The 54836-nt window shown below is 59.6% G+C and carries 58 protein-coding genes and 1 pseudogene (2 of these 59 cut by a window edge); 35 read left to right on the forward strand and 24 right to left on the reverse strand.

Going from position 1 to position 54836, the window contains the following annotated elements; genetic code table 11:
- The 7 genes from ACR0B8_RS12170 to ACR0B8_RS12200 form a co-directional block, all read left to right on the forward strand.
- Nucleotides 1–366, forward strand: partial view of a glutamate--cysteine ligase gene (locus tag ACR0B8_RS12170; RefSeq protein ID WP_226689289.1) — the 3' portion only. Its footprint begins 1005 nt before the window's first position; 366 of the gene's 1371 nt are visible here — the last part of the coding sequence; the start codon falls outside the window, past its left edge; its stop codon occupies nucleotides 364–366.
- Nucleotides 367–448: 82 nt separating this feature from the next.
- Entirely contained in the window at nucleotides 449–1522 is a 1074-nt protein-coding gene (gene pheS, locus ACR0B8_RS12175) for a phenylalanine--tRNA ligase subunit alpha (RefSeq protein WP_170327268.1), read from the forward strand.
- Nucleotides 1522–1821, forward strand: a complete 300-nt coding sequence (locus ACR0B8_RS12180; RefSeq protein ID WP_226689290.1) for a hypothetical protein — start codon at nucleotides 1522–1524, stop codon at nucleotides 1819–1821. The genes pheS and ACR0B8_RS12180 overlap by 1 nt, the downstream gene beginning before the upstream one ends.
- Before the next feature lie 200 nt (nucleotides 1822–2021).
- Nucleotides 2022–2816 (forward strand): CE1 family esterase, encoded by a 795-nt coding sequence (locus ACR0B8_RS12185; protein WP_226689291.1) that lies wholly within the window; start codon nucleotides 2022–2024, stop codon nucleotides 2814–2816.
- 69 nt (nucleotides 2817–2885) lie between these two features.
- Entirely contained in the window at nucleotides 2886–3293 is a 408-nt protein-coding gene (locus ACR0B8_RS12190; RefSeq protein WP_170361278.1) for a cupin domain-containing protein, read from the forward strand.
- Nucleotides 3294–3381: 88 nt separating this feature from the next.
- The gene (pheT, locus tag ACR0B8_RS12195; RefSeq protein ID WP_170361280.1) at nucleotides 3382–5778 is read left to right on the forward strand and encodes a phenylalanine--tRNA ligase subunit beta; all 2397 of its coding nucleotides are present in this window, start codon (nucleotides 3382–3384) and stop codon (nucleotides 5776–5778) included.
- 161 nt (nucleotides 5779–5939) lie between these two features.
- Nucleotides 5940–6389 carry a YtoQ family protein gene (locus tag ACR0B8_RS12200; RefSeq protein WP_170361282.1) on the forward strand — a complete coding sequence of 150 codons (450 nt, stop codon included), beginning with the start codon at nucleotides 5940–5942 and terminating at the stop codon, nucleotides 6387–6389.
- A gap of 71 nt (nucleotides 6390–6460) precedes the next feature.
- Here the strand turns inward: ACR0B8_RS12200 and ACR0B8_RS12205 are convergent, their stop codons facing one another.
- Entirely contained in the window at nucleotides 6461–7159 is a 699-nt protein-coding gene (locus tag ACR0B8_RS12205) for a glutathione S-transferase family protein (RefSeq protein WP_226689292.1), read from the reverse strand.
- Between the two features lie 208 nt (nucleotides 7160–7367).
- Between ACR0B8_RS12205 and ACR0B8_RS12210 the strand changes: the two genes are divergently transcribed.
- Nucleotides 7368–8180: a mechanosensitive ion channel family protein gene (locus ACR0B8_RS12210; RefSeq protein ID WP_264187366.1), complete on the forward strand. Its 813-nt coding sequence runs from the start codon at nucleotides 7368–7370 to the stop codon at nucleotides 8178–8180.
- Nucleotides 8181–8346: 166 nt separating this feature from the next.
- Here ACR0B8_RS12210 and ald read toward each other — a convergent pair.
- Nucleotides 8347–9464: pseudogene (gene ald / locus ACR0B8_RS12215) on the reverse strand (alanine dehydrogenase).
- A 138-nt stretch (nucleotides 9465–9602) separates the two neighbouring features.
- Between ald and ACR0B8_RS12220 the strand changes: the two are divergent.
- Nucleotides 9603–10061: an Lrp/AsnC family transcriptional regulator gene (locus ACR0B8_RS12220; protein WP_170350721.1), complete on the forward strand. Its 459-nt coding sequence runs from the start codon at nucleotides 9603–9605 to the stop codon at nucleotides 10059–10061.
- Between the two features lie 3 nt (nucleotides 10062–10064).
- On the opposite strand, the gene ACR0B8_RS12225 is transcribed toward ACR0B8_RS12220, so the two are convergent.
- The gene (locus tag ACR0B8_RS12225; protein ID WP_480658620.1) at nucleotides 10065–10904 is read right to left on the reverse strand and encodes a CPBP family intramembrane glutamic endopeptidase; all 840 of its coding nucleotides are present in this window, start codon (nucleotides 10902–10904) and stop codon (nucleotides 10065–10067) included.
- Nucleotides 10905–11195: 291 nt separating this feature from the next.
- Between ACR0B8_RS12225 and ppk2 the strand changes: the two genes are divergently transcribed.
- The gene (gene ppk2, locus ACR0B8_RS12230) at nucleotides 11196–12113 is read left to right on the forward strand and encodes a polyphosphate kinase 2 (RefSeq protein ID WP_170350719.1); all 918 of its coding nucleotides are present in this window, start codon (nucleotides 11196–11198) and stop codon (nucleotides 12111–12113) included.
- 57 nt (nucleotides 12114–12170) lie between these two features.
- On the opposite strand, the gene ACR0B8_RS12235 is transcribed toward ppk2, so the two are convergent.
- From ACR0B8_RS12235 to rpsU, 3 genes are all read right to left on the reverse strand, one after another.
- The gene (locus ACR0B8_RS12235; protein WP_170361290.1) at nucleotides 12171–13361 is read right to left on the reverse strand and encodes a CAP domain-containing protein; all 1191 of its coding nucleotides are present in this window, start codon (nucleotides 13359–13361) and stop codon (nucleotides 12171–12173) included.
- Between the two features lie 203 nt (nucleotides 13362–13564).
- A complete protein-coding gene (locus ACR0B8_RS12240; protein WP_480686151.1) occupies nucleotides 13565–14707 on the reverse strand; it encodes a CAP domain-containing protein in 1143 nt (380 codons plus the stop codon).
- 296 nt (nucleotides 14708–15003) lie between these two features.
- A complete protein-coding gene (gene rpsU / locus ACR0B8_RS12245) occupies nucleotides 15004–15210 on the reverse strand; it encodes a 30S ribosomal protein S21 (protein ID WP_005614280.1) in 207 nt (68 codons plus the stop codon).
- Between the two features lie 111 nt (nucleotides 15211–15321).
- Between rpsU and ACR0B8_RS12250 the strand changes: the two genes are divergently transcribed.
- Nucleotides 15322–16014: a COQ9 family protein gene (locus ACR0B8_RS12250; RefSeq protein ID WP_170350715.1), complete on the forward strand. Its 693-nt coding sequence runs from the start codon at nucleotides 15322–15324 to the stop codon at nucleotides 16012–16014.
- Between the two features lie 55 nt (nucleotides 16015–16069).
- A complete protein-coding gene (locus ACR0B8_RS12255; protein ID WP_226689296.1) occupies nucleotides 16070–17056 on the forward strand; it encodes an NAD(P)H-quinone oxidoreductase in 987 nt (328 codons plus the stop codon).
- 31 nt (nucleotides 17057–17087) lie between these two features.
- Here the strand turns inward: ACR0B8_RS12255 and ACR0B8_RS12260 are convergent, their stop codons facing one another.
- Nucleotides 17088–17945: a DUF2189 domain-containing protein gene (locus ACR0B8_RS12260; protein ID WP_170350712.1), complete on the reverse strand. Its 858-nt coding sequence runs from the start codon at nucleotides 17943–17945 to the stop codon at nucleotides 17088–17090.
- A gap of 191 nt (nucleotides 17946–18136) precedes the next feature.
- Between ACR0B8_RS12260 and ACR0B8_RS12265 the strand changes: the two genes are divergently transcribed.
- On the forward strand, nucleotides 18137–19120 hold the full coding sequence (locus tag ACR0B8_RS12265; RefSeq protein ID WP_170361298.1) for a quinone oxidoreductase family protein: 984 nt from the start codon (nucleotides 18137–18139) through the stop codon (nucleotides 19118–19120).
- Nucleotides 19121–19226: 106 nt separating this feature from the next.
- Here ACR0B8_RS12265 and ACR0B8_RS12270 read toward each other — a convergent pair whose 3' ends face one another.
- From ACR0B8_RS12270 to ACR0B8_RS12305, 8 genes are all read right to left on the reverse strand, one after another.
- Nucleotides 19227–19700: a YHS domain-containing (seleno)protein gene (locus ACR0B8_RS12270; RefSeq protein WP_170350710.1), complete on the reverse strand. Its 474-nt coding sequence runs from the start codon at nucleotides 19698–19700 to the stop codon at nucleotides 19227–19229.
- 179 nt (nucleotides 19701–19879) lie between these two features.
- Complete coding sequence (locus ACR0B8_RS12275) at nucleotides 19880–20149, reverse strand: hypothetical protein (RefSeq protein ID WP_226689297.1); 270 nt, start codon at nucleotides 20147–20149, stop codon at nucleotides 19880–19882.
- Complete coding sequence (plsY, locus tag ACR0B8_RS12280) at nucleotides 20146–20751, reverse strand: glycerol-3-phosphate 1-O-acyltransferase PlsY (protein ID WP_226689298.1); 606 nt, start codon at nucleotides 20749–20751, stop codon at nucleotides 20146–20148. Before plsY ends, ACR0B8_RS12275 begins: the two co-directional genes overlap by 4 nt.
- Nucleotides 20751–22031: a dihydroorotase gene (gene pyrC, locus ACR0B8_RS12285; protein ID WP_226689299.1), complete on the reverse strand. Its 1281-nt coding sequence runs from the start codon at nucleotides 22029–22031 to the stop codon at nucleotides 20751–20753. The genes plsY and pyrC overlap by 1 nt, the downstream gene beginning before the upstream one ends.
- Nucleotides 22028–22414: a hypothetical protein gene (locus ACR0B8_RS12290; RefSeq protein ID WP_226689300.1), complete on the reverse strand. Its 387-nt coding sequence runs from the start codon at nucleotides 22412–22414 to the stop codon at nucleotides 22028–22030. The genes pyrC and ACR0B8_RS12290 overlap by 4 nt, the downstream gene beginning before the upstream one ends.
- The gene (locus ACR0B8_RS12295) at nucleotides 22399–22917 is read right to left on the reverse strand and encodes a hypothetical protein (protein ID WP_226689301.1); all 519 of its coding nucleotides are present in this window, start codon (nucleotides 22915–22917) and stop codon (nucleotides 22399–22401) included. The genes ACR0B8_RS12290 and ACR0B8_RS12295 overlap by 16 nt, the downstream gene beginning before the upstream one ends.
- The gene (locus ACR0B8_RS12300; RefSeq protein WP_170377822.1) at nucleotides 22914–23849 is read right to left on the reverse strand and encodes an aspartate carbamoyltransferase catalytic subunit; all 936 of its coding nucleotides are present in this window, start codon (nucleotides 23847–23849) and stop codon (nucleotides 22914–22916) included. The genes ACR0B8_RS12295 and ACR0B8_RS12300 overlap by 4 nt, the downstream gene beginning before the upstream one ends.
- Before the next feature lie 59 nt (nucleotides 23850–23908).
- Complete coding sequence (locus ACR0B8_RS12305) at nucleotides 23909–24538, reverse strand: scavenger receptor class F, member 2 (RefSeq protein WP_226689302.1); 630 nt, start codon at nucleotides 24536–24538, stop codon at nucleotides 23909–23911.
- Nucleotides 24539–24623: 85 nt separating this feature from the next.
- Here ACR0B8_RS12305 and ACR0B8_RS12310 point away from each other — a divergent pair, with 85 nt between their 5' ends.
- The 6 genes from ACR0B8_RS12310 (at nucleotide 24624) to ACR0B8_RS12335 (ending at nucleotide 32121) form a co-directional block, all read left to right on the forward strand.
- Entirely contained in the window at nucleotides 24624–25388 is a 765-nt protein-coding gene (locus ACR0B8_RS12310) for a uracil-DNA glycosylase (RefSeq protein ID WP_226689385.1), read from the forward strand.
- Entirely contained in the window at nucleotides 25388–25987 is a 600-nt protein-coding gene (locus ACR0B8_RS12315; protein ID WP_170361308.1) for a metallophosphoesterase family protein, read from the forward strand. Before ACR0B8_RS12310 ends, ACR0B8_RS12315 begins: the two co-directional genes overlap by 1 nt.
- The gene (locus ACR0B8_RS12320) at nucleotides 25984–26604 is read left to right on the forward strand and encodes a LysE family translocator (protein ID WP_170350701.1); all 621 of its coding nucleotides are present in this window, start codon (nucleotides 25984–25986) and stop codon (nucleotides 26602–26604) included. Before ACR0B8_RS12315 ends, ACR0B8_RS12320 begins: the two co-directional genes overlap by 4 nt.
- A 6-nt stretch (nucleotides 26605–26610) precedes the next feature.
- The gene (gene moaB / locus ACR0B8_RS12325) at nucleotides 26611–27153 is read left to right on the forward strand and encodes a molybdenum cofactor biosynthesis protein B (RefSeq protein WP_170350700.1); all 543 of its coding nucleotides are present in this window, start codon (nucleotides 26611–26613) and stop codon (nucleotides 27151–27153) included.
- Between the two features lie 106 nt (nucleotides 27154–27259).
- On the forward strand, nucleotides 27260–28714 hold the full coding sequence (locus tag ACR0B8_RS12330) for an efflux RND transporter periplasmic adaptor subunit (protein ID WP_226689303.1): 1455 nt from the start codon (nucleotides 27260–27262) through the stop codon (nucleotides 28712–28714).
- A 5-nt stretch (nucleotides 28715–28719) separates the two neighbouring features.
- Complete coding sequence (locus ACR0B8_RS12335) at nucleotides 28720–32121, forward strand: efflux RND transporter permease subunit (RefSeq protein ID WP_226689304.1); 3402 nt, start codon at nucleotides 28720–28722, stop codon at nucleotides 32119–32121.
- On the opposite strand, the gene ACR0B8_RS12340 is transcribed toward ACR0B8_RS12335, so the two are convergent.
- Complete coding sequence (locus ACR0B8_RS12340) at nucleotides 32091–32537, reverse strand: NUDIX hydrolase (protein WP_170361315.1); 447 nt, start codon at nucleotides 32535–32537, stop codon at nucleotides 32091–32093. The genes ACR0B8_RS12335 and ACR0B8_RS12340 overlap by 31 nt on opposite strands.
- A gap of 3 nt (nucleotides 32538–32540) precedes the next feature.
- Nucleotides 32541–33353 (reverse strand): protein-disulfide reductase DsbD domain-containing protein, encoded by an 813-nt coding sequence (locus ACR0B8_RS12345; protein WP_170361317.1) that lies wholly within the window; start codon nucleotides 33351–33353, stop codon nucleotides 32541–32543.
- Between the two features lie 146 nt (nucleotides 33354–33499).
- Between ACR0B8_RS12345 and ACR0B8_RS12350 the strand changes: the two genes are divergently transcribed.
- Nucleotides 33500–34054, forward strand: coding sequence for a YqgE/AlgH family protein (locus ACR0B8_RS12350; protein ID WP_170350691.1), 555 nt, complete (start codon nucleotides 33500–33502; stop codon nucleotides 34052–34054).
- Here the strand turns inward: ACR0B8_RS12350 and ACR0B8_RS12355 are convergent, their stop codons facing one another.
- Complete coding sequence (locus ACR0B8_RS12355; RefSeq protein WP_226689305.1) at nucleotides 34055–35005, reverse strand: L-threonylcarbamoyladenylate synthase; 951 nt, start codon at nucleotides 35003–35005, stop codon at nucleotides 34055–34057.
- Nucleotides 35006–35143: 138 nt separating this feature from the next.
- Between ACR0B8_RS12355 and ACR0B8_RS12360 the strand changes: the two genes are divergently transcribed.
- The 7 genes from ACR0B8_RS12360 to ACR0B8_RS12390 all read left to right on the forward strand — a co-directional run bounded on the left by ACR0B8_RS12360 (nucleotide 35144) and on the right by ACR0B8_RS12390 (nucleotide 41652).
- Nucleotides 35144–36847: an acyl-CoA dehydrogenase family protein gene (locus ACR0B8_RS12360; RefSeq protein ID WP_226689306.1), complete on the forward strand. Its 1704-nt coding sequence runs from the start codon at nucleotides 35144–35146 to the stop codon at nucleotides 36845–36847.
- Nucleotides 36847–37893: an MBL fold metallo-hydrolase gene (locus ACR0B8_RS12365; protein ID WP_170551684.1), complete on the forward strand. Its 1047-nt coding sequence runs from the start codon at nucleotides 36847–36849 to the stop codon at nucleotides 37891–37893. Before ACR0B8_RS12360 ends, ACR0B8_RS12365 begins: the two co-directional genes overlap by 1 nt.
- 4 nt (nucleotides 37894–37897) lie before the next feature.
- Nucleotides 37898–38350, forward strand: coding sequence for a DUF6173 family protein (locus ACR0B8_RS12370; protein ID WP_170361323.1), 453 nt, complete (start codon nucleotides 37898–37900; stop codon nucleotides 38348–38350).
- 62 nt (nucleotides 38351–38412) lie between these two features.
- Nucleotides 38413–40251 (forward strand): glycerophosphodiester phosphodiesterase, encoded by a 1839-nt coding sequence (locus ACR0B8_RS12375; protein WP_226689307.1) that lies wholly within the window; start codon nucleotides 38413–38415, stop codon nucleotides 40249–40251.
- Nucleotides 40238–40798 carry a hypothetical protein gene (locus ACR0B8_RS12380; protein ID WP_170412646.1) on the forward strand — a complete coding sequence of 187 codons (561 nt, stop codon included), beginning with the start codon at nucleotides 40238–40240 and terminating at the stop codon, nucleotides 40796–40798. The genes ACR0B8_RS12375 and ACR0B8_RS12380 overlap by 14 nt, the downstream gene beginning before the upstream one ends.
- A gap of 68 nt (nucleotides 40799–40866) precedes the next feature.
- Nucleotides 40867–41001 (forward strand): aa3-type cytochrome c oxidase subunit IV, encoded by a 135-nt coding sequence (locus ACR0B8_RS12385; RefSeq protein WP_058281864.1) that lies wholly within the window; start codon nucleotides 40867–40869, stop codon nucleotides 40999–41001.
- An 18-nt stretch (nucleotides 41002–41019) separates the two neighbouring features.
- Entirely contained in the window at nucleotides 41020–41652 is a 633-nt protein-coding gene (locus tag ACR0B8_RS12390) for a hypothetical protein (protein ID WP_170397118.1), read from the forward strand.
- Here the strand turns inward: ACR0B8_RS12390 and ACR0B8_RS12395 are convergent.
- Both ACR0B8_RS12395 and ACR0B8_RS12400 read right to left on the reverse strand, forming a co-directional pair.
- On the reverse strand, nucleotides 41641–41973 hold the full coding sequence (locus ACR0B8_RS12395; protein WP_170397120.1) for an AzlD domain-containing protein: 333 nt from the start codon (nucleotides 41971–41973) through the stop codon (nucleotides 41641–41643). The genes ACR0B8_RS12390 and ACR0B8_RS12395 overlap by 12 nt on opposite strands.
- Nucleotides 41970–42686, reverse strand: coding sequence for an AzlC family ABC transporter permease (locus ACR0B8_RS12400; protein ID WP_170361335.1), 717 nt, complete (start codon nucleotides 42684–42686; stop codon nucleotides 41970–41972). The genes ACR0B8_RS12395 and ACR0B8_RS12400 overlap by 4 nt, the downstream gene beginning before the upstream one ends.
- Nucleotides 42687–42735: 49 nt before the next feature.
- On the opposite strand from ACR0B8_RS12400, the gene ACR0B8_RS12405 reads away from it, so the two are divergent.
- From ACR0B8_RS12405 to ACR0B8_RS12420, 4 genes are all read left to right on the forward strand, one after another.
- A complete protein-coding gene (locus tag ACR0B8_RS12405) occupies nucleotides 42736–43623 on the forward strand; it encodes a formate dehydrogenase accessory sulfurtransferase FdhD (RefSeq protein ID WP_170578081.1) in 888 nt (295 codons plus the stop codon).
- 352 nt (nucleotides 43624–43975) lie between these two features.
- Entirely contained in the window at nucleotides 43976–44620 is a 645-nt protein-coding gene (gene mobA, locus ACR0B8_RS12410) for a molybdenum cofactor guanylyltransferase MobA (protein ID WP_480658631.1), read from the forward strand.
- Nucleotides 44617–45108: a molybdopterin-guanine dinucleotide biosynthesis protein B gene (gene mobB / locus ACR0B8_RS12415; protein ID WP_480658633.1), complete on the forward strand. Its 492-nt coding sequence runs from the start codon at nucleotides 44617–44619 to the stop codon at nucleotides 45106–45108. The genes mobA and mobB overlap by 4 nt, the downstream gene beginning before the upstream one ends.
- Entirely contained in the window at nucleotides 45105–47180 is a 2076-nt protein-coding gene (locus ACR0B8_RS12420; RefSeq protein ID WP_413247488.1) for a molybdenum cofactor synthesis domain-containing protein, read from the forward strand. Before mobB ends, ACR0B8_RS12420 begins: the two co-directional genes overlap by 4 nt.
- Here ACR0B8_RS12420 and ACR0B8_RS12425 read toward each other — a convergent pair.
- The 3 genes from ACR0B8_RS12425 to ACR0B8_RS12435 all read right to left on the reverse strand — a co-directional run bounded on the left by ACR0B8_RS12425 (nucleotide 47177) and on the right by ACR0B8_RS12435 (nucleotide 49276).
- On the reverse strand, nucleotides 47177–48169 hold the full coding sequence (locus tag ACR0B8_RS12425) for a hypothetical protein (RefSeq protein WP_170350677.1): 993 nt from the start codon (nucleotides 48167–48169) through the stop codon (nucleotides 47177–47179). The genes ACR0B8_RS12420 and ACR0B8_RS12425 overlap by 4 nt on opposite strands.
- A gap of 14 nt (nucleotides 48170–48183) precedes the next feature.
- The gene (gene greA / locus ACR0B8_RS12430; RefSeq protein ID WP_058282071.1) at nucleotides 48184–48654 is read right to left on the reverse strand and encodes a transcription elongation factor GreA; all 471 of its coding nucleotides are present in this window, start codon (nucleotides 48652–48654) and stop codon (nucleotides 48184–48186) included.
- A gap of 241 nt (nucleotides 48655–48895) precedes the next feature.
- The gene (locus tag ACR0B8_RS12435; protein WP_170350675.1) at nucleotides 48896–49276 is read right to left on the reverse strand and encodes a VOC family protein; all 381 of its coding nucleotides are present in this window, start codon (nucleotides 49274–49276) and stop codon (nucleotides 48896–48898) included.
- 84 nt (nucleotides 49277–49360) lie between these two features.
- On the opposite strand from ACR0B8_RS12435, the gene soxR reads away from it, so the two are divergent.
- The 4 genes from soxR to ACR0B8_RS12455 all read left to right on the forward strand — a co-directional run bounded on the left by soxR (nucleotide 49361) and on the right by ACR0B8_RS12455 (nucleotide 54217).
- Nucleotides 49361–49816, forward strand: a complete 456-nt coding sequence (gene soxR / locus ACR0B8_RS12440; RefSeq protein WP_170350673.1) for a redox-sensitive transcriptional activator SoxR — start codon at nucleotides 49361–49363, stop codon at nucleotides 49814–49816.
- Nucleotides 49817–49951: 135 nt separating this feature from the next.
- The gene (locus ACR0B8_RS12445; RefSeq protein WP_170361346.1) at nucleotides 49952–51598 is read left to right on the forward strand and encodes an electron transfer flavoprotein-ubiquinone oxidoreductase; all 1647 of its coding nucleotides are present in this window, start codon (nucleotides 49952–49954) and stop codon (nucleotides 51596–51598) included.
- A 131-nt stretch (nucleotides 51599–51729) separates the two neighbouring features.
- Nucleotides 51730–53406, forward strand: a complete 1677-nt coding sequence (locus ACR0B8_RS12450) for a tetratricopeptide repeat protein (RefSeq protein ID WP_170361618.1) — start codon at nucleotides 51730–51732, stop codon at nucleotides 53404–53406.
- Entirely contained in the window at nucleotides 53396–54217 is an 822-nt protein-coding gene (locus tag ACR0B8_RS12455; protein ID WP_170361348.1) for a 4-(cytidine 5'-diphospho)-2-C-methyl-D-erythritol kinase, read from the forward strand. Before ACR0B8_RS12450 ends, ACR0B8_RS12455 begins: the two co-directional genes overlap by 11 nt.
- Here the strand turns inward: ACR0B8_RS12455 and ACR0B8_RS12460 are convergent.
- Nucleotides 54210–54836, reverse strand: partial view of a polyprenyl synthetase family protein gene (locus ACR0B8_RS12460; RefSeq protein ID WP_170361350.1) — the 3' portion only. The gene runs 372 nt beyond the window's last position; only the last 627 of its 999 coding nucleotides appear in the window; its start codon lies off the right edge, out of view; its stop codon occupies nucleotides 54210–54212. The two genes, ACR0B8_RS12455 and ACR0B8_RS12460, sit on opposite strands and share 8 nt — an antisense overlap.

Below are 54836 nucleotides of genomic sequence, written 5' to 3' on the forward strand. Positions count from 1 at the left end.
GCGTTCTGGGTTGGCCTGACCTACGATCAGGGCGCGTTGGATGCGGCCTGGGATCTGGTCAAAAGCTGGGACGCGGAAACCCGCGAGGCATTGCGTGTCGAGGCCGCAAAGGACGGGCTGCAGGCGCAGGTGGGCAACATCAACATGCACGATCTGGCGCGCGAGGTGGTTGCGATCTCTGAGGCGGGCCTGAAATCCCGCGCCTTCCCCGGTGCAGGCGGTCTGGTCCCGGATGAGACGCATTTCCTCAACGCGCTGAAGGACAGCATCGAAACCGGCAAGGTTCCGGCGGATGAGTTGCTGGATCACTACAATGGCGATTGGAATGGCGATCTGACGCGGGTGTTCCCGGAATACAGCTATTGATCCGCGCCGTGCGGCTTGCATTCACCGGGATTGGCCGATAGCAGGTTCTGGACCAAATTCAGGGGCCAGTTCGGAAAGCGTGATGGACGATCTTAAGGCAAAATATCTGGGGCAGATCGCCGAAGCAGGCGACGAAAACGCGCTTGAGGCGATCCGCGTCGCCGCCGTGGGCAAAAAGGGCGAGGTCGCGCTGAAGATGCGCGAGCTGGGTAAAATGACGCCCGAGGAGCGGCAGGTCGCAGGCCCGGCGCTGAACGCCCTGAAGGACGAAATCAACTCGGCCCTGTCCGCCAAGAAATCCGCGCTGGCCGATGCCGCACTGGATGAGCGTCTGCGCACCGAATGGCTGGACGTCACCCTGCCGACCCGCGCGCGCCGTCAGGGCTCGATTCACCCGATCAGCCAGGCGACCGAGGAACTGACCGCGATCTTTGCCGAACTGGGCTTTTCGGTGGCCGAAGGGCCGCGGATCGAAGACGATTGGTACAACTTTGACGCCCTGAACATCCCCGGCCACCACCCCGCGCGGGCCGAGATGGACACGTTCTATATGCACCGCGCCGAGGGCGATAACCGCCCGCCGCACGTGCTGCGCACCCATACGTCTCCGGTGCAGATCCGCTCGATGGAGAAACAGGGCGCGCCGATCCGCGTGATCTGCCCGGGCGGCGTGTACCGCGCCGACTATGACCAGACCCACACGCCGATGTTCCATCAGGTCGAAGGGCTGGCCATCGACAAAGACATCTCGATGGCGAACCTGAAATGGGTTCTGGAAGAGTTCGTGAAAGCGTTCTTCGAGGTCGACGACGTCGAACTGCGCTTCCGCGCCTCGCACTTCCCGTTCACTGAACCGTCGGCCGAGGTCGATATCCGCTGTTCCTGGGATAACGGTCAGCTGAAAATCGGCGAGGGCGACGACTGGATGGAGATTCTGGGCTCGGGCATGGTCCACCCCAAGGTAATCGCCGCCGGTGGGATTGACCCCGAGGTCTATCAGGGCTTTGCCTTTGGTATCGGCATCGACCGTCTGGCGATGCTGAAATACGGTATTCCGGATTTGCGGGCCTTCTTTGACAGCGATCTGCGCTGGCTACGGCACTACGGGTTCGCAGCGCTGGATATGCCGAACCTGCATGGTGGTTTGAGCCGCTAATGTACTTGTTCGGGACATGGCTGGCTGCCTATCTCGACTGGTGCAAAGCACGGGCCTCTGAACGACCATTTTTTTGGCTGACGCTGGGGTTCGCGTTCAACTTTTTGTTTATGTGGATTGCTGGAGCCGTTCTTGGAGTGATCGGTGTTCTGCTTTGGGTGGCTGTGGCAATGGCGCTCCTGCCATTGTTCTTTTTATCAATGTTCAAGATTTACGCCGATAAGGCGCAGTCGGAAGCAGAGCGGCGCAAGCTGCGAAATGTACAGAAGCTGATTAACCGATCTGGTCGCAGTGACTAGGCTGTAACGTCAGCGGTTTCCGGAAGAATGCGCGGAGCTAAGGCCGATAGGCCGCCGCGCCATCGGTCGCTCATTGCGGCGCCACTAGTACAAGCGCAATGGACGACACTGCTCGCACGGTCTGGCGATAACGCGGCTTGTTACCTGCACCCACGGGGTTGTGACGTGACAGCGGGCGCAGGCTCGCTAGGGTTCGACGGATGATTTACCGACTGCTCTGCCTCTTCCTGCTGACCGCCACCCAAGCCGCTGCTATCGAGACCTGTCACGGCGATACCGCCTGTCAGGTCGGCGACCGTTCGTATCATGTGTTGGAGCCGGATGGGTGGGATGGCGAAACGCCTCTGCCCGTTTTGCTGCATTTCCATGGCTGGGCGCGGCAGGGGACCGTGGTGGTGAACCATGAACGCATAGCCGGGGCCACGAAGCTGCGCGGCGTGCTTCTGGTGGCGCCGAACGGATTGGGCAAAAGCTGGGATTTCTGGACCTCGGACACCGGCGACGTGCCCTTTGCCGATGGGGTGCTTGAGGACGTGGCCAAACGCTATCCCATTGACCCGGAGCGCATCTATGTCTCGGGTTATTCCTTTGGTGGTGCGATGGCGTGGCGCTATGTCTGCCAGTCGGGCAATGACACGGCGGCGCTATTAGCCGTTGCGGGCAGCATCCGCCAGACTGAGGAGTGCCCGCAGGCCCCGCGTGAGGTGCGCCATGTGCATGGCCTTAGCGATACGGTGATGGATTTCCCCTATGGCTCGGATGGCGACACCACCTATCCGGTGGCGCTGTGGCGGCAGAAATACGGCTGCCACGACGCGACCCCGCGTGGAGATTGGAGCGTGGTGCCGATCCTGACGCTCAGCCGCATGGAGTGGACCGATTGCGCGCATGGGCAGGTGGTGTTGGACACCCATCCGGGCGGGCATTTCATCCCCCATGGCTGGATCGGGCGGCAGTTGGATGAATTGTTGGGTCGCACCCCAAGCTACCCCTGAACTGTTTGACATCGCCGCATGTCCCCTTTCCAGTTAGGCAAAACGATCTGACACGGGATTCCTTGCCGCATGAAACTGCTTTTGCCCTTCGCCCTGATCCTAGCCGCCGCACCCGCCTTTGCGCGTGACATCTATCCGCCGGTTGACGTGCTGCTGCAGACCGAAACTTCGGTCATCGGCGAGGCGCTGGAATATCCCGACGGCACCCCGCAGATCACCATGGCCATCGTCACCATGCAGCCCGGTCAGAAAACCGGCCTGCACCGTCATGACGCTCCGCTGGCGGCCTATATCCTCGAAGGTGAGATCACCGTCGATTACGGCGATGCGGGCAACCGGACCTATAAGGAAGGTGATGCGCTGGTTGAGGCGTTCCGGTCGCCCCATGCCGGTGAGAATACCGGCGACGGGATCGCGCGGATTTTGGCGGTGTTTGCTGGATCGGACAGCGTTGCCAACACAGTGACCGCGGAGTAAGGGCGACGGCCTTACGCGCCCTCTTTCCCCTCTGCGCATTATCCGGTAAACGCGGTCTGACCCGAGATTTACTGGCGGAAACCGACCGATGAAATTCACTCTTTCCTGGTTGAAAGACCACCTCGACACCCACGCTTCGGTGGATGAGATTGCTGAGGCGCTGACTGATCTGGGCCTTGAGGTCGAAGAGATCGTGAACCCGGCGGACCGGCTGAAGGACTTTACCCTTGGGTATGTGAAACACGCCGAGAAACACCCCGACGCTGACAAGCTGCGCGTCTGTAAGGTGGACACCGATGAGGGTGAATTGCAGATCATCTGCGGTGCCCCCAACGCGCGTGAAGGGATCACCGTCGTGGTTTGCAAACCAGGCATGTATATCCCCGGTCTGGACCTGACCATCAACGTCGGCAAGATCCGCGGCGTCGAAAGCTTTGGCATGATGGCGTCCGAGCGTGAGCTGGAGCTGTCGGATGAGCATGACGGCATCATCGAGCTGCCTTCGGGCAAGGTCGGTGACAAATTCATCGACTGGCTGGCTGAGAATGAGCCGTCGAAGGTTGATCCGATGATCGAGATCGCGATCACCCCGAACCGCCCCGATGCGCTTGGCGTCGAAGGGATTGCCCGCGATCTGGCCGCGCGTGGCATTGGTAAGTTGAAACAGCGTGACTACACTCCGGTGCCGGGTGATTTCGAAAGCCCAATCAAGGTGACGATTGATGAGGATACGCTGGACGGCGCGCCCCATTTCACCGGACGTCTGATCAAGGGCGTTAAGAACGGACCCAGCCCGCAATGGCTGCAGGATCAGTTGAAGGCCATCGGTCTGCGTCCGATTTCGGCTTTGGTAGACATCACCAACTATATGACCTTTGATCACAATCGCCCGCTGCACGTCTTCGATGCGGACAAGGTGCATGGCAATCTGCGGGTACATCGCGCCAAGGGTGGTGAGAAGCTGGTTGCGCTGGACGAGAAAGAATACACTCTGCAGCCTGGCATGATGGTGATTTCCGACGACAAAGGCCCGGAATCCATTGCCGGTATCATGGGCGGTGAGGAAACCGGCTGTACCGAAGAAACAGTGAATGTCTTCCTGGAAAGCGCGTTCTGGGATCACGTGCAGATCGCCCTGACGGGGCGGGCTTTGAAAATCAATTCGGATGCGCGCTATCGGTTCGAACGTGGGGTAGACCCGGAATACACGCTGGAAGGTTTGGAGCAGGCAACGCAGATGATTTTGGATATCTGCGGTGGCGAAGTGTCCAAGGTCGTGGAAGCGGGCAAAGCGCCGGATCATTCGCGCGCCTTTAAACTGGATGCCGAGCGGGTTCAGTCTCTGGTCGGAATGGATATCCCCGAAAGCGAACAACGCCAAACCCTGACTCGTCTGGGTTTCCGCCTTGAGGGTGAGATGGCGCATGTTCCCAGCTGGCGCCCAGATATCATGGGTGAGGCCGATCTGGTGGAAGAGGTCGCGCGGATTGCATCCCTGACCAAGCTGCAGGGCAAACCGCTGCCGCGTATCACCGATGGCATCCCGAAACCGGTGATGACCCCGACACAACGCCGTCAATCGATGGCGCGCCGCACCTGCGCAGCGCTGGGGTACAATGAGTGTGTTTCCTACACTTTCATCGATCAGGCCTCGGCGGCCTTGTTTGGTGGCGGGGACGAAGCGACGCAGTTGGAAAACCCGATCTCGTCCGAGATGAGCCACATGCGCCCCGATCTGCTGCCCGGTCTGCTGCAGGCCGCCGCCCGCAATCAGGCGCGTGGCTACGCGGATGTGGCGTTGTTCGAGGTCGGTCCGGTGTTCCATGATGGCGAACCGGGAGATCAAAAAACGCAGATCACCGGTCTGCTGGTTGGTCGTAATGGTCCCAAGGACGTCCATGGGGCCTCGCGCCCGGTCGACGTATTCGATGCCAAAGCGGATGCCGAGGCGGTGCTGGCCGCCATTGGCGCACCCGCCAAGGTGCAGATCCTGCGTGACGGCGATGCTTGGTGGCATCCGGGGCGTCACGGCAAAATCTGTCTGGGTCCGAAAAAGGTGCTGGGCGTCTTTGGCGAGTTGCACCCTCGTGTGTTGCAAGCGCTGGATATCAAAGGCCCGGCGATGGCCTTTACGATCTGGCCGGACGAGGTGCCTCTGCCCCGTAAATCCGGAGCCACCCGTGCTGCGCTGGAACTGCGTGACCTGCAAGCGGTTGAACGCGACTTTGCCTTTGTCGTTGACGAGGGGGTCGAGGCGCTGACGCTGGTCAACGCCGCGGCCGGTGCTGACAAGGCGCTGATCGAGGATGTGCGTGTCTTTGATGAATTCATCGGAGGCAGTCTGGGCGAGGGTAAAAAATCGCTGGCCATCACCGTGCGCCTGCAACCAACCGACGCGACGCTGAAGGAAAAAGACATCGAAGCGGTGGCCGAGAAGATCATCGCCAAGGTCACCAAGGCCACAGGCGGTGTGTTGCGCGGATAGGGGCCCTGCCATAAGACTTCAAAAAAACGCGCTTCCGGGCGCGTTTTTCATTTCACCTACGGGAATTAGGGCGTGTTTGGGATAAGTGTTTCTGGTTTTTCTTGATTGGGCTTCCCGCAAATGCGCCTTAAGTAGGTTCCAAATCAATACCGGAGGTCGAAATGGGCTTGAACGTATACCTATCAGGGGAAATTCACACCGATTGGCGTGAGCAAATAATCGACGGTGCGCAGGGGTTGGACATCACATTCAACAGCCCCGTGACCGACCATGATGCCAGCGACGATTGCGGTGTGGCTATTTTGGGCGAAGAGCCGAACAAATACTGGCACGACCACAAGGGCGCGATGGTCAACGCGATCCGGACGCGCAAAGGGATCGCGGATGCAGATGTGGTGGTCGTCCGGTTTGGTGAGAAATACAAACAGTGGAACGCCGCCTTTGATGCGGGCTATGCGGCAGCGCTGGGCAAGTCGCTGATCGTGCTGCACGGCCCCGATCACCAGCACGCACTGAAAGAAGTTGATGCCGCTGCTCTGGCCGTGGCCGAACAACCATCGCAAGTGGTTGAGGTCTTGCGCTATGTGCTGACAGGCAAGTTGCCGGGCTGAATTGACCCATTGAAATTGGGCTTGCAGCATAGTGTGGCTGCAAGCCCGAACAGGCCCGAGGGGGCGGGCGGTCAGTCCCGTGGCGGTGTCACAAGACCTTTCTGAACGGCAGGGCGTTCCAGAAAGCGGTCCAGATATGCTGTTACATTGGTGTGGTCGTCCCATCCGACCAGTTCCCTGGCACCATAGAAATCCAGCCCGCGTAGCCAGGGCGCGATGGCTATGTCGGCGATCGAGTACTCTCCGACGACCCAATCCTGCCCTTCAAGCTGCTGGTTCAACACGTTCAGCAGCCGTTTGGCCTCGTTCACGTATCGCTCGCGGGGGCGGGGGTCTTCGATCTCGCTGCCAGCGAATTTGTGGAAAAAGCCAAGCTGGCCGAACATTGGACCAATGCCGCCCATCTGGAACATCAGCCATTGAGTGACCTGGTGCTTGTCTGCCTGGGTCTGACCAATAAACTTGCCCGATTTTTCTGCCAGATACAGCAGGATGGCACCGCTTTCGAACAAACCAATGGGCTGTCCGTCCGGGCCGTCCGGGTCGATGATTGCGGGGATCTTGTTGTTGGGGTTCAGCGACAAGAACTCGGGGCTTTTGACATCCGCGTCCGACAGGGTGACCTTGTGTGCCTCATATGGCAGGCCGGTTTCTTCCAGCATGATCGAGGCTTTGACCCCATTGGGCGTAGGGAAGGAATACAGCTGAATCCGGTCCGGGAACTGTGCGGGCCAGCGATTCATGATCGGGTGTGGTTTGGTGTCCAGCATTGGGGGCTCCTGAGTGGATACCCCCAGAACGTAGGGCGCGAGGGGCCATCTTGTAAGCCCCCGAAGCTGTGCGCGACCGGTCAGCGCGTGTTTGCTGGCGAACAACGGGGAAATCCGGTGGAACTAGCACCTAGACCAAAGTGTGTTTTTGCCTCAGACTTTGGCAATTCCCGCGCGAAAGCCGCGGGTTTCTTGTTGTTGAAAGGAGATGGCCGTGGATGAGGTCGTAACACAGGTGGGCGCGTTTGCGCCGCTGATCATGAACGCGGTCAAGGCGCTGATCGTTCTGATCCTTGGCTGGATCGTGGCTGGGGCCGTGGGCGGCCTGGTGCGCCGCCGGATCAACTCGACTCCGCAGATTGATCCGACGTTGGGCAACTTCTCAGCCAGCCTGGTGAAATGGGTCATCCTCGCGATGGTTCTGGTGGCCGTTCTGGGGATCTTCGGGATCGAAGCCACAAGTATCGTTGCCATTCTGGGTGCCGCGTCGCTGGCCATTGGTCTGGCGCTGCAAGGGACGCTCAGCGATCTGGCGGCCGGCGTCATGCTGGTGGTGTTCCGCCCCTACAAGCTGGGTCAATATGTGGATATTGGCGGCACGGCCGGGACAGTGAAAGACCTGAACCTGTTCACCACCGAACTGGTGACGCCGGACAATGTGCAGATCATTGTCCCCAACGGGCAATCCTGGGGGTCGATCATCACCAACTATTCGGCGCATGACACAAGGCGTGTCGATCTGGTGTTTGGTATCGACTATGGCGACAACGCGGACGAAGCGATGAAGATCATTCTGGATGTCGCCAAAGCGGACGAGCGTATTCACAGCGATCCCGAACCTTGGGTGCGTGTGACCAACCTGGGCGACAGCTCGGTTGATCTGACGGCCCGTCTGTGGTGTGCGGCGGCGGATTATTGGGACGTGAAGTTCGAAATCACCAAAGCGGTGAAAGAGGCTTTCGACGCAAAAGGCGTGTCGATCCCGTATCCGCATTCGGTAGAGATTCACAAACAGGCCTGAAGGCTCCCGCCCGTCGGTCGGGCATTGATATGCCCTCCTCCGGTTGGGCCCGGCGCCGCGCTGATCGCGCGGCGTTTTCTTTGTCGCGCAGGTCGGTGAACTTTGCGTAACAACAAAAAAAGGCGCCCTTCGGAAAAGGGCGCCTTTCGATTTCTATGTGCCAGCCTTAGGCGTTGACGATGTCGCTGGGCGATACAACGTCCAGACCCAGTGCTACACCAACGGCCTCATAGGTGAGCTGACCAGCGTGAACATTCAGACCAGCCAGCAGGTGCGGGTCGTCCTGGCAAGCCTTTTTCCAGCCTTTGTCGGCCAGCGACAGCATGAACGGCATGGTCGCGTTGCCCAACGCGATGGTCGAGGTGCGCGCAACGGCACCCGGCATGTTGGCAACGCAATAGTGCATGATGCCGTCGACTTCGTAGATCGGGTCAGCATGGGTTGTTGCTTTGGAGGTTTCAAAGCAGCCACCCTGGTCGATCGCAACGTCAACCAGAACCGCGCCGGGCTTCATGGTCGAAAGCTGTTCGCGTGTCACCAGTTTAGGAGCAGCCGCGCCGGGGATCAGAACGGCACCGATAACCATGTCGGCATCCTGGATCAGTTCGGCGGTGGCACCAGCGGTCGAGTACTGGTTCTTGAAGGTTCCGCCATACACGTCATCGAGGTAACGCAGACGCGGAAGCGAGCGGTCCAGGATGGTAACATCTGCGCCCATGCCAGCCGCAATCTTCGCGGCATGCGTACCAACAACGCCGCCACCGATCACAACGACCTTGGCCGGTCCAACGCCGGGAACGCCGCCCATCAGAACGCCACGACCGCCATTTGCCTTTTGCAGGGTCCACGAGCCAACCTGCGGCGCCAGACGACCGCAACTTCGGACATCGGGGCCAGCAGCGGCAAACCACCGCCAGGTGCGGTGACGGTTTCGTATGCAATCGCGGTGCAGCCCGATGCCAGCAGGTCGTGGGTCTGATCTGGATCGGGTGCCAGGTGCAGGTAAGTGAACAGCAACTGGCCTTCACGCAGCATCTTGCGCTCGACCGCCTGGGGTTCCTTGACCTTGACGATCATGTCGGCAGTGGCGAACACCTCTTCTGCGGTGTCCAGGATCTGGGCGCCAGCAGCGATGTAGGATTCGTTGTCAAAGCCCGAACCGATCCCGGCACCGGTTTCGATTACAACTTCGTGGCCGCGCGCGACGGCTTCTTGTGCCGCATTGGGCGTCATGCCGACGCGGAATTCCTGCGGTTTGATTTCCTTGGGGCAACCGATCTTCATTTTTCGCTCCTCCATTCATAAACTGCCTAAATAATGGGCGATCCAGAGCGCAATTTCTGTGAAACTCTGCCTGCAAAATTGCTTTTTTTCAGGAGAATCTTCGTTATATAGTCGGAAACTCGCAAAGGATTTGCGCAAATGAGCTTGGATGCGACGGATAAAAAGATTCTGGCAGCCCTTCAGCGGGATGGCCGTATGTCAAATGCGGAACTGTCCGAGCAGGTGAATCTGTCGCCTTCGGCCTGTCACCGGCGCGTTCAGCGGCTAGAGGCTGAAGGCTATATCCGCAAATACGTGGCGCTGCTGGATGCGCGCAAGATGAATGTGCCCACGACGGTGTTTGTCGAGATCACGCTGCAAGGGCAAGCCGAAGAGCTTCTGAATGCGTTCGAAAAATCCGTGGCGCGCATTCCTGATGTGCTTGAATGCCATCTCATGGCCGGTACGGCGGACTATATTTTGAAGGTTGTCGCCGAGAACACCGAGGATTTTGCCCGTATTCACCGCCAGTATTTGTCACGGCTGCCGGGGGTGGCGCAGATGCAAAGTTCCTTCGCGCTGCGCACGGTGTTTAAGACCACTGCGCTGCCGGTGTGACGTTCAGCCCGGGCCGGGATAGGTGAACAGGGCCAGGTGCAGGGCGTTAAAGCCAAAATGCATCAGAACCGGCACCCAAAGCCGCCCGGTTGCGTAATACCCCAATCCGCAGGCGGCCCCGAGGATCGAGGCGAAGACGACCAGTGCCGGGCCACCGCCCGCATGGGCCAGACCGAACAGCAGGCTGGCAGCTGCGATCCCGAGCGCCACGCCGATTTTCGACGTCAGGACCGATTGCAGATAGCCACGGAAAAAAGCCTCTTCAGTCAGGCAGGTCAGGAATAGGTTTGAAAACGCAAAAATCAGCCACCATGCGGGCAGGCCGATCTCGGGCCGCACCGCACCCAAGGAAAGACCCAACGCAAACAGGGCGGGCAGTGCCGCCAACCCGATCAACAAAGGCCCGGTTCTGACCAGCCGCGCGCCATGGATCATGCCTGGCCAAGCCAGCAGAACGGCAAACAAGACCATTGGTTTGTCCAGGTTGAGATACATAGTGAACGCAGCGCTGCCCGGGCCTGCCTGTACCTGATCCAGAACCAATAGATTGTGAAACCCGGGGATCAGATGCGCCCCCAGAGCCAGACACCACAGGATCAACACCAGATGCCCGAATACGGCGGGCACACCGGTCAGACGGCGCAACCCTAAAGCACCCAGCAAGCCCGCTGCCGTGATTGCCAAGGCCAGCGGGGTCAGCAGGCCAAGCACTGTTGCTGAACCTAGGAACACTGCCAACAGGGCCAGCCCCAGCCCTTGTCGGCCTGATACCATGCCTATTTGTGCGGCAATCAGGATGAACCAGGGCCAGATCGCAGGCAGTAGGGAAATGAAATGCGCCACATTCACCTCAGGGGGGTTGAAGGGTACTTGTGCCGACGGAATGATCCCTCTGGCAAGTAGGTTTGGGGCGGATTTATGCCAACCTGTTGGTAATGCGGCAAATCTGCCGCTTGTATCCCTGGGCGTGTAGGTTCAGATTGAGAAAAGGACCAAACCTCTTTTCGCATCGCCTTGACCTTGCTGCCATAAGCGGTTTCGCTTGAGGAAGGGCTTTATCAATTCTTCTGATGACATCAGGCGGTTACACGCGCGTTGTACGGTCCAGACCCGATAGACGATAAGGATAAGACCTTGGCTTACGAACATAACGATGCCCCAAAAGATTGGCTGGAAGCCGAGTTGGAAGACACGTTGGACGAAGATTTCGAGATCGAGTTCAGCGAACCCATGCTCTCGATGGAAGTCCGCAAGATCTATAAGGACCAGCATCCCGACATGCTGGATCGCAAGGTCTATTTCCGCAATCTGCTGCGCTTGCAGGCCGAATTGATCAAGGTTCAGGACTGGGTGCAGCATACCGGGGCCAAAGTGTGCATCCTGTTCGAAGGGCGTGACAGCGCCGGCAAGGGCGGCGTGATCAAGCGGATCACCCAGCGGCTGAACCCGCGGGTCGCCCGCGTGGTCGCCTTGCCAGCGCCCAGTCGCCGGGAGCAAAGCCAATGGTATTTCCAGCGCTATGTACCGCATCTGCCCGCGGCCGGCGAAATCGTGTTGTTCGACCGATCCTGGTACAACCGTGCTGGGGTGGAACGGGTGATGGGGTTTGCGTCCGAGGATCAGGTCGAACAGTTCTTTCAGGACGTTCCCGAATTCGAACGGATGCTGGTGCGGTCGGGGATCATTTTGCTGAAATATTGGTTCTCAATCACTGATGAAGAACAGCAGTTGCGGTTCCTCATGCGCATTCACGACCCGATGAAACAGTGGAAACTGTCGCCGATGGATCTGGAATCCCGCATCCGCTGGGAGGCCTATACCAAGGCCAAAGAAGACATGTTGTTCCGCACCAACATTCCCGAGGCGCCCTGGTATATCGTCGAAGGCAATGACAAGAAACGCGAGCGCCTGAACTGTATAGAGCATCTTCTGACCAAGATCCCCTATACGGATGTTCCGCAGGAAAAGGTCGAATTGCCAGATCGAAGATACAATCCGGAATATGAACGGCGCGTCCTGCCGGATGAGCTGCACGTTCCTAAAATTTATTGATCAATAGAAAACGCCCCCGGACTTGGGGGCGTTTTTTGGTTTAAGGTGTCGGGAATATCAGACCAAAAAATGGTCCTGCGTCAGATCCGACAATAATGTGTTTTCTAGTGTTAGGCTGTTGCCGGCGCCATCGTCGATAATCACATCGCTACCTGATTGGCGAATATGGTTGTTTTTTAAATCGTCGTAGCTTGTGATTGCAGCCGTTACTCTGAGATAAACATGGTCCTCGTCGGTAAAGTCTGTGACAATGTCGGCACCGCTGGTGAGGACAAATACGTCGGCACCTGAGCCGCCAGTCAGGTTGTCGACGTCGCGTCCCCCCCACAAGACGTCATTTCCTGCACCGCCAAAGAGGTCATCCCGGCCGCGTTCACCTCTCAGTACATCATTGCCATTGCCGGATTGCAGCCTGTCGTCTTCCGAGCCACCCAATAGCAGGTCATTTCCGTTGCCGCCATGCAGCCTGTCGTTGCCTCTGCTGCCTTGCAAAAAGTCATTTCCGTCAGCACCCCTGAGAAGGTCCGCTCCCTGACCGCCGATCAGGGTATCCCTACCTCCGTAACCGATCAGAGTGTCATTCCCCAGCCCGCCGTGAAGCAGGTCGCCGCCGTTTCCGCCACTAAGACTATCGTCACCGCCTTGCCCTTTTAGGCTGCCGGACTGGCCAGACTTAAGAGCGAAAAAGTTATCCGCATCATTTCCAACCGTACCAGCATCCACATATAGTAGTGTCGGTTCTGCTGGTGCAGGGGCGGGCGCCGGTGCCGGTGCTGGAGACGACCCGCCGGTGTCCAACTGCACCGGTGCCGAGGTCGTGGCAAAGTTCTGAGTCACGATCACGGCATCCCAACCGTTGAAATTGCCCTCTTCAATACCTATCCCGATATATTCGAAATCGGGGTTCAGTATGTTGGCCCGGTGACCGGGGCTGTTCATCAGGCTTTGGTGAAGCTGTACCACATCATCGCTGGCACCAATGGGCCCGCGTTCGGATTGCCAGGCGATGTTTTCACCCGATCTCCAGCTGCCGGTGAAATCGAAACCGGCATCTCTCATCCGCTGGGTTGCACTCGAGCCGCCCCGACCGGTGTGGCTGAAGATATCTGTCTGCAGCATCCATTCGCTGTGATCTTCGGCCGAGTCGTTCAGCTGAAGCTCAAGCTTGAGGGGTTGCAGCCCCCGACTTGTGCGTTCGTCATTGATCAATGCAAGCATCTGCCGTTCTAGATTGCTGGCCGTTGACATGATTCTGCCTCCAATTGAATTGAGTTATTTTGGCGAGACATTAATGGCGAGAATTTGACGGGATACAGACACAATCTGGACACCCCGACCCGTTCGGCGATTTGCCACCGCCTGATTCGCGTTGTTTGTGCGAAAAACTGCGCAAGTGCGCTGTGAAAGCGGTGTGAGGCACCGTTTCAGTGCCTCACACGCTGCATCGGACCTTAGACAAAGTCCATCATGCATCCGCTGTCGGCCGGTATCAGGATAAAGAAGTCATCCGGTGCGTCCGCCTCCATGACCGGGGCATCGTCATTCGCCGCCGGAGTGTCGTCGCACATATCCAGGGTCAGCATGAAATCGTCCTCGGTGGTGTCCGCATCGGTCACCATCGGGTCGTCATTCATTTTGAAATCGTCGACCAGTGCCAATAAGTCGTTCACAAAATCCTCGATTGCCGCCAGGAATTCTTCCACGTCGAAGCAAACGCCTGCAGTCGTATCGGTGACATCCGGTTCAGGTGTTTCCGGGTCTTCGGTCTCGGTGACGTCAGTGTCCGGTGTTTCTTCGCCCGGTTCGTCGGTCTCGGTGACATCGGTGTCAGGCGTTTCCTCAACCGGGTCGTCGGTCTCGGTGACATCGGTGTCAGGCGTTTCTTCGACTGGGTCGTCGGTCTCGGTGACATCGGTGTCAGGCGTTTCTTCGACTGGGTCGTCGGTCTCGGTGACGTCGGTGTCTGGTGTTTCTTCGACTGGGTCGTCGGTCTCGGTGACATCGGTGTCCGGTGTTTCCTCGCTCGGGTCTTCGGTTTCGGTGACGTCGGTGTCAGGCGTTTCTTCGACCGGGTCTTCGGTGACAGGGTCGTCCGGCATTGCCACGTCGTCCGTGGGCGGCGTTGGTGCCGCACCGTTGTCCAGCACCACTGCAGCGTCGGTAGTGGCAAAGTTCTGGGTCACCATGACGGCATCCCACCCATTGTAGTCGCCTTCTTCAATCCCAATTCCGATAAATTCGTAGTCAGGGTTCAGGATGTTGGCGCGGTGGCCAGGGCTGTTCATCAGGCTCTGGTGCAGTTGCTCGACATCGTCGCTGATGCCTGCGGCACCACGTTCCGATTGCCAGGCGATGTTTTCACCTGACCGCCAGCTGCCGGTAAAGTCGAACCCGGCATCTTCCATGCGCTCGGTCGCGCTAGAACCGCCCGAACCGGTGTGGCTGAATATATCGGCGTTCAGCATCCAGGTGCTGTGATCTTCGGCTGATGCGTTCAGGCGGGTTTCCAGTTGCAGCGGGGATAGCCCGCGGGATGTGCGCTCATCATTGATTAACGCCAGCATTTCTTGCTCGAATGTACTTGCAGTCGACATGGTAGCCTCCGTTTTGAATGGTCGTCTGAGTAGACGAGGCCAGTTACAGGGGGCGTCGAACGGACGGACAGAGCGGTTTAGATTTCAGGCGAATTTCAGCAGGGGCGTGCTACCGATACGGGATTCGCTGCGCTGCAAAATGCCGGGCAAAATGTTGCTTGGCCCGATTTAGCAGCTTGTCGCCTAAGGCAGAGGCGGACTCGGCGAAATGCAACCGGTGATAGAAACGACAAACCCCCGGGCGATGCCTCGGGGGTCGTCAAATAGTGTCATCCAAAGCTGGACGAGCGAGGTGCTTAGAGCAAACCTTCGCGCTGTGCTTTCTTACGTGCCAGTTTACGGGCACGACGGATCGCTTCAGCCTTCTCGCGCGCTTTTTTCTCGGACGGTTTCTCGAAATGTTGCTTCAGCTTCATTTCACGGAACACGCCTTCGCGCTGCAGCTTTTTCTTCAGGGCACGAAGCGCCTGATCGACATTGTTGTCGCGAACACTAACCTGCATGTGGTTGTCACCACCTTTCTAGATAGAGTTGCAAGGAAATTGCAGGAGTTGGCCGTATAGCAAAGCCGGTCTATCTTGTCTAGTACTGGCCCCGAGAACCGGAGACCCGCCATGACCGTTACCTATGAAGATGCAAAACAACAGCTTTTGGACGCGATGCTGACCCACGTGCCCTTTGACGGTTGGTCTGAAACTAGCTTTCGTGCCGCGATCATTGATTGCGATCTGGATGACGGTTTGGCGCGCGCAATCTGCCCCCGAGGCGCGGTTGATCTAGCGCTGGCTTTTCATGCGCGCGGGGATGCGGTCATGGTAGAGCGTCTGAAATCCACCGACCTGAGCGAGCTGAAATTCCGCGAGCGTGTGGCCGCTGCCGTTCGGTTCCGGCTTGAGGCTGTGCCTGACAAGGAATTGGTGCGCCGGGGCATGACGCTGTTTTCGCTGCCGACCCATGCGGCGGATGGGGCCAAGGCGCTGTGGCAGACCTGCGATCTGATCTGGGATACGCTGGGCGATACCTCGGACGACGTGAACTGGTACACTAAGCGCGCGACCTTGTCTGGGGTCTATTCCTCGACCCTGTTGTTCTGGTTGGGGGATGATTCGCCGGACCACCAGAAAACGTGGGAGTTTCTGGACCGTCGCATCGACAATGTCATGCAATTCGAAAAGCTCAAGGCGCAGGTGAATGGCAATCCGCTGTTCAAACCGTTTCTGGCGGTGCCGAATTGGTTTGCCAGCCAGGTGAAACCGCCCGTGAAAATGCGGGTCGACCTGCCCGGGATGCTGAATCCGCGCAAGTAAGCATCTGGGCCTTCTAGAAATTGCCTGCTAGGCATTGGGCAAAGGAGATTTGCCCATGACCCAGACAATGCGCGCCGTTGAGATCACCAAACCCGGCGGACCGGAGGTTTTGCAACTGACCGACCGTCCCGTACCGGAACCCCAAGCCGGTCAGGTGATTCTCAAAGTGGCATATGCCGGGGTAAACCGCCCGGACGCGTTGCAGCGCGCTGGGGCTTATGATCCCCCGCCGGGTGCCAGCGATTTGCCAGGCCTGGAGGCGTCGGGCGAGGTCGTGGCGATCGGTGCGGGTGTTGATGGCCTGTCGGTTGGTGACAAGGTCTGTGCGTTGTTGCCCGGCGGTGGCTATGCCGAATATGTCGCCACGCCCGCTGCACATTGCCTACCGGTTCCCACAGGTATGGAAATGAAAGAGGCCGCCTGCCTGCCCGAGACCTTCTTTACCGTCTGGTCCAACGTCTTCATGCGCGGTGGGTTGAAAGCGGGTGAGCGTTTTCTGGTCCATGGCGGGTCCAGCGGTATTGGCACGACGGCCATCCAACTGGCCAATGCGTTTGGCGCACGGGTCTTTGCAACCGCCGGGTCGGCCGATAAATGCCAGGCTTGCGTCAAACTGGGGGCCGAAAAGGCGATCAATTACCGCGATGAGGACTTCGTGGGTGTCCTGCGCGCCGAAGGTGGGGCGAACCTGATCCTCGACATGGTTGGGGGCGATTATATCCCGCGCAACGTCAAGACACTGGCTGAAGACGGGCGCCTGGTGCAGATCGCCTTTTTGCAGGGCCCGAAGGTCGAACTGAACTTTGCCCTGATGATGGTCAAACGGTTGACCCTGACCGGCAGCACCTTGCGACCACAAAGTGACCTGGCCAAGGCAAAGATTGCGCAGGATCTGCGCGAGGCGGTCTGGCCATTGCTGGACGCCGGAAGGGTGGCGCCCGTGATGGACAGCGAGTTCGCGCTGGCCGATGCCGCCGCTGCACATGCGCGTATGGAAAGTTCAAATCACATCGGCAAGATCGTTTTGAACGTCGCCGGATAAGCTGACCAGCGCGCGGTTTAGGCCGCGCGCTTTAGGCGACGGCCCGGCGGTACAGGTGCCATGTGGCGTGGCCCAGCACGGGCATCACCACAATCAACCCCAGCAGCATCGGGATTGCGCCAATCACCAGCAAGGCGGCGACAATGAAGCCCCATGTCAGGATCACTCCGGGGTTTTGCCGCAGCACCCGGACCGAGGTCACAACCGCAACTGGTAGACCCACTTTGCGGTCCAGCAATAACGGAAAGCTGACCACGCTGATGGCTAGTGCGACCAGAGCAAACAGGAATCCTACCGCGTTGCCAAAGATGATCATTGTCCAGCCCGCACCGGTGGTGAACACCTGCGTGACAAAGGCGCCTAAGGATGTGGGCAGATCAGGGCCCAGCGTGTGGACATAGATGCTCTGCGCTACCATCAGCCAGACAAGCAACAGCATGACCAGATAGAAACCCAACATCAAAATGGCACCGAAAGATGGCGATCGGAACACGCCGAACGCATCCAGCCAATGCACTTCTCCCCCTTGTTCGCGTTTGCGGCTGATCTCGTACAGACCCACTGCGGCTATTGGGCCGATCAGAGCAAACCCCATGATCAGCGGCGCCAGCAGCGGCACCATGTTGCGGTTCAGCCCGAACCCGAACATCAACAATCCTGCGATCGGGTAGATCAGCACGATGAATATGGCATCTGCTCTGGTTTCCAGAAAGTCATTGTACCCTGCCTGTAGACAAGCCCGCAGGTCTTGCATCGTTAAATTTTGCACCACCGGCAGATGCCGCGTATCCGCGCTGCCGATATGGTTGACGCTTTCAGCTATGTGATCACCGGTCGCACCGATATTCTGAGCGGCCCAGCTAATCGGATTTCCAATCGTTTTAGCCATTGATATCCCCTCCCTTTGCGTATCGCGCAGCAGGGTGGATCCGGCATCGATTGCCTGAGGCCGGACCAGCCGGCAACGCCCAGATAGCAGTATAGCACATTTTTTCACGTTACGGTTGCGTGACGCGGAATTGTGCCGATTGCCCTGATTTTCAGGCGTGTTAGCTTGGTCGCAGGCAACAGGAGGTCAGCATGCAGCAAACGGCAAGAACCGTCGTCATTCACGAACACGGCGGCCCCGAAGTTCTGAGGATCGAAGACCGCCCCGTCGGGGACCCGGGCCCCGGCGAGGTGCGTATCCGCCATCATGCCTGCGGATTGAATTTTATCGACATCTACCAGCGGATCGGACTGTATCCGATGGACCTGCCGCACGCCTTGGGTATGGAGGCCGCAGGCGTGATCGAAGCCGTAGGCGAAGGTGTGACCCATCTTGAGCCTGGCCAACGTGCAGCTTATGCGGCGGCACCGGCAGGCGCCTATTCCGAAGCCCGGGTGATGCCCGCAGCGCAGGTTTGTCCACTACCTGACGGGATTCCGTATGATGCGGCGGCGGCGATGATGCTAAAGGGATTGACGGTCGAATACTTGTTTCACCGAACGACGCCGTTGAAACGTGGCGATTCTGTTTTGTTTCACGCGGCCGCTGGTGGGGTAGGGCTGATCGCATGCCAATGGGCCAAATCCGAGGGGATTACTCTGATCGGAACCGCCGGGACCGACGAAAAATGCAGCCTTGCCCAATTCAACGGCGCTGCGCACTGTATCAATTATCGCACCGAAAACTTTGTCGAGCGCGTAGCCGAAATCACCGGCGGCAAGGGAGTGGATGTGGTGATGGATTCCATCGGGGCGGATACGTTCACCGGATCGCTGGACTGTCTCAAGCCGTTGGGGATGATGATTTCCTTCGGTAATGCGTCAGGGTCTGTGCCGCTGATAGATATTGGGATGCTGGCGAAGAAGGGCTCGCTCAAGATCACCCGCCCGACTTTGTTTACCCATATTGCCGATCACGCGGTCTGTCAGGCGATGGCCCGACGTCTGTTCGGCAAGGTTGAGGGCGGTGAGGTCAAGATCCATATCGACCAGCGCTTTCCGTTGGCTCAGGTGGACGATGCGCATCGTGCGCTTGAGGCACGACAGACCACCGGCAGCACGGTGCTGGAATTGTAAAACTCATCAAGTCCTGAGCAAATGTCACAGGGCCTGTCGCCAGCGGGAACAAACAAAAACGGCGGCGAGTGACCTCGCCGCCGAAAGACTGTCAGATGTCAGCAAATTATTGCTGCAGCTCAGCCGGATCTTTGTCAGCAATGTTTTCCCAGTTCACACCGGCTTTTTCGATAAAGCCCGGAACGTCGCCTTCCCAGCGCTCCTGAATGTCTTTCGACAGGTTCAGGTACAGTTTGTTGTCAACGATTTTCCAGTAGTTCGGGTCGCCGTCGAACTTGAAGCCCATCGCGGTGCCGAATGCGCAGTAACCGCCATATGCGGGCAGGTAGGCTTCTGGGTTTTCTTCAAAGGCGGCTTTGTTTTCTTCCGAAGCAAAACGGTACAGCGCGTCGTTGTGCAGGGTCGAGATGCGGTAATCGCCTTTGGTCGGCTCGCCTACGGTGAAGTATGCAACCGGGTCATAGCCCTGCATTGCCAGACCGGTCGAACTTGCGTTGATCTCAACACCAGCGGCCAGCGCCGAGCTTGCGATTGCAACCGACAGCGCAACGCCGCCCAGAATGGATTTGAACTTGTTCATGGTTTCACCTTTCGTGAATAGGCTCGCTCTAGAGCACCTGAATTTTGCCCGGGCAAACCGGATTTTGTTTTTGCGACGCCGGTAATTGGCCGTCACAGAACCTCAATTGGGCAGCGCCCTGATCACGTTCAAGACAATCAATTGTGAAGGTCCGGTAACACAAGTTTTGGTGATGCAGATTACGTATCCGGGATCAGAGCGGTGACGAATGAAACGACCTTATCGGCAGGCATTTCACAGGGGCGCAGCAGGGCACCACTTTGTCGCGTCAAATACAGGTTCATGCTGATATAGTCCGGGCCGCCAAGCTGATGGGCCACCAGTTTGAGAAACCTTCCAGCGCCAAAAACCGAACGGCTGACCACATAGTGCCGCCCATTGGCGTAACCGGTAAACGTACCCTCGGGCAGCGCGAAAAAGGCGTTCAGAAAACCGGTTGACGCAATCACGATTTGCCGATTTTCGGCTCGGTTCCCGCCTTGATCCGCGCCAGATTGGCGCTGTGGCGCCAGTAGACCAGCAGGGTTAGGATGATGCTCAGCGCAAAGGCTGAACTGTCCGTCAGCACAATCACCCAGACAACCGACATGGCCGCCGCCACCAGCGCGCCCAGTGATGAAATACGCCAGATCGCTGCAGCCACAAGCCATGTCAGACAGCAGGCCACACCTACGCGCCAATCCAGCGCCAGCCACAGACCCAGAAAGGTGGCCACGCCCTTGCCACCGTTAAAGCCCAGCCAGACAGGAAAGCAGTGGCCCAAAAATGCGGCCAGTGCCGCGATCTGGGCGGCGTCTTCCCCGGCCAGTGCCCGCGCCAACAGAACGGCCACCGCGCCCTTGGCGGCGTCAAAGATCAGCGTCAGCGCCGCGGCTGCCTTGTTGCCGGTGCGCAGCACATTGGTTGCTCCGATATTGCCTGACCCAATGTTGCGCAGGTTGCCCAGCCCCATGACCTTGGCGACGATCATGCCAAAGGGAACAGACCCCATCAGATAACCAAGCGCGGCCCAGAGGATCAGCTGGGTCATCGAACTGTCAAATGGCGGCATCAGGGTCTCCGGTAAACTTCTTGTCCAGCCACGTAGGTTGCGGTGACCTTACCTTGCATCCGCTGGTCGTCAAACGGTGTGTTCTGCGATTTTGATTTCAGCGAGAACCGGTCCAGCACAAAGGGCACATCCGGGTCAAACAGCACCAGATCGGCGGGCGCGCCCTCGGACAGGCGACCGCTGTCCAGCCCCAGCCGTTTTGCCGGGTTCAGCGCCATGGCCCGGAACAGCGTCGGCAGGTCCAACTGTTCCGAATGATACAGGCGCAGGGCTGCGGGCAGCAGCGTTTCCAGCGCAACAGCGCCCGAGGCGGCTTCTTCAAACGGCAGTCGTTTGCTTTCCTCGTCCTGTGGTGTGTGCATCGAGCTGATGATGTCGATCAAGCCGCTGCGCACGGCCTCGATAACCGTCTGACGGTCATCTTCGGACCGCAGCGGCGGCTTGACCTTGAAGAAAGTGCGATAGTCGGCCACGTCCAGCTCGTTCAGCGTCAGATGGTGGATCGAAGTGCCCGCGGTGATGTCCAGCCCATTGCGCTTTGCGCGCTCTAGCGCGGGCAGGGCGCGGGCGGTGGTGATCTGATCGGCGTGATAGGCAGCGCCGGTCATTTCCAGCAGGGCAATATCGCGGTCCAGCCCCATGCGTTCGGCCATGGGCGTGACGGCGGGCAATCCGCGCAAGGTTGCAAACTTGCCGCTGGTAGCGGCGGCCCCGGCGCTCAGGACAGGTTCCTGTGGGTGCGCGATAACCAGTGCGTCGCAAGACCGCGCATAGGTCAGAGCGCGCGAGAATACCTTGGTGTTGGTGACAACGTGATCGCAATCGGTGAACGCCACCGCGCCCGCATCTTGCAGAAAACCGATCTCGGTCATCTCACGCCCGTCGCGTCCTTTGGTCAGGGCGGCCATGGGCAAGACGTTGACCGGCGTATCCGCCTGCGCGCGGCGGGTGACGAATTCAAGGCTTTCGGGCGTATCGATGGCCGGGCTGGTATCGGGGCGGGTAACGATGGTGGTCACACCGCCAGCCGCTGCTGCCAGACCGGCGGATTTATAGCTTTCCTTGTGCCGCTCGCCCGGTTCGCAGACTTTGACACCGATATCGACGATACCAGGGGCAAGGCAGTGCCCGCCGCAATCGACGATCGGCGTATCCGTGGACGGTGCGTCGCCGTCACCGCGCGCGGTAATCTGGCCGTTGCCCACCTGCAGCCAGCCAAGGCTGTCCGTGCCGGTTTCCGGGTCGATCAGGCGGGCGTTGGTGAAGGTCAGGTTGCTCATGCCAGTGCCCTTTCGATTGCGGCTTTGGTGGCGGCGGAATCCGCCTGATATTTGATCAGGTGCTTGTCGCCGCCCTTGGTGACGATCTGGACAAAACTGCCCATGATATTAACCGCCTTGATCTGGTTCAGGGCCACCTTGCGCGGGCCAGGGCCGGTGAGGGTGGTGTCCGTCATCGTCCAGGTGGCGACCAGTTCTTCCGAGGCCATGTACCATGCCCGGATGCCGACGGCGGCCAGACCGGCAGGCGCGCCGGTCCAGGGATAGGGGTTTCCGATCAGCCAAAGCACAATCATCGCACCCGCCATGGCCACGGCGGCTAGCCATGCGTTGGTGCGAATATAAGTGCCTCTGTCGGGCGAGAAGGTCACAGGATCAGCCACAGGATGCCTCCGACGGCCAAAAGGATCACTAATGCCATAACGGCAGAACCGATGCGGCGGGGCTGGTCGTTTTGGGACGCAGGTTGAGGGGCCGAGAACGGTTTTGCGCTTTCGGTTTCGATCGGACCGCCGGTCCAGTTGGTGGCCTCTTCGGTGAACAGCCCGATCAGGCGCAGCCGTTTGTCGGGGATCAGAGTGGCTGCGCGACCGCCAAAGGCAGCGCTGCGGATCACCATGACCCAACCCGTTACGGCTTCAAGCGCATTGCGATCCAACTGATCGGCGGACACGCCGCAGCCCTCGTTCAGATAGCCATAGAGCCCCAGGTCCTCGAGGTCTGAGACCGCAAAGACGTCGATCTGTTCAGGGTCCAGCCCCGCGACGCCCAGGATTTGATCGGCGGCACCGGGTTCACGCAGAAATTTGGCCTCTTCCGGGCGCATGTTCAGCGTGAACAGGCGGATCACGCCGCGTTCATGGGGGGCAACGGTCAGATCGCTCATGCCACCTCGCGCAGGTTGCGGGCCAAAAGTTCCATCGCGGCCATGCGGACGGCGACCCCCATTTCAACCTGTTCCTGAATGACCGAGCGGTTGATGTCGTCGGCCAGGGTCCCGTCAATCTCGACCCCGCGGTTCATCGGACCGGGATGCATGACGATGGCGTCGGATTTGGCCAGCGCCAGCTTGGCGGCGTCCAAACCATAGCGGTGGTAATACTCACGCTCGGACGGAATAAAGCCGCCATCCATCCGTTCCTTTTGAAGGCGCAGCATCATGACAACATCGACGTCTCTAAGGCCCTCATTCATGTCGTCATAGATCTCGGCACCAAATTCGGCAAAGTGGTCGGGCACCAAAGTGGGCGGGCCGATCAGACGGATGCGGTTTTCCATCTTGCCCAGCAGGATCAGGTTCGACCGTGCCACGCGGGAATGGGCGACATCGCCGCAAATAGCGATGTTCAGCCGGTGCAGGCGGCCCTTGGCGCGACGGATCGTTAACGCGTCCAGCAAAGCCTGTGTCGGGTGTTCATGCTTGCCATCGCCCGCATTCAACACCGCACAGTTGACCTTTTGCGCCAGCAGATCGACGGCACCGGAATGCGGATGCCGCACCACCAGCAGATCAGGATGCATCGCGTTCAGCGTCATGGCGGTGTCGATCAGGGTCTCGCCCTTTTTGATCGAACTGGCCTGCATCGCCATGTTCATTACATCCGCGCCCAGTCGCTTGCCTGCCAGTTCAAAGCTGGCCTGCGTGCGGGTTGAGTTTTCGAAGAACATGTTGATCTGCGTCAGCCCCGACAGCACGTCGGAATGCTTGGTCGATTGCCGGTTCAGGTCGACATATGTCTCGGCCAGATCAAGAATAGCGGTGATATCGGATTGCGACAGATGCTCGATGCCAAGAAGGTGACGATGGGCGAAACGCATGGGCGGGCTCCTGTCTGACAATCGGGCCGCTTATAGGAAGGTCCGCGCGCCTAGGCAACCTAAGGATCGGTTCCTACGGGCAGTTTCTCGCATCCACCCTCGGGCAGGCATTGTTCGCCGGGTTTGCACCATTTGCCATAGCCGCAGTCGATGGCCTTGATCGGCACGCATCCCTGATGTTCGGAACACTTGAACCCGGGGCGGCATTGCGAGCCGGTTTCCTCGCACAAAAACCATCCGGGGCGCGAGCATCCGCCGCCCGGCAGACAGGACGATCCCGCACCGCAAGTCAGGCCATCATCGCAGACCGTGGGCAGGCCTTCGATTGCTGTGTTGGGGTCAAAATCGGGCGTGATGCGTTCACATTCGCGGCGCGCATTGCAGATCGAGCCGCCCGGGCAATCCGCGCGCGAAGTACAACTGTTCGCCCCCGCAGGCGCGCATCGCGTGCCCCCCGCAACGCAGCGCTCAAACGGGCCGCAGGTGCGCCCGCCCCCGCAATAGGTGCCACCCAGAGGAATGCAATGGCCATCAAAGCTGCATCTCTGTCCGCCCGAACAGCACCTTGTGCCGCATTGGAACTGGCCGGGGCGGCATTGGCCGTTGCGGTCGAAAAGCTGCGCAAAAGCAGGGCCGCTGAGGGTGGTCAGCAGCAAAGTAATCATAAGGAATCGCAATAGAACCAACATGAATACTCTCATGGTCGGTGCGACGGACCGCCCGATCAAGGCCTATTCGCTTTCCCTCGTTCAAAAGCTGGTTAGATTGAAGGGTATGGAATCGGCTCTGGACTATCAAACGGCGCGGGCTCTGCTGGAATGGCAGATCGAACTGGGCGCAACGGACGCAATCGGCGATGCGCCGATTGACCGTTTTGCGTTGCCTGACACTGCGCCCAAGGCCAAAAAGCCCGCCGTGGCCCAGTCTGCCCCGGGAAAACCCAAGAAGGTAGATCCAGTTGCCGTGGCGAAAGCGTCAGCCCAAGGTGCTGGGTCGCTGGAACAATTGCGTTCGGCGATGGATACGTTTGAGCATTGCGAGCTGAAGCGTGGGGCGCGGCAGTTGGTCTTTGCAGATGGCACGCCGGGCGCACGGGTCATGATCATCGGCGAAGCGCCGGGCCGTGAAGAGGACCGTGAAGGCAAGCCCTTTGTCGGCCGCGCGGGGCAATTACTGGACCGGATGCTGGCGGCGATTGATCTGGATCGCACCCAGAACGCCTATATCACCAACGTCCTGCCCTGGCGCCCGCCGCAGAATCGCGACCCGAAACCCGAAGAGATCGGGATGATGAAACCGTTTCTGGAAAGGCATGTGGCGCTGGCCAAGCCCGAGGTTCTGGTGATTATGGGCAATATCAGCTGTCAGGCGGTGCTGGGCAAGCGCGGTATCACCCGGTTGCGCGGGCAATGGGCACAGGCGCTGAACCTGCCGGTCATCCCGATGTTCCACCCCGCCTACCTGCTGCGCCAACCACAGATGAAGCGGCAGGCCTGGGCTGATCTGCTAGAGCTGAAAGCCCGGCTGGAGGGCAAGTGATGCGCATTCTTGCCTTTTCCGACCTGCATATGGCACGCAACCGCGCGGCCGAGGTCGTCGCGGCCAGCGCCGAGGCCGATCTGGTGATCGGGGCTGGGGATTTCTGCAAGGCGCGACAGGGGTTGGACCAGGCGATGGCGATGCTGTCCGGCATCACCGCACCGTTCGTGATGGTGCCCGGCAATGCCGAAAGCGCGCGGGAACTGGTCGAGGCCGCGCCGGAAGGTGACCATGTGCTGCACGGCACCGGCATGACATTGGACGGCCTGCGGCTTTTCGGGCTGGGGTATGGCGTGCCGGTTACACCTTTTGGCGACTGGTCCTGTGACCTGACCGAGGCCGAGGCCACTGAATTGCTGGACCGTTGTGACGCGGCGGATATCCTGATCGCGCATTCACCGCCCAAGGGGTACGGTGATGTCACGTCGCTGGGCGATGCGGTGGGGTCCGTGGCCGTGCGCGACGCAGTGGAACGCTTGCAGCCGCAACTTGCGCTGTGTGGACACATCCATGACAGCTGGGGCTATCGCGGCAACCTAGGCCGCACGCAGATCGCCAACCTGGGCCCCACAGTAAACTGGTTTGAGGTCACCTTATGATAGAAATGGTCACGCTGCTGGCGTTTATTCCGGCAGCTTTGGCACTGAATTTCACCCCCGGCGCAGACATGTTGTTTTGCTTTGGGCAAGGTTTGCGGTCAGGTGCCAAACCGGCTTTCGCTGCAAGTGCGGGAATTTCCCTCGGATCGATGGTTCATGTTTTTGTAGCGGGGCTTGGGTTGGGGGCCGCTGTAGCGACGATGCCATGGCTGTTCGATGTAATCCGCTGGATGGGGGTGGCTTATCTGCTGTATTTGGCATGGGGCGCGATCCGGAACGGGGCGGTGTCCGCCGATGCGCCTGCAAAGCCCACAAGCCACGCCTTTCGCGACGGGTTGGTGGTGAACCTGACCAATCCCAAGGTCATCCTGTTCGTTTTGGCCTTTATCCCGCAATTCGTGAATCCCGCCATAGGGCCGATCCTGCCCCAATTCCTGATTTTGGGCGTCATCATCGCGCTGGGCGGGTTTGTGGTAAATGGGCTGGTGGGCGTATTTGCCGGGGGCGCGGGGAAGGTTCTGATCTCCAATCCACGCGCCTCACGTATTATGGGCTGGGTGACCGGGGGAATTTTCGCTGCCCTCGCCATCCGGCTTGCCATCATGGAAAGGGCCTGACACCACATGTCACGCATCGACGAAAGCATGGAATTCATTCCGGTTCGGATCGCCGTTCTGACCGTCTCGGATACGCGATCGCTAGACGATGACCGCTCAGGTCAGACATTGGTCGACCGGATCGAACGCGCGGGTCATTCGGTGGCCGACCGCAAGATCATCCGCGATGAGCGCGGTGAGATCGCGGCGCAGTTGCGGCTGTGGGCCGGTGACCCGGACATTGACGTGGTGATCTCGACCGGTGGCACCGGTTTGACTGGCCGCGATGTGACAGTTGAGGCGCACCGGGACGTCTATGAAAAGGAAATTGAGGCATTCGGCACTGTTTTCACCCTCATTTCGATGGAAAAGATCGGCACTTCAGCGGTGCAATCCCGCGCCACGGGTGGTGTGGCCGAGGGCACTTATCTGTTTGCACTGCCCGGCAGCCCCGGTGCCTGCAAGGACGCCTGGGACGGTATTTTAGAAAAACAGTTCGATTACCGGCATCGTCCCTGCAATTTCGTGGAAATAATGCCAAGATTGGACGAACATCTCCGACGGAAGTAGACTGGTTGCACGTATAACTGATTGTAACCGCTTTGTGGCTTGGCATTTTTCCGTGCCCGGCTACGTTTTGCATATGGTAGCCTGATGCGACCGGGGTAAGTGATAGATGCGATTTTTGAGGCAAAGCCTTGTTGGTGTCTTTCTGGCGTTTCTAACGCTGGCCTTGGTATTTGTCGCGGTACAGCTGATTGTCAGCGCGGTGCAAGAGGCCCTGAACCGCGACAGTGAGCCACCCGAGGGCCGCGAACGCATTTTTGCCGTCAGCGTGCAACCGGCCGAGTTAGAGACGGTAACCCCCTATCTCGAAGCCTTTGGCGAGGTGCAAAGCCGCCGCCGCCTGGAGCTGCGCGCCGCATTGGGCGGGCGCGTGATCTCGTTGGCTGAGGATTTTGAGGATGGCGGCGTCGTCACCACCGGCGAGGTTCTGGTCGAACTGGACCCGGCTGACGCACAATCGGCCCTGGACCGCGCCAAGTCCGACCTGCTGGACGCTCAGTTCGAGGAACGCGATGCCGAACGCTCACTGCTTTTGGCGCAGGATGAGTTGAACTCGGCCGAGGCGCAGGCGGCCTTGCGTGGACGTGCCATGCAGCGTCAGAAGGATTTGCAAAGCCGCGGGGTGGGCACGCCTGCCGCCGCAGAAGAGGCCGAACTGGCCGAAGCGGCCGCACAGCAGGCGGTTCTGGCGCGTCGTATCGCACTGGCGCAGGCGGAATCGCGCGTCGATCAGGCAACCACGTTGTTGGCCCGTGCCCGTATCGCGCTTGAGGCCGCTGAACGCGATCTGGACGACATGACCGTCCGCGCGCGGTTTGCCGGGACGCTGACGGATGTGACCCTGGTCGAGGGCCGGTTGGTTGCGGCGAATGAAAAACTGGCGGAATTAGTGGATCCCAACGCGCTTGAGGTCGCGTTCCGTGTCTCGACTGCGCAGTTTGTGCGCCTATTGGATGCCCAGGGTAATCTGATCGAGGCGCCGGTGACCGTATCGCTTGAGGTAACAGGAACCGATCTGATCGCCACGGGGCGCATCAGCCGCGACAGCGGATCAGCGGGTGAAGGGCAGACTGGCCGTCTGATCTATGCCCGTCTGGACGACGCGCCCGGTTTCAAGCCCGGCGATTTCGTTACGGTCACAGTACAGGAACAACAGCTGGACAATGTGGTGCGTTTGCCATCATCGGTTCTTGATGCGGCGGGCACGGTGCTGGTGCTGGGCCCCGATGACAGGCTCGAGGCGCTGCCTGTGCAACTGATCCGTCGCCAGGGCGATGAGGTGTTGTTGCGCGGTGATGGTCTGGTCGGGCGCGAGGTTGTTGTTGGCCGGACGCCGCTGTTGGGTGGCGGGGTTCGGGTGCGGCCACTGCGGATCGAGGCCAATGCCGGGGCGGAACCGGACATGGTTGAATTGTCGGATGAACAGCGCGCCCAACTGGTGGCGCGGGTCGAGGCCAGCGATCAGATGCCGAACGACGTCAAGGCTCGTGTTCTGGGACAATTAAGCGAGAGCCGTGTCCCGGCCTCATTGGTGCGCAGCATCGAGACCCGGGCAGGAGGGTAAGCGCCATGATGCGCGACATCCCCGGCGCGGCGGGCGGTATCCTCAGCTACTTCACCCGCCATCGGACTGTGGCCAACCTGCTGTTGCTAGTGATGCTGGTTCTGGGTGCTGCAGCGATCCCGGCAATGCGCGCGCAGTTCTTCCCAGATGTGATCCTCGAGCGGATTGATTTGCAGGTCGAATGGGAAGGTGCCGGCCCCGAAGACGTCGATAATGGAATAGTTCAGTTGCTGGAACCGGCGCTACTGGCCGTCGAAGGTGTGACCTACTCCTTCTCTTCCTCGCGTGAAGGGGTAGCGCACATTGAACTGGAGTTCGAGCCCAATTGGGACATGTCGCGCGCTGTTGACGAAGTCAGGACCGCCGTCGACAGTGTGACCAACTTGCCAGAGGACACCGAAGAGCCCTCGATCCGGCGCGGGGCGTGGCGGGATCGGGTGACAGATGTAGTCGTGACCGGCCCGGTCGATCCGGATCAACTGGCCAAGTTCACTGACGAGATGATCAATCGGCTGTTTGCGAATGGCGTAACCCGCACCACGATCCGGGGTCTTGCTGCTCCGCGAGTGGTGGTCGAGGTTCCAACGGCACAGTTGATCGCTAATGACGTCACTATGTCCGAGATTGCGCAGGCCATAGCCGCAGAGGCGATGGCCAGCCCCGCTGGCGACGTCACCGGTGCCAATGCCCGCATCCGCACTGGCACCGAAAAGCGCACCCCCGAAGAGATCGAGGGCATCGCACTGCGCAATTTCGCCGATGGCTCCAAGCTCTATATTGGCGACGTGGCGGAAATCCGGGTCGAAGGGGTCAATCGCAACCGCAGCTACTTTGTCGGCGAAAACCCGGCCATGTCGGTGCGGGTTGACCGCTCGAACCTTGGGGATGCTATCGAGATTCAGCACACGGTCGAGGATGTGGTGGCCGAGCTTCAGGCCAGCCTGCCAGAAGGTGTGACGATCGAGCTGATCAGAACACGCGCGCAGGCGATCACCGACCGTCTGGATATTCTTGTTGACAACGGCCTAGTAGGGCTGGGCCTTGTGGTCTGCTTGCTGTTCCTATTCCTGAATGCGCGCATCGCCTTCTGGGTTGCGGCGGGTATCCCGGTGGCAATGTCAGCGGCGATAGCGTTCATGTATATCGGCGGGTTGTCGATCAACATGATTTCGCTGTTCGGGCTGATCATCACGCTGGGTATCGTGGTCGATGACGCCATTGTGGTTGGCGAACACGCCGATTTCCGTGCCCGCCGCCTGGGCGAGGCCCCGGTGGTGGCCGCCGAACGGGCTGCCCGGCGCATGGCGATGCCGGTCTTTGCCGCCACCCTGACCACCGTGATCGCTTTTTTCGGTCTGACTGCCATCGGCGGCCGGTTTGGGGAACTGATCTATGACATCCCGTTCACTGTGATTGCGGTGCTAATCGCCTCGTTGATCGAGTGTTTCCTGATCCTGCCCAACCATATGGCTCATGCCATCGCGCATTCGGCGAAAGAACATTGGTATGACCTGCCCAACCGCGTGGTCAATCGCGGTTTTCGTTGGGTGCGCGATAACCTGTTCCGCCCGCTGATCGCCTGGGTGGTTTGGGCCCGCTATGTGGTTGTGGCCGTGATGGTGGTGATCCTGGCCAGCCAGATTGCGCTATTTATCAAAGGTGATGTGAACTGGCGCTTTTTCAACGCGCCCGAACGCGGCTCGGTCACCGGCAACTTTATCATGGCCGAAGGTGCGACCCGCGAAGATACGCTGGCGATGATGCGCGAGATCCAGCGCGCTGCCGAAGAACTGGGACAGATTTACGAAGAACGCCATGGCCGCAATCCTATCGATTATGTGTTGGCCGAGGTGGGCGGAAACGCCGGATGGTTCAACCCGCCCGCCGCAGAAGGCAAGGATCAGGACTTGCTGGGCGGGATTTCAATCGAGCTGATCGACGCCGACCTGCGCCCCTATTCCAGCTTTGAGTTCGTGGGCGAGTTACAGGATTTTGTACCGCGTCATCCCAAGGTCGAGATGCTGACCTTCCGCGGCTGGCGATCCGGGCCCGGCGGTGATTCAATCGAGGTGCAGTTCTATGGCGCCGACGTGAACACGCTCAAAGCAGCTTCCGAAGATCTGCGGGCCGAATTGGCGAAATACCCCGAGGTTTCGGCGCTGCAGGACGACCTGGCCTATGACAAGGAAGATTTCATTCTGGATTTGACACCCATAGGGCAGGCGCTGGGTTTTCGTATGGAAACGCTGAGCCGTGTGTTGCGGGATCGTCTGAACGGGATCGAGGCCGCGACTTTCCCCGATGGCCCGCGCAGCGCCGAAATCCGTGTCGAATTGCCCGAAGGTGAACTGACCGCCGATTTTCTGGAACGCACCCTTATGCGCACGCCGGATGGCGTTTATGTGCCGCTGGCCGATATCGTCTCGGTCGAGCGCAAGTCGGGCTTTTCGACGGTGCGGCGCAATAACGGCCTGCGGGTGATTACGGTGGGGGGTGACATCTCCGAGGATGATCCGGCCCGTGCGGCAGAAATTGCCCGGGCGCTGAATGACGAGATCCTGCCCAATATCGCCGCCGAACGGCAGGTCGAATGGCGGTTGACGGGCCTGAGCGAGCAAGAAGATGAATTCCTGACCGAGGCGCGCACTGGCCTTATCCTGTGTCTGACCGGGATCTACCTTGTGCTGGCCTGGGTTTTTGCCAGCTGGACGCGACCTTTGGTGGTGATGGCGATCATTCCGTTTGGATTGGTGGGCGCGATCTGGGGGCACTATATATGGGATGTGCCGCTGAGCATGTTTACCGTGATCGGCCTGCTGGGGATGACTGGGATCATCATCAACGACTCGATCGTTCTGGTCACGACCATCGACGCCTATCAGCGAGAGCGGGGGTTGGTGCCGTCGATTGTCGAAGGCACGGCGGATCGACTCAGACCCGTGATGCTGACGACGCTGACGACGGTTTTGGGGCTGACACCGTTGCTGTATGAAGGTTCGCAACAGGCGCAGTTCCTCAAACCTTCGGTGATAACGCTGGTGTACGGGCTGGGTTTCGGAATGTTTCTGGTGTTGTTACTGGTGCCGGCGCTGCTGGCTATTCTAAACGACCTGTCACGCCCGATGACTGCGTTGCGCCGGGCGATGCGGGCACCGGATCGAGTGGTGCAGGGCACGGTGATGGCCACCGGGCTTGTGTTGCTGCTGTGGTTTGGCATGACGATGATTTGGCCCGCGATGACTGGCGCGCCAGTTGGTTTGTTGTCAGGGCTCTACCCGGGGGATGAGGGCATCGCGGCGCTGCATATGGGGCTGGGAGCGTTCCTTGCCGGTGCGCTACCAATTCTGATGCTAAGCGTCGTGTTGTCCGGCTTGCTTTACGTGCGGCTCAAGGGACGGGCGGCCTGACACGCCTGCAGCGCGGTTTCCAGCAGATCGACGACTCGATCACTCATGGGCAGGTCACCTTGTCTGATCTGATCTATCGAAAACCAGCGGGCGTCCAGCGCATCGTCCCCTGCGACGGGAGAACCTGAACGATATTCACAAGCGACCCCGACCAGCAGGTAATGCGACTGCACAGCGCCCTGTTCGTCGCGGCGCAGAAGGTCCAGATTGTCAAGATAACACAGCGGTTCCGCGATGACCGAGGTTTCCTCGCGCAACTCCCTTTGCGCGGCTTGCATCACCGTTTCGCCCCATTCCACATGCCCACCGGGAAACCCCCAGAGCCACGCATCTGGCTGTTTGCTGCGCTGCACCAGCAGCACGCGGGTTTCATGTACAACAACGGCCAGCGCGCCGATCTTAGGAGTATTCCCCATCTCTCAGCCCGCGCTACATCCCTGAATGTCGACGGCATGATTGGCGCCCAGCACCGTGATCCGTATATCGGACCGGTCGAGCGCAAATGGTCCGCCCGAGGCGCTGATCACCTCGGATATGGCCACCAGGGTCCCGCCCTGCCGTGTCGTTTCGGGTTCCGAGGCCCAAAGCGTGGGGTTTCCCGGTTCGATCACCGCAACCTCGCGCCCTCCGGCCGAGGGCATGGTTACGCGGGCTTCGATCCGCATACCGTCTGATGTGGGGGTCAGATGGCAGCTGGCGGCAGTCACCTGAGCCTCTTTCGCAGAATAGGGGCGTTGGGCCAGTGCTGCGGCAATGGCTGGGTTGCGCCCGGCGTCAGCGTCCAGCGTATGGTCGAAATCCAACGTCTCGGGGATGCAGACATCCTTGCAGACGCCCAAATCCATTTCCCCACGCAACCGCACGGGTTTGGCGGGGTCGCTTGGAGTAATTTCAACAGGCAGAACCAGTTGATCGGCATAGCCCAGCGATTGCAGGCCATTTTGTACAAATACGTGGGGCGCAGGCCAGGTGATCGCCACATCACCCACATTTTGCGAGCGGTTCCAATCAAACTGCGGCGGGATACCAGCGTCACCGGGTGCGCGCCAATAGGTTTTCCAGCCGTCCTTCAGCGTCAGTCGCAGCGCCCCCAGATAGGTGCCATTGGCCGTACGCCCACCATCAAGCACGTCCAGTTGCACAACGTCGTCCTCAACCTGCGCATGGGCGGGCGCGGTCAGGGCAAAACAGGCGGTCAGGGCGGCCGCGGTTGATTTTAGATAACGCGTCATACCCCATAGATGCGTGGTCTTGCCGGTGATTCCAAGTCACGTTCGGGTCACTGTGATGAAATCTAGCGAAATGTGACCTGATCCCTTGCCAACCCCCACGTGCCGGGGCCATTGTTGAAGGAAGACGAAGCAAGAGTTTTAAATCCATGGATCTGACCGGAAAACTGTTGATCGCGATGCCTGGAATGGGTGATCCACGTTTCGATCACTCGGTGGTGTATATCTGCAGCCATGGCGAGGACGGGGCCATGGGCCTGATTGTCAACAAACCGTCGGATTTGCGGATCAAAACCCTGCTCAGCCAGTTGAACATCGCCTGCAGCATCCCTGTCGTGGGCGAACGTCTGGTTCATTTTGGCGGCCCGGTTGAGATGTCGCGCGGATTTGTCCTGCACAGCGCGGATTACGATGCCAACCTGCATTCCATGCAAATCTCGGATGATTTCAGCATGACCGCGACATTGGATGTGCTCGAGGATCTGGCCTCGGGGCGGGGGCCTTTGAACTCGATGCTGGCGCTGGGATATTCCGGTTGGGGTCCCGACCAACTTGAAGATGAGATCGCCATGAACGGCTGGCTGACCACCGAGGCGACCTCGAAACTGGTGTTCGATGTGCCCGATGATGAAAAGTGGGAGGCTGCGCTGGCGACGCTGGGTGTTGACCCGCTGACCCTGTCGGCCAGCGCCGGGCGCGCCTGATCAGTTGTCACGCGGCGCAGCGGCGCGGCGCAGGCGGTCATTGATAGCCGCGCCCAACCCATGATCGGGGATCGTTGACACCGCAATCGGGCGGCCTGTGGTGTTCAACCTGTGCAGGGCCGAGAACAGGTTTGCGGCGGCTTCGGTCAAATCACCGCTATCTGACAGGTTCAGATCACACGGAACAGCGCCAAACCCCAGCAAAACCTCGTCACCCTGCGGGCCGGCCGCATTCAGGCGTACGGGTGCGTCGGGGGCGTAGTGCGATTGCAACTGGCCCGGCGCTGTCAGTACATCCGAGGCCTGATGCAGGTGCAGTTGTGTATTCAAAACGGTTTCGATCTGTTCCAGCGCCACACCGCCGGGGCGCAGCAATGCGGGCTCTCCGGCCAGTCCAACGATGGTGGATTCCAGACCAACACCGCAGGGGCCGTCATCCAGTATGGCCGCGATACGCCCATTCAGACCCGCGCGCACGTGATCGGCAGTCGTAGGGCTGATCTGACCGGAGGGGTTGGCCGATGGCGCTGCCACCGGCCCGTCAAAGGCTGACAGCAACGCCCGGGCCGTACCATGTGCTGGGACCCGAACCGCCAGCGTCTCTAGCCCGGCTGTGACCAGCGGTGAAATCCCGTGCCCCTCGCGCAGAGGAAGAACCATTGTCAGGGGGCCGGGCCAGAATGCGGCAGCCAGCGTCTCGGCCCGCTCGGACCATTCGACATATCGCTGCGCTGCCTCGGCAGAGGCCACATGCGCAATCAAAGGGTTAAAGCTGGGTCGTCCCTTGGCGGCATAAATGCTGGCCACGGCTTCGGTATTGCGGGCATCGCCGCCCAACCCATAGACAGTTTCAGTGGCGAAGGCGACCAGCAGGCCCTGCCGCAGCAGGTCAGCTGCCTGTGCGATTCCGCCCGGATCGGCGGCTAAATCCAAAGTGCCGTTAGGGTTCATTTCATGTGACGCCGCGTTTTGATTGCTTGCAGAACAAGGCCAGTTACGTTTCCGACCAATCAAGGATGCATAAAGGTGGGCATTGCAATTTCCAACCCCACCCGCCAAAAACCGACCCAAACAGACCCGGGGGAAGACATGCCATACCGCGCGCCCATTTCCGACTATGAGTTGTTGTTCCGCCACGTCGTCGGATTCGATCAAATCGCGGCGACCGAGAAGTTTTCGGAGGCCAGCGAAGATGTGGTCGGTGCGATCCTGTCTGAGGCCGGCAAGATGTGCGAAGAGGTAATGGCCCCGCTGCAACGCCCCGGTGATCTGGAGCCATCGCGGTTGGAAAATGGCGTGTTGCGTACATCGCCCGGTTACGTAGATGGGTGGAAAGCGATTGCCGAAGGCGGTTGGATCGGGATGAGCGGTGACCCAGAATTCGGTGGTATGGGCCTGCCGATGGCCCTGACCACCGCTGTAAATGAGATGATGTCGGCCGCGTGCTTGTCGCTGCAACTGGCACCGTTGATGACGCAAGGCCAGATCGAAGCGCTGGAACATCACGCCAGTGACGAGCTGAAATCTCTGTACTTGCCCAAGATGATGACGGGCGAATGGTCGGGCACCATGAACCTGACCGAAGCGCAGGCCGGATCGGATGTGGGGGCTTTGTCTTCCAAGGCAGTGCCCAAAGGCGACGGGACCTATTCGGTTTCGGGTCAGAAGATCTTTATCTCTTGGGGTGACAACGACTTTACTGAGAATGTCTGCCATCTGGTGCTGGCGCGTCTGCCGGATGGTGTGCCCGGAACCAAGGGGATTTCTCTGTTTTTGGTGCCCAAGTACCTGCCCGATGAAAACGGCAATCCCGGTGTGGCCAACGATCTGAAAGTGGTGTCGCTGGAACATAAGATGGGCCTGCATGGCTCACCAACCTGTGTCATGCAATATGACGGGGCCAAGGGCTGGCTTGTTGGTAAGGAACATGGCGGCATGGCTGCGATGTTCACCATGATGAACAACGCACGTCTGGGTGTTGGTGGTCAGGGTGTGGGGGCCGCTGAAGGTGCCTACCAGCACGCGCTGGCCTATGCGCTGGACCGCAAGCAAGGCAAGACGCCCTCGGGCACCATCATCGACCATGCGGACGTGCGCCGGATGCTGATGAGCATGCGCGCCGATACCTTTGCCGCGCGCGCCATCATGCTGGCCAATGCGGCTGCTATCGATATGGCCACGGCCACCGGTGACGCCGAATGGTCCGCACGCGCCGCGCTGCTGACCCCGATCTGCAAGGCCTTCGGAACTGAAACAGGCATGCGCGTCTCGGAAACTGGTGTGCAGGTTCACGGCGGTATGGGGTTCATCGAGGAAACGGGCGCAGCCCAATATTACCGCGACGTCCGCGTCACCGCGATTTATGAGGGCACCAACGGCATTCAGGCCATGGACCTTGTGGCGCGCAAGATGATGGATGGGGGCGAAGCAGCCTCGCGCTTGTTGGACGAGATCGAGGATCACGCCGAACAGGCCCGCGCCAGCCTGCCGGGTCTGGCGGGTCCCGTATGGGAGGCGACCGAAAGCCTGCGCGAAGCCACCGAGTGGATCGTGGCGCAATCGGACATGAACGCTCGGTTTGCCGGTGCTGTGCCTTATCTGCACGCCTTCGCCCGCGTTTTGGGCGCGCATTACCACCTGAAGGCGGCGCTGGCTGACCCCGAAGGTCCGCGCCTGAAACTGGCGCGGTACTACATCAACGCATTGCTGCCGGAATATGCCGGTCTGCTGACGCAGGCGCAGAACGGGGCCGAGGACATCTATGCGCTCACCCCTGAGGAGCTGGCGGTGTAATGGACGGGGATACACCTTTGGCAATCCGCTATCCTTGGCCTGAGCCTCCGGCGCAGGGCGAGGCGATCGAGGTTGCTGAAGGGGTGCTGTGGATGCGCCTGCCGCTGCCCATGGCGCTGGATCACGTCAACATCTATGCGCTGGACGATGGCGATGGATGGACAGTGATCGACACGGGCATGTCTTCGAACAAGACCCGTCGCATCTGGGAAACCCTAATGGGGGGTCCGCTGGGCGGCAAGCCGATCAACCGGGTGGTCGTGACCCATCACCATCCCGACCACGTGGGCAATGCAGGCTGGTTTCAATCGGAACACGGCGTGGAACTAGTGGCCTCGCGTACCGCATGGCTGTTCTCGCGAATGCTGCAATTGGATGTGCAGGAAAGCTGGCCGCAGGAAACGTTGGATTATTACCGCAGCGCGGGCATGGACGCGGGTGTTCTGGCCAAACGGATGACCGAGCGTCCGTTTAACTATTGCGACACGGTCTATCCAATGCCTCTGGGCTTTACCCGGATCAAGCAGGGCAGCGTCATCCGCATGGGTGGCCGTGACTGGGACGTTCATATGGGCAACGGGCACGCCCCTGAACACGCCACGTTCTGGAGTCGCGATGACAATCTGGTGATCACCGGGGATCAGATCCTCAGCTCGATCAGCCCCAATCTAGGCGTCTATGTCACCGAACCTTTGGCTGATCCCGTGGCCGAGTGGCTGGAGGCATGTGAGCGTCTGCAAGGCTTGGCGCGGCCTGATCATCTGGCGCTGGGTGGGCACAAGCTGCCTTTTACCGGCTTGCCGCTGCGCATGAAGCAATTGATCGACAACCACCACGGCGCGCTGGACCGGTTGCAGGACTATCTGGACCAACCCAAAACCGCGGCCGATTGTTTCATGCCTCTATTCAAGCGCCAGATCAAAGAAGGCGAGTACGGGCTGGCTTTGGTCGAAGCGGTTGCACATCTGAACCATCTTTACCACATTGGAACTGTCAACCGGACGCGCCGTGCTGACGGGGCCTGGGAGTTTCAGCGCAAAGGGTAAAGCCATGCAGGACCAGATCAAAACATCAGCCGAGGCAGCAGAAGCGGCAGCTTTGCCCCGTTGCTATGAGGTCCACGCCAACCCGGACGCGAAATCAGGTGCCAAGGATCTGCCCGGACAGCTGCAAAAACCGGTCGAGACCAAAAGCCCGGCGCAATGGGCGTATGAGCGGTTGATCTTGTATATCCAGAACTTCGAACAAACGCTGACCGGTGATCAAGAGGTCGCCATGGGCTTTACCGGTGGCGATGCGGGCGTGATGCGGATCGAGGGCATGGGTTATTTTGATCCCGATATCATCACTTTTTACGGCTCGGACGCGACCGGTGCGCGAACCCAGCTGGTGCAGCATGTCAGCCAACTGAATGTGATGCTGCGGGCCCTGCCCAAGTCGGTCGAGGACAAGCCCGCCAATCGCATTGGATTCCGGTTGGCCAAGGATCTGGAAGAAAGCTGATCGCCTGACTTGCAATTCACGTCTGCGCAGCCTTGAATGAGTGCAACTTTCAAGGAGGCCACGTGACCAGTTTCTCAGACGTTACAACTGCCTACAGGCGCGCCTGGGCGCGCCGTCGCGTGTTCGTGCCGATCTACATCGCCGTGCGCCTGCTGCTGGTGGCATTGATTGCACCGGGCGTGGCGATCACCGTAAACCTTGCCGTATCGCTGTCGAATCAAACCGCGCTGACGGATCAGGCCATCGCCGCCTTTATCCTGTCACCCGCCGGTTTCATCGCTGCTGTTGCTGTGCTGAGCCTGTTTCTTCTGGCCGAAGTGTTTGTTTTCTCGGTCATGGCCGCATCGTTGCGGATGGGCGAAGCCGATCCATGGCGCGCGGGCAGTTCCGCCATCGGCCTGATCCTGTCGCGCCTTTCGGCACTATTTGGATTTGCCGTGCGGTTCGTGCTGCGCGTTCTGCTGCTGGTGCTGCCTTTTGCTGTGGTTGCAGCACTGATCGCGTGGTGGACGCTGACCGAATATGACATCAACTATTACCTGACCTTCCATCCGCCCTCGTTCTGGGTCGCGGTGGTATTGATCGGAGCGGTAGTTCTGGTCATGGCCTGGGTGTTGATCCGCAGGCTCTCGGCTTGGGCGCTGTCGCTGCATCTGGTGCTGTTCGAAAATGTCCACCCTGGGCATGCCTTTAACATCAGCACCAGCCGGATGGAGGGCAAACGTGGGCGCCTCAAGATCGAGCTGGCGATATGGCTGATCCTGCGTCTGATCATCGCCGCGCTGATTGCCTGGGTCGCGGGTATCCTATTCGCCATCGTTCCCCTGCAGGGCGCCAGCCATCTGCGTCTGGCCTTGCTTTACAGCCTGTTGGTGGCAGGGGTTTGGTCATTGGCCGGATTGGTGCTGGCGGCGACTGCGTTAGGCGCGTTGGCAGTGTTGCTGGATGGTTTTTTTGAGATCAAGACAGACGAGCCATTGCATCCCGAACCCGGCAGTCTGCGTATTCCGCTGTTGGCAACCGTCGGCGCAGCCGTGGTGGCTGTGTTGATCGGGTTGTGGTTTGGTCAGCATTTGCTGGAACGTGTGCAAGCTCCCGACCGGGCCGAGGTCATCGGTCATCGCGGCGCGGCGGCGGTGCGCCCGGAAAACACCATGGCCGCAGTGCTCAAGGCCATCGAAGACGGTGCGGACTGGGTTGAAATCGATGTGCAGGAAACGGCGGATGACGTGGTGATCGTCGCCCATGATAGCGATTTCATGAAACTTGCTGGCGTGAACCTTAAGGTCTGGGATGCGACGATGGAGGATGTCGCCCAGATCGACATCGGCAGCTGGTTTGGTCCCGAATACGCCGATGAACGCACCCCAACTCTGCGTGAGGTGCTTGAGGCCGCAAAAGGTAAAGCCAAGGTCATCATTGAGCTGAAATATTACGGCCATGATGTCGATCTGGAAAACCGCGTGGTGGCCCTTGTCGAAGAGTTGGGGATGCAGGACGACATTGCCACCATGTCGCTGAAATACCCCGCCGTGCAAAAAATGAAGTCCATCCGCCCCGATTGGCGGGCTGGCGTTCTGGCGGCAACGGCGGTGGGTGACCTGACAGGGCTTGAGGGCGATTTCCTTGCCGTCAACGCCGCGATGGCGACGCCGGGTCTGGTGCGCTCGGTCCATGAGGCGGGCAAGGATATTTATGTCTGGACAGTGAATGATCCGTTGCAGATGTCGGCCATGGCCTCGATGGGGGTGGATGGGCTGATCACCGACCGTCCTGCAATGGCCAACGAGGTGCTGCGGGTGCGAGCTGAAATGGGCCCGGCCGAGCGGTTGCTGTTATGGATGGCGACCACTTTTGGCATGTCCATCGACACAGAGGCGATGCGTGATGAAAGCCCCTAAACTGGCGGCCTTGCTGGCAGTAATGGCCGCCCCGGCAACGGCACAGGAATTCATGCGAAACATCGAAATGCCAGCCCACCGCGCGCTGATCGCGCAACGTGGGGATGCCGAGCCCATTCCCTTTGAAACAGATGGCTGTTCCGGCGGTTTGTCCGCCAGTTGGCGCTTTGTGGCTGAAACCTTCCCCAAATTCAGCGCGCTATACGAGGCGCACCCGCCGTGGGAATATTGCTGCGTGACCCATGACCGCGCCTATCACAACGCTGGTGGCGCATCGAACGCCGAGCAAAGCTTTGACGCGCGCCAGTCGGCGGATGACACGCTGCGCGCCTGCGTCAAACAGCACGGCGATGACCATGCCGAGGATTATGCCCAACGCTATGAAATGACCCCCGACCAGATTCGTACGGCACACTTCTTTACGGCCGAGGCGATGTATACCGCCGTGCGTTTGGGCGGTGGGCCCTGTTCCGGCCTGCCATGGCGGTGGGGGTTTGGTTATCCGGGATGTTCCGTGTTTCAATCCGTGACCCCTGCGCGCGAATGACGTGGTGACAGGCCTCGATTTTTCGATTATCCAACATCTCAAACACGCGAATTAGGAATCTCTGAGTCATGGCTGAATACAAGCACGGCGAAATGGACATCACCGTCCAAACCAAAACCTTCAACGGTTTCATCAAGGCCACCACATGGTGCGTGGTTGCGATTGCCTTCCTTTGCCTGTTCCTGGCGGTCTTCGCCGCGTAATCCAAACCGGGGTCGACCGTGATCAGGATTTTGTTTGCCTGCCTTCTGGCGGCAACTGTTGCAGGCTGCACCGGGTCGCAGCGCCCTCAGGCAGATCAGTCAGAAGTCGTGGCACGGTCTTACCGTGATCCGGGTCCGTCGACGCTGACGCTTTATACAATGATCAGCACCCGAACCGGTTCGGGGGCGCATACCTCGTTGATGATCAGTGGTAGTGAGCGGGTGATTTTTGACCCTGCAGGTTCATTCCGCGCGGATGTTGTGCCGATCAAGAACGACGTGCTGTACGGCATCACTCCGAATGTCGAGCGCGCCTATCGCAGCAGCCACGCGCGCGAAACGCATTTTGCGCGTATCCAAACCATCGAGGTCACCCCACAACAGGCGGAAATCGCCCTGCAGCTGGCCAAGCAGATGGGGCCGGTATCCAGTGCATACTGCGCCAACTCTACCTCTCGATTGTTGCAGCAGGTGCCAGGGTTCGAACAGATCGGAACCACGTTCTATCCGGTCAAACTGTCCGAGCAATTCGGCCAGATACCGGGGGTGTCCACCACCGAGTATCGCGAAAATGACGATGCCGATCTGCAAAAGGGTCTGGCGGCGAACAATGCCCTTCTGAACCAGCAGAGCGGTGCGCTAGCCCACTAGGTACAGCAGCGCGTAGAGGGTCGCGGCCCCGGAAAAGATCGCGGCAAGCACGTTTTTCGTAATCAACCCGGCCATCAGCGCGACAGCGGCTGCCGCCATGCGCGGGATGTCCGGCTGGCCGCCGGTTGCGGTCGGCCATACCACCAGCGGCGCGATCAGCGCCGGCAAAATTGCCACGGCAGTATAGCGTAAATGACGCAGCAGCCAGGGTGGCATCGGGCGATCCCCGACCAGGCCGAGGAACACGAACCGCAGGCCGTAGCTGCCCAGTGCCAGCCCGACAATGATGATCCACATGGTAACCGGATCGACCGCGTTCATGACGTGACCTTTCTGCGTTCGAGCCACAACTCCGCCTGTGCCCCGGCCATCATACCGGTGCACCCTGCCACCAGCAGGCCCAGATTATACGGCACCGCTACTGTCAGCAGCGAGACTGTGATGGCGACCAAAGCGGCCACAACATGCGGCAGTGTGCGCATCATCGGTCCGATCATGGCCAGAAAGGTAATCGGCAAGGCGAAATCCAGCGCCCAGCTTTCGGGTATTCGCGTGCCCAACACTGCCCCCAGATAAGTGGACAGTATCCACAAAGGTGTGATCGGTGAGACCGAGCCAAAGAAATAGGCCATGCGTTGAGGTACGGTCATGTTGGGCTCTTTTTCGAACCGGACCATGCAGCTGGCGTAGGACTGGTCCACGACCAGATATGCGCCAATGGCGCGTTGCCATAGTGGCGCGGCCCCCAGATACGGCGTCAGCGAGGCTGAATACATCGCCATCCGCAGGTTCACAGCCAGCGCCGAAGCCAGGATAATCAGGGTTGGCGCATTGTCTTGCAGCAGTTGCAAGGCCGCGAATTGCGCGGCCCCGGCGAAAACCGTTGCCGTGAACGCCATCGTCTGAATGATGGTCAGCCCGGTTTCGGTGGCGAATACCCCGAACAAGGTGCCGAAAGGTATGGCGACGAAAATGAACGGGGTCCCGTCGCGAAAACCCTTCCAATAGTATGACTTGGATGTGGTGTCTGCCATGGCTAAATCCTATGGTGATAGCCGCAGCAGTAGCGGTCTTGGGAAAGGGTTGCAATTGGCCAAGGAACTGGATGTCTCGGACTACATCATCGCCCCCGATCCCGGCGCGGCCCGCCTGACCCGCGCGGTCGAGGGCGTGGACCAGAATGGAGAGGTCAGCCAGATCTCGGTTGTCGAAGAGCGCCCTTTGACGATTTTCCTGAATTCCCAGGAAATCGTGACCGCAATGACCATAGGCGACTATCCGGAATATCTGGCGCTGGGGTTCCTGCGCAATCAGGGCATGTTGCTGGATGATGATCAGATCACGCGGGTCGATTATGACGACGATCTGGAAACCGTGATCGTCCGCACCGCGCGCGAGACGTCCTACGAGGACAAGCTGAAGAAAAAGACCCGCACCAGCGGTTGCGCAGTCGGCACCGTGTTCGGCGACATGATGGAGGGGCTCGAGGATGTGCGCCTGCCGCAAGTTCATGTGCGGACATCATGGCTGTATGAGCTGGCGGCCAAGATCAACCGAACCCCGTCGCTGTATCTTGAGGCCGGGGCGATCCACGGAACGGTTCTGTGCCTTGAAAACCGCCCTTTGGTCTACATGGAGGATGTCGGCCGCCACAACGCTGTCGACAAGATCGCGGGCTGGATGCTGTCCGAGGGTGAGGCGGCGGAAGACAAGATCCTCTACACCACTGGCCGTCTGACATCCGAGATGGTGATCAAGACGGCGATGATGGGCATCCCAGTGCTGGCCTCCCGTTCGGGCTTCACCGCATGGGGCGTCGAGATCGCGCGCGAGGTCGGCCTGACCCTGATCGGCCGCATGCGCGGTCAGCGGTTTGTGTGTCTGTCGGGCGAGGACCGGTTGCTGCGCGATGTGGACCCGGCCAGCGTGGCGGTTGAGGATAAGAAGCATCGCAGGAAGAGTGCGGAGTAACCATGTCGGAAAACTTGTTAATAGTGCCGTTGATCTTGGGGCCATTCGTGGTTTTTGGCATAGCAGGATTTTGGATTGCGGCCCGGCTTTGGTGGCCTCTTTTGGCAAGACTCGACATACCCCGGCGCAACCGAAGAGTGTCACGAAATCTGTTGTTTTCAGGATGCATGAACGGCACGCCGGAAATAATTTCAGAACTGAAAAGATGTAGACGCGCTTTCGCAGTTTTGTTTTCCGTATTCTTCGTATTTTCCTATTTTTTCTTCGGATTTTACGCCGCGATGTTATTTTTGACCTTCTTTGTCGTCAATTTCCTGACGACGCGGCCCCATGAACTCCCGGAGATCTCCACATGACTCGCCCTCTCGGAGTTATCCTCGCAGGCGGCCTTGCCACCCGGATGGGCGGCGGTGACAAAGGTCTGTTGCAGATCGGCGGGCAAAGCCTGCTGTCCCATGTGATCGACCGGCTGGCCCCGCAGGTGGATGGCCTTGCGCTGAATGCCAATGGTGATCCGGAACGGTTCGCTGATCTGAACCTGCCTATTCTGCCCGACACGATCGAAGGGTTTGCGGGGCCTTTGGCGGGCGTTCTGGCCGGGCTGGATTGGGCGGCCACGCAAGGGGCTGACTGCATTGTCACCGCTGCCGCCGATACTCCGTTTTTCCCGCGCGATCTGGTGATGCGGCTGAGCGACGCTGCCCAGGGGCAAACGCTTCCGCTGGTGCTGGCCACCACGCCACGCACCGGGGATGAGGCGCTGAAATCTGGTGGTGGAAAACGGGTCAATCGGCACCCGACCTTTGGTCTCTGGCCCGTGGCATTACGCGACGATCTGCGGGATGCGCTGAATGACGGCCTGCGCAAGGTCGTGCTGTGGACCGACAAACATGACGGGCGCGAGGCGCTGTTCCCGGCCGATCCCTTTGATCCGTTCTTCAACGTCAACACACCCGACGATCTGGCGCGGGCAGAACAACTGCTGGAGCAGGCATGAAGGTTTACGGCGTCATTGGCTGGAAAAACGCGGGCAAGACTGGGTTGATGGAGCGGCTGGTGACTGAGATCACCGGGCGCGGCTTTACCGTCTCGACCCTGAAACACGCCCATCACAATGTCGATGTCGATCAGCCGGGCACTGACAGCTATCGTCACCGCGTTGCGGGCGCGTCCGAGGTTCTGCTGGCCTCGGGTCAACGCGTCGCGATCATGCAAGAGCTGCGCGGCGTGCTCGAGCCTCCATTGAATGAGTTACTAGAGCGACTGTCGCCAGTCGATCTGGTGTTGATCGAGGGGTTTAAAAGCGAGGCCCACCCCAAGGTCGAAGCCTATCGGGCCGAGGCCGCGAACCCGTTGATGGCGCCTGAGAACGCGACGATCCGCGCCGTCGCAAGTGACACGCCGCTCGATGTGGCTGTGCCGGTCTTTGACCTGAATGACACCGCAGCCATCGCCGATTTCATTCTGCAAGAGGTTGGTTTGTGACCGGTTTCGATAGTTTTGCCATGGTCGATTGGTCCGGTGGCAATGACACCGGCCTTTCCGAACGCAAGGATGCCATCTGGGCCTGTGTGGTGCGTAAGGGCAGGGCGGAAGAACCGACATACCTTAGAAACCGCAAGATTGCCGAGCAATGGCTGCACGACCTGATTGCGGATGAGATTGCCTCAGGACGGCGGCTGTGTCTGGGGTTCGATTTCCCCTTTGGCTATCCCAAAGGGTTCGCCCGTGCGCTGACCGGATCGGATGATCCGTTGCGGTTGTGGGACTGGTTCGAGGCTCGGATCGAGGATTCGCCAAAAGCCAACAACCGGTTTGATCTGGCCGGAGAGATTAACCGCCGTTTTGGCGGCAAGGGTCCGTTCTGGTTCAATGGCCTGCGACGTGGCATCGACGGTTTGCCCAAAAACAAGGCGGGCTATCACAACCCATTTCCCGAGCGCCGTTGCGTCGAACTGAACCCCGAAACCAAGGGCAGCTTTACGTGTTGGCAAATGGGCGGGGCCGGTGCTGTGGGTGGTCAGGTCATGACTGGCCTGCCGGTTCTGGCCCGTCTGCGCCGCGCATTTACCGGACAAATCTCTGTCTGGCCGTTCGAGCCGCTGGACACCCCGGTCGCCTTTGTGGAAATCTGGCCCTCGCTTACCCTGGGGGCCGGGCCGAAAGACCGGATCAAGGACGCCTGGCAGGTGGAACAGGTCGCGCTGTCACTGGCCGGGATGCGACTCGAGGAATTGGCGATCCATCTGAACGTCAACGCAGCAGAGGAAGGCTGGATTTTGGGAGTGTCACAACGCAAGCCGGATATTGCCCCACCGCCCCTGCGCAACGATTGCTTTGCTTTGCCTGCCGGGGTGAGTTGGACGCCGGTGGATGACGCGCTGGCCCTGCTGCGCCAGCGGCTGACGGTAGTTGTGCCTGTTGAAACAATTGCGCTCCCGCAGGCTATGGGGCGTATTCTGGCAGAGGATATCATCGCTAAACGCTCGAACCCGCCGCAACCGAATACGGCCGTTGACGGCTACGGATTTGCGGGTGCGATGCCCGAGGGTGCGCAGGTGATGCCATTGCATCCGGGCCGCGCGGCTGCAGGTATCCCGTTTGATGGCACGGTGCCGCATGGCCATGCGCTGCGGGTGTTGACCGGCGCGGCGTTGCCTGAGGGTGTGGATACGGTCATTCTAGAAGAGGACGTGACCGTACAAGATGGCCACATCGCTTTTCACGGCCCCCTGAAACAGGGTGCAAACACCCGCCGTGCAGGTGAGGACGTGACCGCGGGCGATCTGGTTCTGTCTGCCGGGCGAAGGTTGACGCCCGCCGATCTGGCGTTGTTGTCGGCTGCCGGAATTGCAAAAGTTCCAGTGCGCAATACGCTGCGTGTGGCGGTGCTGTCGACCGGTGATGAACTGATCGAACCCGGAGACAAGGCCGGGCCAGGCCAGATATTCGATGCCAACCGCCCGATGCTGTTGTCACTGATCGACCGCATGGGGTTTCAGCCGGTGGATATGGGGCGGGTTTCTGATGACCGGGAAGATTTGCGCGATCGCCTGAATGCGGCGGCGGAACAGGCGGATGTAATCCTGACCAGCGGTGGCGCGTCAGCCGGGGATGAGGATCACGTCTCGGCCCTGTTGCGAGAGGCGGGGGCGATGCAGGAATGGAGGATTGCGCTCAAACCGGGGCGGCCGCTGGCTCTGGGATTGTGGGAAGGCACACCGGTCTTTGGCCTGCCGGGTAATCCGGTTGCGGCTAAGGTCTGCACCCTGATCTTTGCGCGCCCGGCTTTGGGTCTGATGGCGGGTGAGGGCTGGCAGGACCCACAGGGGTTCGATCTGCCCGCCGCCTTTGAAAAACGCAAGAAACCGGGCCGCCGCGAATATCTGCGCGCCCGAGTGCGCGATGGCCGGGTCGAGGTGTTTGCCTCTGAAGGATCGGGCCGGATCAGCGGGCTCAGCTGGGCCGAAGGGCTGGTCGAAATCGAAGACGGCGCGCGCCATATCAAACCGGGCGATCTAGTCCGGTTTATCCCCTACGGCAGCTTCGGCCTTTAGTCGAAGGTTCCAGCCACACGCCCCAGTAACATGAAGGCTCGCGCCGTTCGGGTCTCACCCAATGCGGTCAGGTCGGCATCGCTGGCCTCAGGTTCAAAAGCCACGATCATGTGGTCAAAGCGGCGCAGAAAATGATGTGCGGCGTCGCGAAAGATCGGGTCCTGCTTCATCCGCGCCGCCGTCAGCGCAAGCGACGACCGATCCCGAATGCCGCCCAAAGCCGCCACCGAGCGACCACGGGCACCCTGCGCGAATTGCCGCCAGATCTCGGGGCGGGACATGTCGGGGCGCAGGTCATCCATATAGATGCCTTCCTGGCTGAGCAGCGTCAAAACGTCCTGCGAAGCCTGCACCAGTTGGGCGGTCTTGCGGTCCTTCAACGCCAGACGCAAGGCGTCGAACCCTTCGGCGTCATCCTGCGTTTCGGGGAAATTCAGCGCTCGGATGAAAATATCGGTGCTGAGTGGCGGCGCGATGTCCTCGGCCTGCGTACCCAACTCCAACGAGGTTTGGTCGCCGGTTCCGTTTGACGCTGCCGCCCGCGCAGGTTCGCTACGTTTGGTCGAAAACGTGGCCAGTGTACTTTCGGTCTTTTTCGCGGATTCAGCGATTTCGTCCAACTTCTTGCTGACGGCCGGTTCGTGGGAAATGGCGGCCCGCTGTTGCTGGAGGACATAAGTCTGCCGGATCGCATCAATCGCAGTCTGTAGACGCTCGCTTTCTTCGCGCATGACGCGGCTGGCGCGCATCGCCGTGGCCGCGACCCAGATCATTGCTACCGGCATGAACACCGCCAGCAAGGTCACCACGAACCCACCTCCCTCGACGTCGTCGGGCAGCACCAGAAACACCACCGAAACCACCAGCCAGATCACGCTAAGCACGATGGCCGCAATCTCGATCTCGGTCACGGACGGCCGCGAGGGCTTGTCGTAAATACCCAACGACGTTGGCCGCTCGGCTTCCTGCTCTGGCGTGGGCTCGGACATGAAGGACGCTCCGGTCAGGCGTACTCGATACTCAGGACTTCGTAAGACCGCACACCACCGGGGGTGCGGACTTCGACACTGTCACCTTCGTCCTTGCCGATCAGGGCGCGGGCGATGGGGGATTTGATGTTGAGCAGACCGTTTTCGATATTGGCCTCATACTCACCCACGATCTGCCAGGTCTTTTCCTCGTCAGTGTCCTCATCGACCAGCGTGACCTTGGCGCCGAATTTGATCGCACCCGACAGCTTGGCGGGGTCGATCACATCGGCCAGCGATAGGATGCCTTCCAGCTCTTTGATACGGCCTTCGATAAAGCCCTGTTTTTCGCGGGCCGAATGATATTCGGCGTTTTCCTTCAGGTCACCCAATTCACGGGCCGTAGCAATGGCCTCGATGATAGCTGGGCGCTCAACGGATTTCAGGTTTTTCAGCTCTGCCGCAAGCGCGGCATTGCCCGTAGGCGTCATCGGAATTTTTTCCATGGTCTTGTCGTCCACGCATAAATTGATGCGCCCCGCCGCATGGAACCAGCGTCGGGGCGAATTGATGGGTTGGCAAATACCTGACCTAAATGAGGCGTGAATTGCAAGAGGTCTTGGCCCCGCAGCGGGCGGATTACGGCCTATGATGTTCGGGAAAAGTTTGAATCGCCAATACCCTGCCGCACTTCGCGCTCTCGGGATATTGGCGATAACGAGTTTGCAAGATGTTTCCCGGAACGCCCTAGTTGTAACTAATCACTTCGAATTCGATGCCATTGTCGTCGTCAAAGTAGAACCGTTTTCCGGGCTCATAATCCGCATGTGACTTGGGCGTGAAGCCGGCTTTGATCACTTGCTGCTCGGTGGCGTCGATATCTTCGACCAAAACACCCACGTGGTTCAGCCCTCCAATGATGTCGTAACTGCTTTCGCCGGATGGCTGCGGATCGCTGGGCGCATAAAGCGCCAGATAGGTATGCGCGCTGCCCACATGCACGGTATAGCCGCCCGCAATGGCCGGGCCTTCCCAGCGGGTTTTCCAACCAAACACCTTGTGCATCCACGCGGCCGAAGCCTGCGGGTCGCGAACGGTGAAGTTGGTGTGTTCAAGCGTCGCCATCATGGGGTCTCCTTTGCGAATTGAGGCTTGTCACGACTCACTGTAATTTCTAAACCTAACTTTAGGTCAAGAGATTAAATGAGGATAATGGCAGTTTCCGAAGGGCTGGCAATTGGCGCATTGGCCCGGCGCACGGGGTTGGCTGTGTCGGCCATCCGGTACTACGAGGCGCAGGGGCTGATCGCGCCCTGGCGCAATGCGGGTGGGCAGCGGCGGTATCAGCGCGCCGATATTCGGCGGTTGAGTTTCATCATGATCGCCCAGCAGTTTGGCCTGACGTTGCCCGAGATCAAGGATGTTTTGTCCGACTTGCCTGGCAACCGCACACCAACGCCCAAGGATTGGCAAAAAATCAGTGTCGGGCTGCGTGACCGTCTGGATCAGCGAATCGCTACCTTGACGCGGTTGCGCGACAATCTGGATGGGTGCATCGGCTGTGGCTGCCTCAGCCTTCCGAAATGCGCACTTTACAACCCGGACGACCGGGCCAAATGCCATGGTAGCGGTCCCAGGTACCTTATGGGGGACTCTCCCGATACATAACTGCCGCATTGCAGCAATGTTACGCCGTGTTTTGATTGACCAAGGTCTTAGCAACCATGTAATCAGCCGTGAAACAATATTGCGCCGACAGCATGTAGAAAGCGCCAATTCGGAAAGTTAGCTAAGGAGCCCGCGATGGCCGAGATTGAACGCGAAGCGATGGAATACGATGTGGTTATCGTGGGTGCAGGCCCGGCGGGCCTTTCGGCAGCCATCCGTCTGAAACAGCTGGACGCGGACCTGAACGTGGTTGTTCTGGAAAAAGGCTCGGAAGTGGGCGCGCATATCCTGTCGGGCGCGGTTTTGGACCCCTGTGGTCTGGATGCGCTGATCCCCGACTGGAAGGAAAAAGGCGCGCCGTTGAACACGCCGGTGACCGAAGACAATTTCTACATGCTGGGCGAGGCGGGTAAGATCCGTATTCCCAACTTCCCGATGCCGCCGCTGATGAACAACCACGGCAACTACATCGTCTCGATGGGGAATGTTTGCCGCTGGATGGCGGAACAGGCCGAAGAGCTGGGCGTGGAAATATTCCCCGGCATGGCGTGTTCAGAGCTGGTTTACGGCGACAACGGCGAGGTTAAAGGCGTCGTGGCCGGGGTGTTTGGCCTGGAACCCGACGGCTCATACGGCCCCAACACCGAACCTGGTATGGAGCTGCACGGCAAATATGTCTTCCTGTCCGAAGGCGTGCGCGGCTCGCTGTCCAAAGAGGTCATCGCCAAATACGACCTGCAGGCTGGCAAAGAGGTGCAAAAATACGGCGTCGGCATGAAAGAGATCTGGGAGATCGACCCCGCCAAGCACAAGGAAGGCACCGTCACGCATACGATGGGCTGGCCTCTGGGCAGCAACGCGGGCGGCGGATCCTTTATCTATCACCTTGAAAACAATCAGGTCTATGTCGGGTTTGTGGTCCACCTGAACTATAAAAACCCGCACCTGTACCCGTATATGGAGTTTCAGCGCTTCAAGCATCATCCGATGGTGGCCGAGCTGCTTAAGGGCGGCAAGCGCGTGGCCTACGGTGCCCGTGCGATCACCGAAGGCGGCTATCAGTCGATGCCGAAACTGGTAGCGCCGGGCGTGGCGCTGTTGGGCTGTTCGGCGGGCATGGTCAACGTGCCGCGCATCAAGGGCAATCACAACGCGATGCTGTCGGGCAAAGCCGCGGCTGAAGCCGCCTTTGACGCCATCAAGGCAGAACGCTCGGGCGATGAGCTGACCGATTACGAGACCGATGTGCGCAATGGCCCGATCGGCAGCGATCTGAAAAAGGTGCGAAACGTCAAGCCGATCTGGTCGAAATGGGGTCTGACCGCCAGCCTGATGCTGGGCGGTCTGGATATGTGGACCAACACGCTGGGCTTTTCGCTGTTGGGCACAGTGGGCCATGGCAAGAACGACGCGGATTCGACCGAAGAGGCCAGCAAACACAAGCCTATCGATTATCCCAAACCCGATGGCACGCTGTCGTTTGACCGCCTAACCAACGTCTCGTTTGCGATGACCAATCACGAGGAAAGCCAGCCCTGTCACCTGAAACTGGCGGACCCGGACATCCCGGTCAAAGTCAACCTGCCCAAATACGACGAACCGGCGCAGCGCTATTGCCCGGCGGGTGTGTATGAGATGGTCGAGGATGAAGGCAGTCCGCGCTTCGTGATCAACTTCCAGAACTGCGTCCACTGCAAGACCTGCGACATCAAGGACCCCAGCAAGAACATCACTTGGACCACGCCGCAGGGTGGCGACGGGCCAAACTATCCAAATATGTAAGCAAAAAACCGGGCACTGGCAGGGTCGTGAAGGCTCTGCCATTGCCTCTTGCCAGCCAAAGCCCTAGCTTGTTGCGCAGACAAGAATAGCAAGGCAGGATTTTGGTGATTTCTCTGGTTCGTCGCGCCGCAATGGCTGCGCTCTTCACCTCGTCGATTGTGCTTCCAGCTGTAGCGGATTCGGGGTCCGGTGCGTATTTGGCTGGCCGTCAGGCCATCTATCAGAACGACTATTCAGCCGCTGAAAAATACTATGCGCAGGCCCTGAAAGCCGATCCTGAAAATGCAGCATTGTTGGAAAGCGTGGTTGTCGCACGGCTGGCGCTGGGCGATGTGGCACGCGCGCTGCCTGTTGCGCAGATGATTGAGGATGCCGGTCTGCCCAGTCAGGCAGCAAGGATGGTGATCACCGCCAATCTGGTGGCCGACGGCAAACTGGATGAATTGCTGGCCCGTGATCCCGAAACGCAAGGCGTGGGGCCTTTGGTCGACGGTTTGGTACAGGGATGGGCATACATTGGCCAAGGGGCCATGACCCGCGCGATGGAGCAGTTTGACGAGGTCGCAACGCAGGATGGCTTGCGCGACTTTGCACTGTACCACAAGGCGCTGGCGCTGGCCTCGGTTGGCGATTTTGAAGGGGCCGAAGAAGTATTCACGGCCCATAACGGTGCGGTTGCCCGCTTTTCGCGACGGGCCGCTTTGGCCCGGGCCGAGGTTTTGTCGCAACTGGACCGCAATGAAGAGGCACAGCAATTTCTGGGTGAGGTATTTGCGGCCGGCAGCGACCCGTCGATCGAAGGTTATGTGGCGCGCCTGTCCGATGGTGACACCCTGCCGTTCACCCATGTTCAATCCGCGCAAGATGGCATGGCCGAGGTTTTCTTTTCCGTCGGCGCAGCGCTGAGCAATGAGGCGGCGCAGAACTATGTCCTGCTTTATGTGCGCACGGCTGCGTTCCTGCGTCCCGGACATGTGGATGCGATCTTGCTGAGTGCCGAATTGCTGGACGTGCTGGAGCAATATGATCTGGCCGTGGAAGCCTATCGTCAGGTACCCGCCAGCAGCAGTGATTATCACGCGGCTGAACTTGGCCGGGCCGAGGTGCTTAGCCGGTCGGACAAAAAGGATGCTGCTGCCGAGGTGTTGCAGACCCTGGCCAGCCAGAACCCAAACCTGCCTAGCGTTCATGTAGCTCTGGCCGATCTGCAACGCCAGCAAGAAGAATACACCAGCGCTGTCGCGTCTTATGATCGTGCCATCGAACTGACCGAGGGTGGGAACTGGTTTTTGCACTATGCCCGCGGCATCTCGCACGAACGGCTCAAGCAATGGGATCAGGCCGAGGCCGATTTCCGCCGCGCGCTTGAGTTGAACCCAGATCAGCCGCAGGTGTTGAACTATTTGGGATATTCCCTGGTCGAACGGCGCGAAAAACTGGACGAGGCGCTGAACATGATCGAACGCGCCGTCGCGGCGCGCCCCGACAGCGGTTATATCGTCGACAGTCTGGGCTGGGTCCTGTTTCGTCTGGGCCGCTATGATGAGGCGGTCGAACATATGGAGCGCGCGGTCGAGCTGATGGCGGTTGATCCAGTGGTGAACGATCATCTGGGTGATGTTTATTGGGCTGTGGGCCGCGCGCGCGAGGCTGAGTTCCAGTGGAAACGCGCCCTGTCCTTCATTGATCCTGAAGACACGGATGCCGAGGCTGATCCCGACCGTATCCGTCGCAAGCTGGAGATTGGCCTCGACGAGGTTCTGGCCGAAGAAGGGGCGGAACCGTTGAAGGTCGCCAATGGCAACTAAGGCCTTCGCGCCCGCCAAGATCAACCTGACTCTGCATGTGACCGGCCAGCGGGTTGATGGATATCACCTGTTGGATTCGCTGGTCGTATTTGCTGATGTGGGCGACAGGTTGCAGTTTACACCAGGCCCTGAATTGTCGATCTCAGTCACCGGAGAACACGCGGCAGGCGTGCCCACGGACAGTCGCAATCTGGTCTGGAAAGCGGCCCAAGCCGCCGGGTGGACGGGCCATATCGATCTGAACAAGGTGCTGCCGCATGGTGGCGGGATTGGCGGCGGTTCGTCTGACGCCGCCGCGACCCTTTGGGCGTTGGCTGGTCAGGGGGTCGACATACAAGAGGACCTGCCTGTTTCTCTGGGCGCTGATGTATCTGTTTGCATGGCCGCCCAAGCAACACGAATGCAGGGAATTGGCGATAGGCTAACGTCCGTGTCCCTTCCGAATTTGCCCGCAGTTCTGGTCAACCCGGGTATTCCGGTGCCCACATCTTCGGTGTTCCAGGCGTTGGCCCGGCGGGACAACCTGCCCATGCCGACTGATATCCCGGAATTCGAGAATGCCAGGGCCTGCGCCGAATGGTTGCGTGACCAGCGGAATGATCTGGAAATCCCCGCAATGGGCATCGCCCGCGAAATTGAGTTTGCGCTGGATACACTGCGATTGACTACGCGCGCGGTGTTGGCCCGCATGTCGGGGTCAGGTTCGACCTGTTTCGCGCTCTATCCCACAATGAAAGACGCGCATTTCGCAGCGTACGAGATCGGCGCGGCCCATCCCGATTGGTGGTGCCGTGCGGTGCAGCTTAATTGAGGCGCGAAACCACATAATCGGCCAGATCACGCAGCAGCGTGCGAATCTCATGATCGGGCAGGGGCGCCAGCGCATCCTTGGCCTTGGCGGCCCAGTCGAACGCATCTGACCGGGTGGCGTCGAGCGTGCCGTATTTTCCCATCAGGCTCAGCGCGTGGTCCAGGTCACCCTCTTCCTGACGACCCCGGCCAATCGTGCGCTCCCAAAAGGCATGTTCATCAGGGGTGGCTTGCGCCACGGCCTTGATCACCGGCAGGGTCAACTTGCGTTCGCGGAAATCGTCGCCGACATTTTTGCCGGTGGCCTTGCTATCACCTTGATAATCCAGCAGATCATCAGCGATCTGGAAGGCAACACCCAAAGCATCGCCATAGTCATACAGCGCCTTGATCTGTTCCTCGGACGCTCCGGCGATTACACCGCCAACCTCGGTCGCGGCAGAGAACAGGGCGGCGGTCTTGCCGCGTACAACCTGCAGGTAAATCGCCTCATCCGTGCCCAGATCGGTGGCCGCAGTCATCTGCAGCACTTCACCTTCGGCAATGGTGGCCGAGGCATTGGCCAGAATATCCAGGACACGCAGTGACCCGGTCTCAACCATCAACTGGAAACTGCGGGA

The sequence above is a fragment of the Ruegeria sp. BH6 genome (assembly GCF_056538105.1).

Coding starts and splice junctions, on each gene's coding strand:
- pheS (WP_170327268.1), top strand. CDS start 449: ATGGACGATCTTAAGGCAAAATATCTGGGGCAGATCGCCGAAGCAGGC.
- ACR0B8_RS12180 (WP_226689290.1), top strand. CDS start 1,522: ATGTACTTGTTCGGGACATGGCTGGCTGCCTATCTCGACTGGTGCAAA.
- ACR0B8_RS12185 (WP_226689291.1), top strand. CDS start 2,022: ATGATTTACCGACTGCTCTGCCTCTTCCTGCTGACCGCCACCCAAGCC.
- ACR0B8_RS12190 (WP_170361278.1), top strand. CDS start 2,886: ATGAAACTGCTTTTGCCCTTCGCCCTGATCCTAGCCGCCGCACCCGCC.
- pheT (WP_170361280.1), top strand. CDS start 3,382: ATGAAATTCACTCTTTCCTGGTTGAAAGACCACCTCGACACCCACGCT.
- ACR0B8_RS12200 (WP_170361282.1), top strand. CDS start 5,940: ATGGGCTTGAACGTATACCTATCAGGGGAAATTCACACCGATTGGCGT.
- ACR0B8_RS12205 (WP_226689292.1), bottom strand. CDS start 7,159: ATGCTGGACACCAAACCACACCCGATCATGAATCGCTGGCCCGCACAG.
- ACR0B8_RS12210 (WP_264187366.1), top strand. CDS start 7,368: ATGGCCGTGGATGAGGTCGTAACACAGGTGGGCGCGTTTGCGCCGCTG.
- ACR0B8_RS12220 (WP_170350721.1), top strand. CDS start 9,603: ATGAGCTTGGATGCGACGGATAAAAAGATTCTGGCAGCCCTTCAGCGG.
- ACR0B8_RS12235 (WP_170361290.1), bottom strand. CDS start 13,361: ATGTCAACGGCCAGCAATCTAGAACGGCAGATGCTTGCATTGATCAAT.
- ACR0B8_RS12240 (WP_480686151.1), bottom strand. CDS start 14,707: ATGTCGACTGCAAGTACATTCGAGCAAGAAATGCTGGCGTTAATCAAT.
- rpsU (WP_005614280.1), bottom strand. CDS start 15,210: ATGCAGGTTAGTGTTCGCGACAACAATGTCGATCAGGCGCTTCGTGCC.
- ACR0B8_RS12250 (WP_170350715.1), top strand. CDS start 15,322: ATGACCGTTACCTATGAAGATGCAAAACAACAGCTTTTGGACGCGATG.
- ACR0B8_RS12255 (WP_226689296.1), top strand. CDS start 16,070: ATGACCCAGACAATGCGCGCCGTTGAGATCACCAAACCCGGCGGACCG.
- ACR0B8_RS12260 (WP_170350712.1), bottom strand. CDS start 17,945: ATGGCTAAAACGATTGGAAATCCGATTAGCTGGGCCGCTCAGAATATC.
- ACR0B8_RS12265 (WP_170361298.1), top strand. CDS start 18,137: ATGCAGCAAACGGCAAGAACCGTCGTCATTCACGAACACGGCGGCCCC.
- ACR0B8_RS12270 (WP_170350710.1), bottom strand. CDS start 19,700: ATGAACAAGTTCAAATCCATTCTGGGCGGCGTTGCGCTGTCGGTTGCA.
- plsY (WP_226689298.1), bottom strand. CDS start 20,751: ATGCCGCCATTTGACAGTTCGATGACCCAGCTGATCCTCTGGGCCGCG.
- pyrC (WP_226689299.1), bottom strand. CDS start 22,031: ATGAGCAACCTGACCTTCACCAACGCCCGCCTGATCGACCCGGAAACC.
- ACR0B8_RS12295 (WP_226689301.1), bottom strand. CDS start 22,917: ATGAGCGATCTGACCGTTGCCCCCCATGAACGCGGCGTGATCCGCCTG.
- ACR0B8_RS12300 (WP_170377822.1), bottom strand. CDS start 23,849: ATGCGTTTCGCCCATCGTCACCTTCTTGGCATCGAGCATCTGTCGCAA.
- ACR0B8_RS12305 (WP_226689302.1), bottom strand. CDS start 24,538: ATGTTGGTTCTATTGCGATTCCTTATGATTACTTTGCTGCTGACCACC.
- ACR0B8_RS12310 (WP_226689385.1), top strand. CDS start 24,624: ATGGAATCGGCTCTGGACTATCAAACGGCGCGGGCTCTGCTGGAATGG.
- ACR0B8_RS12315 (WP_170361308.1), top strand. CDS start 25,388: ATGCGCATTCTTGCCTTTTCCGACCTGCATATGGCACGCAACCGCGCG.
- ACR0B8_RS12320 (WP_170350701.1), top strand. CDS start 25,984: ATGATAGAAATGGTCACGCTGCTGGCGTTTATTCCGGCAGCTTTGGCA.
- moaB (WP_170350700.1), top strand. CDS start 26,611: ATGTCACGCATCGACGAAAGCATGGAATTCATTCCGGTTCGGATCGCC.
- ACR0B8_RS12330 (WP_226689303.1), top strand. CDS start 27,260: ATGCGATTTTTGAGGCAAAGCCTTGTTGGTGTCTTTCTGGCGTTTCTA.
- ACR0B8_RS12335 (WP_226689304.1), top strand. CDS start 28,720: ATGATGCGCGACATCCCCGGCGCGGCGGGCGGTATCCTCAGCTACTTC.
- ACR0B8_RS12340 (WP_170361315.1), bottom strand. CDS start 32,537: ATGGGGAATACTCCTAAGATCGGCGCGCTGGCCGTTGTTGTACATGAA.
- ACR0B8_RS12345 (WP_170361317.1), bottom strand. CDS start 33,353: ATGACGCGTTATCTAAAATCAACCGCGGCCGCCCTGACCGCCTGTTTT.
- ACR0B8_RS12350 (WP_170350691.1), top strand. CDS start 33,500: ATGGATCTGACCGGAAAACTGTTGATCGCGATGCCTGGAATGGGTGAT.
- ACR0B8_RS12355 (WP_226689305.1), bottom strand. CDS start 35,005: ATGAACCCTAACGGCACTTTGGATTTAGCCGCCGATCCGGGCGGAATC.
- ACR0B8_RS12360 (WP_226689306.1), top strand. CDS start 35,144: ATGCCATACCGCGCGCCCATTTCCGACTATGAGTTGTTGTTCCGCCAC.
- ACR0B8_RS12365 (WP_170551684.1), top strand. CDS start 36,847: ATGGACGGGGATACACCTTTGGCAATCCGCTATCCTTGGCCTGAGCCT.
- ACR0B8_RS12370 (WP_170361323.1), top strand. CDS start 37,898: ATGCAGGACCAGATCAAAACATCAGCCGAGGCAGCAGAAGCGGCAGCT.
- ACR0B8_RS12380 (WP_170412646.1), top strand. CDS start 40,238: ATGAAAGCCCCTAAACTGGCGGCCTTGCTGGCAGTAATGGCCGCCCCG.
- ACR0B8_RS12385 (WP_058281864.1), top strand. CDS start 40,867: ATGGCTGAATACAAGCACGGCGAAATGGACATCACCGTCCAAACCAAA.
- ACR0B8_RS12395 (WP_170397120.1), bottom strand. CDS start 41,973: ATGAACGCGGTCGATCCGGTTACCATGTGGATCATCATTGTCGGGCTG.
- ACR0B8_RS12400 (WP_170361335.1), bottom strand. CDS start 42,686: ATGGCAGACACCACATCCAAGTCATACTATTGGAAGGGTTTTCGCGAC.
- mobA (WP_480658631.1), top strand. CDS start 43,976: ATGACTCGCCCTCTCGGAGTTATCCTCGCAGGCGGCCTTGCCACCCGG.
- mobB (WP_480658633.1), top strand. CDS start 44,617: ATGAAGGTTTACGGCGTCATTGGCTGGAAAAACGCGGGCAAGACTGGG.
- ACR0B8_RS12425 (WP_170350677.1), bottom strand. CDS start 48,169: ATGTCCGAGCCCACGCCAGAGCAGGAAGCCGAGCGGCCAACGTCGTTG.
- greA (WP_058282071.1), bottom strand. CDS start 48,654: ATGGAAAAAATTCCGATGACGCCTACGGGCAATGCCGCGCTTGCGGCA.
- ACR0B8_RS12435 (WP_170350675.1), bottom strand. CDS start 49,276: ATGATGGCGACGCTTGAACACACCAACTTCACCGTTCGCGACCCGCAG.
- soxR (WP_170350673.1), top strand. CDS start 49,361: ATGGCAGTTTCCGAAGGGCTGGCAATTGGCGCATTGGCCCGGCGCACG.
- ACR0B8_RS12445 (WP_170361346.1), top strand. CDS start 49,952: ATGGCCGAGATTGAACGCGAAGCGATGGAATACGATGTGGTTATCGTG.
- ACR0B8_RS12450 (WP_170361618.1), top strand. CDS start 51,730: ATGGCTGCGCTCTTCACCTCGTCGATTGTGCTTCCAGCTGTAGCGGAT.
- ACR0B8_RS12455 (WP_170361348.1), top strand. CDS start 53,396: ATGGCAACTAAGGCCTTCGCGCCCGCCAAGATCAACCTGACTCTGCAT.